Genomic DNA, 54,880 nt, shown 5'->3' with positions numbered 1-54,880 from the left:
TTACGCCGGCGGCGGTGGTCAGGTCGCGCATGGCGGCGGCGATGATTTCGCGGGGGAATTCCTCGTGGGAGGCGATGCCCTGGGTGTCGGGGTGGGCGAAGCCGTCGGCGACCAGGGTGAGCCAGAGGTCGAATTCGGTGTCGTCGCTGGGGGAGACGACGACGCCGGGTGCGGGGGTGGGCAGGTCGGCGTCGGTGAGTGCCAGGCCGAGGACGTTCTCGAATCCGAGCAGCCGGTAGCCGCGGGCGGTCAGCAGGGCGCCGATCTCGGGGTCGGCGAGGTGGGAGAGCTCCACCTGGACGGGGGTGTCGCGCTTGGCGTACAGGGCTTCGATCTCGACGAGTTCACGCGTGGTGGGCACCCCGTCGAAGCCGAGGCCCGCCACTTTGTTGAGTGGTGAACCGGGTTCGGCGTAGGCGGCCACGCCGCCCGCGAGCGGGATGGCGAAACCCTGGCCGTCGCTCCGGCGGGCGTGGGCGGCGGCCGCGCCCTTGGTGATCAGATCCGTTTCCACGCCCTCGATGCGTGCGCCCAGCTCCATCCCGCAGAACAGCGTGCCCTGATCAGTCATGGCCCGAGCCTAGTTCGCGGCCGAACCCTGCCGCCTCCGGTTTTCCCGCCGGTCCGTAGGGTCGAGCCGTGGCTGTTGATCATGCGACCGGTCGGGACGCTGGGCTCGTCGTCGGGTTCGACCTGGATATGACCTTGATCGATTCCCGGCCGGGCATCGCCGCCGTCTGGGATGCGGTCGCCGCCGAAACCGGCGTGCCGATCGATTCCGCGCTCGCCGTGTCGCGGCTCGGGCCGCCCTTGCAGATCGAGGCCGCGCACTGGTTCCCGGAAGACCAGGTGCCGGGCGTGGTCGGGCGCTACCGCGAGCTGTACCCGGGGCTGGCCATCACGCCGAGCCGGGAACTGCCGGGCGTGGACGATGCGCTGGCGGCCGTGCACAAGGCGGGCGGCAAGGTCCTGGTGATCACCGCCAAGAACCAGCCGCAGGCGCAACTGCATGTGGATCACCTGGGGATGGATGTGGATGATCTCGTCGGCGGGGTGTGGGCGGAGGAGAAGGGCGAGGTGCTGCGCGCCCACGGCGCCCGCATCTACGTCGGCGATCACCTCGGTGATGTGCGCGGCGCGAAGGCCGCGGGCGCGATCGCGGTGGCGGTGACCACGGGACCGTATGCGGCGGAGGAACTCTCGGCCGAGGGCGCGGACGTGGTGCTGACCGACCTCACCGAGTTCCCGGCCTGGCTCGCCGGTCACCTCGACGCCTGACGCACGAAGCCGAATCCCCGCCCCCGGCGGCGCATTCGACGGCCCGCGCTCGCCCCTGTTCCCGGGCGGGCGCGGATGGTCTTTGACTTCACGGTGATTCGAACACTGTCGAGGCCCGCGGCGCGTAATTACTCTCTGGCGCACGGTCACGAGTATCAGCATGTTCGAGCCCCGGCTCGCTGATCGGCAACCCTCGCGCGGCGGTGGGGTGCCCCGGGTGACGACCAGGCGGTGTCCGACCGGGCATCGCAAGCGCTTTCAGGCCCGGGCGTCGCGTGGGTGAGTCACAGAGGAACAAGATGAGCAAGCAGTGGTCCGGGTCGCGTCGGCTCCGGCTGGTGGTGGGTGTCGCGTCGGCGGCGTTGGTGGCGGGTCTGACGGGGGCGTGCTCCGACAGTTCTTCCGCGGACAAGGGGACGGTCTACTTCGGGGTGTCGGGGCCCAAGACGGGCGCTTCGGCGGAGTACGGGCGGCTCTGGCAGCAGGGCTTCGACCTGGCCCTGGACGAGATCAACGCGGCCGGCGGGATCGACGGCAAGAAGGTCGAATTGAAGTGGGAGGATTCGCAATCCGACCCGAAGCAGACGGTGCCGATCGCCACCAAGTTCGTCGGCGACAACTCCATCATCGCGGAGCTGGGCGACTTCTCCTCGCCGGCCTCCATCGCGGCGTCGCCGGTGTACAACCGGGGCAAGCTGGTGCAGTACGGGTTCACCAACTCCTCCACCGATTTCACCAAGGGCGGGGATTACTCGTGGAGCCCGTCGATCACCCTGGACGTGTTCCAGGAGCGCAACGCCCAGTGGGTGTCGGCCAAGGCCAAGAAGGTTTCCGTGGTCTACCTCGAAACCGACTGGGGTAAGCAGGCTTTCAAGTTCTTCGAGCAGTTCGCGAAGGAGAAGGGCGTCGAGATCGTGTACTCCTCGCCGATCCTGCCCGACTCGCAGGACTTCCGTCCGGTGCTGATCAAGGGCCGCGACGCCAACCCGGACGCGTTCGTGCACTTGGGCTATGGCCCGGACGGCGCGCTCGTGGTGAAGCAGCTGCGCGATGTCGGCTTCGGCGGGCAGTTCTTCGGCGGGCAGAACACCCCGCAGTTCATCTCGCTGGCGGGCACCGCGGCCGAGGGCGACATCGTCAACGGCGTGTTCTCGGCCTCGGATCCGAACCCGAAGATCCAGGCGTTCGTCGGCAAGTTCAAGGCCAAGTTCGGCACCGATCCGGGCGATTTCAACGTCTACGCCTATGACGCGCTCAATGTGCTGGTCAAGGCCGCCAAGCAGGGCGGGGCGACCCGTGAGGGCATTCTGAAGGGCCTGCGCGAGATCAAGGACTTCGACGGCATCGGCCTGGGCACCTTCGCCTTCGACCAGGGCACGCGTCGTCCCAGCGGCGTGAAGCCGATCGAGCTGGTGCTGAAGAACGGGCAGTTCGTGCCCACCGGGAACAAGTAGATGTTCGACACGCTCATCGCGGGTCTGGTCCACGGCAATGCGTACGCGCTCATTGCCGTGGGCATCACGCTGATCTTCGGGGTCAGCAATGTCATCAACTTCGCGCACGGCGCGATCTTCGCCTTCGGGTCGGTGTTCGGCTGGTGGCTGATCGCCGAGCACGGGCTGCCGCTGTGGGCGGCGCTGATCCTGGTGGTGGGGGCGACCGCGCTGGTCGGCGTCGCCATCGACGTGCTGGCGGTGCGGCCGCTGCGGCGCGCGCCCGCCATCGCGGCGCTGCTGGCGACGGTGGCTGTCGGGCTGATCATCGAGAACGTGGTGGCCATCGTGTTCGGGCCGGACACCCGGCCGTTCCCACAGGTGTTGTCCACCAATAACTTCCGGCTCGGCGGGGTGCGGTTCGGCACCTCCGACGTGGTCATGTTCGCGATCACCATCACGGTGATGGCGGGGCTGTGGGCGTTCCTGCGCTACAGCCGGCACGGGCTGGCCATTCGCGCCACCGCGCAGGATCCGGACGCCGCCGCGCAGATGGGCATCGGGGTGGGGCGGGTGCAGTCGCTGGCCTTCGCCATCGCGTCCGGGCTGGGCGGGCTGGCGGGGATCTTCGTCGGGCTCTACAACTCGAATATCTCGCCGACCAGCGGCGGGGTGGTCGGGATGACCGGGTTCGTGGCGGCCACCATCGGCGGGCTCGGATCGATTCCGGGGGCCGTGGTGGGCGGTTTCGTGCTCGGGCTGGTGGAGGCGTTCGGGATCTACACGTTCGGGGACGGGTACCGGGACCTGATCACGTTCGGGCTGCTGGTGGTGTTCCTGGTGCTGCGGCCGGGCGGGCTGCTGGCGCGGCCGCCGGCCATCGAATCCGAGCCGCTGACCGGGACGTTCCTGGGGGCCGGACGGCAGCTGCGGGTGCGGTGGTGGCATGCGCTCATCGCGTTCGCCCTTGCGGGACTGGTGATTCCGGCGATCTCGAACGATTACGGCATCTCGGTGGGGACGCAGATCGTGGCGTACGCGATCATCGCGGTGTCCATGACGCTGGTCGCCGGGTCGGCGGGACAGCTGGCCATCGGTCAGGCCGGGCCCATCGCCATCGGGGCGTATACCTCTGCGGTGCTGACGGTTTCGCACGGCTGGTCGTTCCTGCCCGCGATCATCATCGCGGGAATCGTCGCGGCCGTGGTGTCTTCGGTGCTGGCCGCGCCGCTGTGGCGGCTGGGCGGGCACTATGTCGCGATCGCCACCCTGGGCATCGGCATCGTGACGGTGGCGTTGATCCGCAATTGGGAGCCGGTGACGCGCGGCAGTTACGGCATCTTCGGGATTCCCGCGCCGTCGCTGTTCGGGTTCGAATTCACCACGCACAAACAGATTTTCCAGCTGGAACTGGTGGTGCTGGCCATCGTGCTCGCGGTGATCGTGGGCGTGCAGCGGTCGCGGCTGGGCACGGTCATCAAATCGATCGGCGCGGACGAGGTGGCGGCGCGCTCGGCCGGTGTGCCGGTGCGCGACTACAAGGCGCTCGCCTTCGCCATCGCGGCGTTCTTCTCCGGGATCGGAGGGGCGCTGCTGGCGCACCAGTACTCCTACATCGATCCGACCGTGTTCAACCTGCCCATGTCGCTGCTGGTGGTGACCATTCTGGTGCTCGGCGGCACCTCGTCGCCGTACGGCGCGGTGCTCGGCGCGGTGGTGCTGATCGGCGCGCCCGAGGCGCTCCGGCTCGCACCCGAATGGCGAATCGTGTTGTACGGCTTGGTCTTGCTGCTCGTGGTCCGCTTCCGGCCGCAGGGCATCCTGGTGAGGAGGGAACGTGTCCCCGTCAACGCCTGAACCCGTGCTGCGGGTGACCGGCCTGCGCCGTTCGTTCGGCGGCGTGCATGCCGTGGACGGCATCGACCTGACCGTGGCGCCCGGCGAGTTCGTCGCGATCATCGGACCCAACGGCTCCGGCAAGTCGACCACCATCAACCTCATCTCCGGCGTCCTGAAACCCGACGCCGGGGAAGTCCTGGTGCGCGGCAAGCGAATCCGACCTGGCAAGCCCGAAGCCGCCGCGGCGGCCGGGCTGGCCCGGACGTTCCAGAACGGCCGCGTCTTCGGCAATATGACGGTTCGCGAGAACGTGGACGTCGGCTTGCAGACGACGCTAACCGCGTCTCGCCCGCTGCGCTCACTGGCGAATCTGCCGGTGCTGCGCTGGGTTTCGCTGCTCGCCGAACTGGCCGTCGCCCTGGTGCCGACGCCGACCGCGCGGGCGGAACGCACGGCGACCGCGGCCCGTATCGACGCGCAACTGGCCCGCTTCGGCGAACGCCTCACCCCGCGAGCCGAAAACCCCGCCTACACCCTCTCCTACGCCAACCGCCGCCGCACCGAGATCGCCCGAGCCCTGGCCTTGGAACCGGACCTGCTGCTGCTCGACGAACCCGCGGCCGGCATGAACCAGACCGAAACCGCCGAAATCGGCAAGCAACTGGCCGAACTGAAGGCCCAGGGCCAAACCGTCCTGCTGGTCGAACACAAGATGGACATCGTCCACGACCTCTCCGACCGCGTACTGGTCCTGGACGAAGGCCGCGTCATCGCGGAAGGCAAACCGGACGAAGTCCTCGCCGACCCCCGCGTCATCGAGGCCTATCTCGGCCGCAGCCGGGTGACGATCACCGCTGACTCGGAGGAAGGGAACGACGTCGACGGAGTCGATGAATCCGCCGAGGTACGGGGTGAAGGGAAGGTGACGGCGGATGCCTGAGAACGAGGGCGTGCCGCTGCTCGAATTCGATCGGGTGGTGGTGCATTACGGGCCGTCGAGGGCGCTCAATGAAGTCTCGTTGAAGGTCCATGCCGGTGAGATCGTTTCGCTGCTGGGCGGGAACGCGTCCGGGAAGTCGACGACTATGAAGACGGCGCTGGGGTTGTTGAAGCCGACCTCCGGGGCGGTGCGGATCGACGGGGTGGATGTCAGCAAGACGCCGCCGTCGGCGCGGATCGCGGCGGGGTTGGCTTCGGTGCCCGAAGCGCGGCGGGTGTTTCCGGCCATGACGGTGGAGGAGAACCTTTTCGTCGGCGGGTATATCCGGAAGGAGCGGCGGGCGGTGCTGGCGGCTCGGGCGGGGGAGATGTTCGATCATTTCCCGCGCTTGGCGGAGCGGCGGAGGCAGCGGGCGGGGACATTGTCCGGTGGGGAGCAGCAGATGCTGGCTTTCGCGCGGGCGTTGATGAGCAAGCCGCGGTTGATCTGCATGGACGAGCCGACCATGGGGTTGTCGCCGTTGTTCGTGGATCGGGTGCTCGATGAGATCGCGCGGCTGAACAAGGAACTCGGGCTGGCGATTCTGATCGTGGAGCAGCAGGCCGAACTGGCGTTGAGCATCGCGCACACGGCGAACGTGCTGCGGACCGGGGAGATCGTATTGCACGGTCCGGCAGCGGAATTGGTGGGCGATCCGGCGGTGCGGGACGCGTATCTGGGGAAGGTGACGGTATGAGTGTGCAGGGCACCGCGATCCGGCGGCTGGGGTTCTTCACCCGCCTGGTGCGCGCCGACGCGAGCGAGGATGCGGCGCAGGTGTACCGGGAGGCGCTGGAACAGTTCGAGCTGGCGGAACGGCTGGGCTACGACACCGCATGGGTGGCGCAGCATCATCTGGATCCGGCGGAGGGCGGATTGCCGTCGCCGTTCGTGTTCCTGGCGCACGCCGCCGCCCGCAACCCGAGACTGCGGCTCGGGACGGCCATCGTGACGCTGGCCCTCGAGGATCCGATCCGGGTGGCCGAGGACGCGGCGGTGCTGGACGTGCTCAGCGGCGGGCGGCTCGAATTGGGTTTCGGAGCGGGCGGTTCCAAGCACGCCTTCGAATTGTTCGAGCTCGGCGACGCGGACCGGCAGCGGGTGTACGCGGACAAGCTCGCGAAAGTCGTTGCCGCACTGGATGGCGCGCCACTGGTCGAGGATCGCGGGCTGAATCCGCCCGCAGGCGGTCTGCGTAATCGACTGTGGCAGGCCACTTTCTCGGCCGGCGGCGCGGAGCGGGCGGGCCGCGCCGGTGACGGGCTGCTGCTGTCGAAGGCGCAGCCGCGCGATGCCGCGAACGCGGACGCCACCCTGTGGGAAATCCAGCAGCCGCTGGTGGACGCCTACCTGAAGGCGCTGCCGGACGGCGTCGAACCCCGGATCGGTGCTTCCCGGGGCGTTTTCGTGGCCGACGATCACGACGCCGCCGTCGCCCTGGCCGAACGCGGCGCGGAACGTTTCCTGGAGCAGTTGCGCCGCAACCATGTCCCGGACCTCGCCACCACCGTCTCGGACGTGCTGCGCGACTCCTACTTCGGCACCCCCGGCGAGGTGGTCGAGCAACTCTCCGCCGACACCGCGCTGCTGCGCTCCACCGACTTCATCGTGCAGGTCCACCCGGTCGATCCCGGCCACGCGGCGACCCTGCGCTCCATCGAACTCATCGCCACCGAGGTTGCCCCGCAACTGGGTTGGCGAGCCGACGAAAGGAATCAGCAGTGAGCGAGGCGACTGCCGTCGCACCGGCCGAGGCCACCCCGGTGGCCGGCGACCGGTCCGGCGATGTGATCGACGCGGTGCTGGGCGACCACGCGGCCGCGGTGCGGGAACTGCGGCAGGCGCGACCCGCCGTGGTCGAGCACACCCAGGGCGTCTACGACGCGTTGTTCGACGGTCCCGCCGCCGAGTCGGTCGGCCGGGAACGTTTGGTCGCGGCCGCCGTGGCGGTCGCGGAACTGGCGGGCGCGCCCGAATTGGCCGCGCACTACGCCGGTCTCGGCACCACCCCGGCCGAGGGGGATCCGGTGCTGGCGGCCATCCTGCGCCATGCCGCGCGGGTCACCAGCGCTCCGGCGGCCATCACCCGCGCCGATATCGACGCGCTCGCCGCCGCCGGACTGTCCGAGCGCGACATCGTGACGGTCGCCCAGCTCATCGGATACGTGCACTACCAGGTCCGGCTGCTGGCCGGCCTCAGCCTGATCGGAGCGTCGCATGAGTGAGGTTCGCAGCGTCGAGATCGACCGGCGGCCAACCGGATTCACCCAGGAGCAGCTGGACTGGGTGCCGTGGGTGGAGCCCATCGTGCTGGCCGATGCCGACGACGCGCAGCGTCCGTTGCTGGAGGGTGACCGCGGTATCGGGCCGTACTTCCGGCTGCTGGCGCGCAATGCCGGCGTGCTGCGGCACCGTAGCGCGAACGACAAAGAAATCTTTTACGGCCGTACCGGTTTGGGGCGTGCCGAACGAGAACTCGCCGCCACCGTCACCTCCCGGCACAACGGGTGTGAATATTGCGCCTCCGTGCATTCCCGATTCACCACCGCGCTGTCCAAGCGCGGCGACGATGTGCAGCGTTTGCTGGACGAAGGCAATACCGTCCGCATCGATGAAAAATGGGATGCCGTAATCGATTTCGTGGACGCCCTGGCCGCCAATCCGCCGCGTGCGGAACAGGCGCACCTGGACCGGCTGCGCGCGGTCGGTTTCGGCGATACCGAGATTCACGATCTGGTGCTGTCCACCGCGTCGTTCTCGTGGGCGAATCGGCTCATGCTCACCCTCGGTGAACCGGAGGTCCCGCAACCTTCGGAGCCGTGACAAACGGTTCCAGCCATTTCCCGGCGCTCCGGTATCGCTTCGGCGGTGCCGGAGCGTTCGGCATTTCCGGGGAGTGGAATAACCGCAGGTGGAAGCGGTTTCCGCAAGATCGCGAAATAAACCTAGATTTTTCCTGGAAAACCTCCGCGCGAGTCATGGCGGTCGGTATGGTCCCGATAGCAAACAGTCAGTGACAGCACTGACCGCATAGTTCGAATCGGAGCACCACAATGACAGACCTCATCTCGGGCATCCTTTCCCAGACCATCCTGAAGCTGATCGCCAGCGGTTCGGCGAGCCTGTCGGCGAAGTAGCCACGGCGATGCCACCTTTCGGCTACTGCGCGGAAGCCGAGCGGGTGGTCGCGGGCCCGATCCATGACGAGGGGATCGGGCCCGTCGTCGTCTCCGGGGTGCGCCGGCGCTCCGGGGCTGGTCGCCACGCGCGTCGCGCCGACTCGCGGAATAAGTTCTAAAAATATCCTAGAAAAGTATTCCGTCCAGTTCGTCCGCTCTGTATCGTGTGGAACGGCAAACGATCAGTGACTTTCGGGTCTTTGCGACATCGGACCGCGTGTCTCCCCCCGGACCCGCGTTCCGAACCCGGGACAGTTCCCCTGCCTATACCCGCTGTCCCGGGTGCGTCGCAGTACCCGAAGTCATTGAGCCAACTTTCGGCTAACGCGCGGTAAGCCGAAGGAACAAACGAAGGGCCCGATCCATGACGAGGGGATCGGGCCCTTCGGTATTGTCTGGCGCAATGTCACAGGAAACGAACGCGGGAAGAATGTACGCCGGGCAGCCCGTAGAAGACCGGCAGCGGCAGCGTCGTGCGCGTTTTCTGGAGTCCGGGCTGACGGTGTTCGCGCGAGACGGATACGCCAACAGCTCCGTCGGCGCGATTTGCAAGGACGCCGGTCTCTCCTCACGGCAGTTCTACGAGGAGTTCACCGGTCGCGAATCGCTGCTGCTGGAACTCTACGAACAGATCGACCGGGAGTCGCGGGAAGCGGTGGCGGCCACCATCGCCGAGCAATCCGAGGCCAGCGCCGTGGACGTCATCGACGCCGCGGTCCGCGCCTACATCGAGTCGATCGGACGCGACCCACGCAAAGCCAGAGTCGCCCTCGTCGAAGTCGTCGGCGCGGGCCCCAAGGTCGAGAAGTTCCGCCTGGAACTCCGCCGAGCCTGGGGCGCGCTGCTCGCCTCCGCCGCCGAGGACGCCGCCATGCACGGCGAAATCCCGCCGGGCGACTACGAAATGCGCGTCCTCGCCATCATCGGCGCGGTCAACTACGTGGTCGACGCCTGGAGCGGGTCCGAACCCAGACCACCGCTGGACGACGTCATCGCCGTCCTGCGCCGCATCATCATGGGCGCCGTCAGCGCCTGAACCCACGCCGAATCCGGCATCCACCACAGCGAATTCGCACCCGTTTCCCCTGCCCGGGGACGGGTGCGAACTAGTTCCGGCGGGTAGCGTGCCGCGCATGGAGACTGTGCCGATCCAGATGCCGGACGGAACCGCGGTGAAGGTGCGGCTGATTCCGGCGCGCGGGGCGCACCGGCATCCGATCACGCCCGACGCGCCGCGACCGGTGGTGGTGATCGTGCCGGGGCTGGGCGTGCCCGGGGAGTACTACTCGCTGTTCGGATCGCCCTTGGCCGCACGCGGGTTCGACGTGGCGCTGCTGGAGCTGCGCGGCAACGGGGACAGCCGGCCGAATCCCGCCTCCGCCTACGGGTATCAGGAGCTGGTGGCGGTGGACTTCCCGGCCATGTTCGAGGTGGTGCGGGAACGGTTCCCGGACAGCACGCCATACCTGCTGGGGCACAGCATGGGCGGGCAGCTGGGGGTCATGTACGCCTCTCGCATCCGCGGGCGCCTGGGCGGGCTGATCCTGGTCGCCTCGGGCACGCCGTATCACCGGGGATTCCACGGCTTGACCGGGACCGGGCTGCGGCTCGGCAGCGCGGCCGTCTCGCTGACCGCCAATCTGGCCGGATTCTGGCCCGGGAACACGCTGCCCGCAGGCGGATTCGGCCGGCAGTCGAAGCAGCTGATCGCCGATTGGGCGCGTTTGGCGCGCACGGGCAGGTTCCAGCCCGCCGGCGCCGATATCGACTACGAGGAGCGCATTCGGAGGCTCAAACTGCCGGTTCTGTCGATCACGCTGACCGGAGACGAGCTGACTCCGCAGAATTCGGCCGGCCATCTGCTCGACAAACTGCCCAACGCCAAGGTCACCCGCTGGCACAACCCGGAGTCGCTGGGCCACAACGGCTGGATCAGCGATCCCGAATCCACCCTCGACTACGTCGAAAAATGGCTTCGGGACCGCTGATTCGGCGACCGTGCTCCCGTAGCTGCGACCACTCCCGCGGGGTTTCAGGGGCTTGCCCCTGAGAGCTACGAGAGTTGTCCACCACCGTGGGCACTCAGGGCGTGGTGCGGTCGATCAGCGTCTGGGTGAAGAATTCGTAGATGAGCGCCGCTTGGAAGGCGGACTGCTTGTTGTCCGCCGCGCCGCCGTGCCCGCCCTCGATGTTCTCGTGGTACCAGATCGGGTGACCCTGGGATTCCAAGAGCGCGGCCATCTTCCGGGCGTGACCGGGGTGGACGCGGTCGTCGCGGGTGGAGGTGGTGAGCAGGATCGGCGGGTACTTCGCCTCCGGATCGGTGTTCTGGTACGGCGAGTACTTGGCGATGTACTCCCACTCCTCCGGCTTGTCCGGGTCGCCGTACTCGGCCATCCAGGACGCGCCCGCCAGCAGCAGGTGGTAGCGCTTCATGTCGAGCAGCGGCACCTGGCACACGATGGCCCCGAACAACTCCGGGTAGCGGGTCAGCATGACGCCCATCAGCAGACCGCCGTTGCTGCCGCCGACCGCGCCCAGCTGGTCGTGGGTGGTGATGCCGCGCGCCACCAGATCCCGGGCGATGGCCGCGAAGTCCTCGTAGGCCTTGTGGCGGTTGGCCTTCAGGACGGCGGTATGCCATTCGGGGCCGTACTCGCCGCCGCCGCGGATATTGGTCATCACCCAGGTGCCGCCGCGTTCCAGCCAGCCCATGCCCGACGCGCCGCTGTAGGCGGGCGTACGCGACACCTCGAAACCGCCGTAGCCGGACATGATGGTCGGCCCGGGCACGCCCTTGCGATCGCGGTGCCGGATCACGAAATACGGGACCATGGTGCCGTCGTCGGAGCGGGCGAAGAACTGCTCGGTCTCCACCCCGTCGGCGTCGAAGAACTCGGGTTCGCGCTTGAGCACCTCGGTGGCGCCGCCGACCGAGGCCGACATGAGCGCGGTCGGGCTGGTGAAACCACTGGTGGAGAGCATGAATTCGTCACCGCCCTCGAGCGGATCCAGGTTCATGACGCTGGTGGTGGCCATGGGCGGGGCGTCGGCCAGCGGCTCGCACACCCAGCCGTCCGGGCCGGGGGTCAGCACGTGCAGTTCGGTCTGCACATCGGCCAGGGTGATGAGCAGCAGGTGGTTCTCGGTCCAGCCGTAGCCGTGCAGCGAGGTGTGCGCGTCGGGGGTGAACAGGACCTCGAAATCGCGTCCGCCGGCGAGGAATTCCTCGAAGTTCAGCGCCAGCAGGGCGCCCGCCGGATAGTTGCTGCCGTTCACCTCCCACGGTGACTTCAGGCGCACCAGGAACCAATCCTTGTACCAGGATTCGGAGGCGTCGGTGGGGACGTCGATATGGCGCAGCGAACCGTCGGCTTCCAGCAGATAGACCTCTTCGTTGAAGAAGTCGGTGGCGCGGCCGATGAAATGGCGTTCGTAACCGGGGGTGCGGTCGTAGCCGGCCGAAACCGCTACATCGGACATTTCGCCCTCGAATACGGTTTCGGCTGCCGCCAAAGGGGTTCCGCGCCGCCAGCGCTTGGCAATGCGCGGATAACCGGAATCGGTCAGCGAGCCGTCGCCGAAATCCGTTCCGACATAGACATTGTCGTCGTCGATCCAGCGGATCTCGGATTTCGCCTCGGGCAGGTAGAAGCCATTGTCGGCCGGATCGATGAAAGCCTTTGCCTCGATATCGAATTCGCGGACCACCTTGGCGTCCGCGCCGCCGCGCGACAGGCTGATCAAAGCCCGGCGCTGTTCCGGGCGCAGCACCGCCGCGCCGCCCCACACCCAGTTCTCGTCCTCGTCGCGAGCGAGGGCGTCGAGGTCGATCAGCACCTCCCACTCCGGCTCCGCTTTCGCGTATTCGGCGAAGGTGGTGCGCCGCCACAGGCCCTTCGGGTGATCGCCGTCGCGCCAGAAGTTGTAGAGCCAGCGGCCGCGCCGGCCCGGGTAGGCGATACGGGTGTCGGTGTCGAGCATGGCGAGGATGCGGGACTCCAGGCCGCTGAACCGGTCCGAGGAGGCGAACCTCTCGACGACCACGTCATTGTGCGCTCGTGCCCAGTCCAGGGCGCGATCGCTCGTCACTTCCTCGAGCCACAGGTACGGATCTGTCACGCTCTCTCCAACACCGGTCATGCCCACATTGTTGCCGAGCACGGCGTTCGCTGGTCGCGAACCCTGGGAGTGGGGGCTTCGCCCCACACCCCCGTGGGGTGAATAAGGGACTCCGGGGGCCAGGCCCCCGGACCCCCGGATTGCCCTGGACCCCATGAAGCCTCCGAATTCCTGGATTCCCAGGACGGGTTTATCCGAGGCGGACGAGCATCTTGCCGGTGTTCAGGCCCGAGAGGACGCCGAGGAAGGCGGCCGGGGCTTGTTCGAGGCCCTCGTAGACGGTTTCGCGGGTGCGGAGGGTGCCGTCGGCTAGCCAGCCGGCGGCGCGGTCGATGTATTCGGGGAAGCGGTCGAAGAAGCTGGTGACCAGCATGCCGCGGAGGGTGATCTCCTTGGTGGCGGCCAGGTAGAGGTCGGGGGTTTGTTCGGTTGTCGCGCCGTTGTAGCCGCTGATCGCGCCGACCAGGGCGATGCGGCCGCCCGGGCGCATGACTTCGATGGCGGCCTTCAAGTGGTCGCCGCCGACGCTGTCGAGGTAGACATCGATGCCCTCCGGCGCGGCGGCCTCCAGCTGCTCCTGCAGATTCCCGGCCCGGTAGTCGATGGCCGCGTCGAAGCCGAATTCCTCCAGCAGCAGGGCGGTTTTCGCCGCACCGCCCGCCGAACCGATCACCCGCTTCGCGCCCAGCGCCTTGGCGAGCTGCCCCGCGACGCTGCCGACCGCGCCCGCCGCCGCCGAGATGAAAACGGTGTCACCCGGCTTGACCTGGGCGACCTCGGTGAGCGCCGCGTAGGCGGTGAGCCCGGTGGTGCCGAGCACGCCCAGGTAGTGCTGGGGCGAAGCCAGTTCGGTGTCGATGACGGTGGCCGTCGCGGCGTCGACGACGGCGAACTCCCGCCAGCCCGCGAAGTGGGTCACGGTGGCGCCCACCGGAATATCGGACCGGGACTCGACGACCTCGCCGACGGCGGAACCGTCCAGGGCCGCGCCGAGCTGGAACGGCGGGATGTAGGACTCCTTGTCGTCCATCCGGCCGCGCATGTACGGATCGACCGACATCCAGGTGTTCCGGACCAGGATCTGACCGTCGGCGAGCTCGGGCAGTTCGCGCTCCACGAGCGCGAAGTCGGCCGCCGTAGGCGCGCCGTCCGGGCGGGCCGCGAGCTGGATTTCCTTACTGGTGTGGAACTGAGTGGTCATGTTGCACAACCCTTTTCGTTCTTCCGGCCGATGTGCCCGGCCTGCTGAAGAGAACTTTATTTCCGCACCCGGCCCGTTCCCAGGTCCCGCGATGCCACCACCCGGCCCTCCGGCGCCAGCTTCTCAGTGGGCGCGGGTGGGTGCTGCGCCGGTCCAGCGGTGGAAGGCTTTGCGCAGGGCGCGGTCGTCGGCGAAGCCGAGCCGGGCGGCCACCGATGTCGTCGTATTTCCCTCTGCCAGTAGAGATGTGGCCCGCTCGTAGCGGATCAGGTCGACCTCGTGTCGCCAGGTCGTGCCGGCGTCGGCCAGCTGGCGTTGCAGGGTGCGGCGGCTGAGGAGGAGGCGGTGGGCTACTGCGTCCAGGGTGAGGTCGCCGGTGTCCAGCGCCGCGCGCAGGGCGATCCGGAAGGCTTCGAGGGGGCCGGGAATCGCTTTCGAGCTGGAGAGAACCAGGTCGGCGTGGCTGCGGAGGAGGTCGCCGAGGATGGGGTCGGCGCGGTGCAGGGGTGCGGTGGCGTCGGCGGCGGCGAAGGTGATGCTGTCGGTGGCCGCGCCGAATTCGATGGCGGCGGTGCCGAAAGCGTCGATCAGGAGCGAATGGTGTTGGGGGGCCGCGTGTCCGAAGGTGACGCGTTTGGCGCGGACGGGGCGGCCGGTGGCTTCGCGGGCGCGGCGCAGGTAGTAGGCGAGGACGTATTCGTTGACCACGGCGGCGACGCGGGGATCGCCCGCGGTGGTGCGGTAGCCGACGGTGAGATCGCCGTCGGCGTGCAGGTCGAAGCCTTCGCCGGCGGCGGTGACGACCCGGTGGTAGGGCTGGGCGGCGCGCAGGGCATCGGCGAAGGTGGCCCCGGTGGTCACCAGGTAGTCCCAGGTGGTGAGGGCGCCGAGCGGGGCCGTCGCGACCACGGCGAGGCCCGCGCCCGCCGCCGGTCCGGCGTGAGCGATCAACTCCCACAGGCGGATCAGCGAGTGCAGCGGGATGCGGTTGAGTTCGCCGGTGAGGGTGGCGTCGTCGAGTCCGTGCACCCCGGCCAGCTGCGCGGTGTCGACCCCCGCCCGGACCGCGGCATCGCGAACCAGCCGGATGAGCTGGGTCGAAACCGTGCCGTCGAGCGTGTCCACGCGCCTCACCTTAGTGAGCGGGCATTTCCGCACCGGTCAGTAGGATTGCGGATTCGGAGACCGAGTCCGCGAGGAGGTCCGGGTTGTCGCATCCGGCGATCGTCATGCCCCGGCTGTGGGAGCAGCACTGCTGCCCGCCCCTGCTGCCCACCGCCGATATGGGTGAGCTGGGCCGGTATCCGCTCGGCTCCTACCTGTCGATCAATATCGGCTACGCCCCGCACTCGGCGGCCGACGCCCGCGCGCTGGCCGAGCAATTCCGCCGGGATGCCTTGGCGGACGGCCGTTTCCGCATGGTCTCGGGCGCCGAGGACGCCTGGCCGGAGCCGGGCGCCGACACCGTCGACGACACCAGCGTGCTGGCCTTCGATCTCGAGGACTCCAATCCGCTGGACGGCGATCTCGACAATGTGGACGTGTTCCACGAGCTGGGCCTGCGTTCCCTGCTGCCCACCTACAACACCCGCAATGCCGCGGGCTGCGGCTGTCTCGACACCGAGGACACCGGGCTGACCGCCTACGGGCGCGATCTGATCGGGGTGCTCAACGAGGTCGGGGTCTTCGCCGACGGCTCGCACTGCTCGGTACGGACGGGCTTGGACATCGCGCGCGTCAGCACCGTGCCGATGATCTACAGCCACTCCAATTTCGCCGCCCTGCACGCGCATCCGCGCAATATCACCGACGATCAGGCCCGCGCCTGCGCCGAGACGGGCGGCGTCATCGGCATCAACGGGGTGGGAATCTTCCTGGGGCACAACGCACCTGACGAAGGCGCCGAGCGGGTGCGCGCCATGGCCGATCACATCGCCTACGGTGCGGAGCTGGTCGGCATCGAGCACATCGGGATCGGCTCCGACTATTCCTTCGACGCCGACGAGTTCAACGCCATGCTGGCCGACAGCCCGGAGAGCTTCTCCGAGGAGTACACCCGCTACGGCCAGCTGCAATGGACGCCGCCGGAGGATTTCCTCGGCGAGTCCGGCTTCCCGGGCCTGAACCAGGTGCTGGCCGAGCGCGGTTTCTCCGACGCCGATCGCGCCGCCGTGTTCGGCGGCAATTTTGCGCGGGTCGCCCGCAAGGTCTGGCACTAGACTCGTTGCCGAGTGTTCGCTGTCCGTCCTGCCCAACCGATTCGAGAGGGATGACCGGATGACCGCACAGCTCGAACCCATCGTGACCAAGTTCGTGGACGCGGTGAACGCGCACGATTCCGACGCCTTCTTCCGGACCCTGGCCGCCGACGCCAGCATGTCCGACGACGGGCAGGAGCGGAATCTGGCGCAGTGGACCGAGTCCGAGATCTTCGCCACCAATGGCCGGATGAAGATCGAATCCGTGACTTCGCCGACCTCGTTCGTGGCGGACTACAGCAATGATCGCTGGGGCGCGATGCGGACCGCCTGGAAGTTCACGCTGTTCGACGGACTGATCAGTCGGTTCGAGACCGGGCAAGCCTGAGTCCCGCTGTGTCCGCGCTCTCACCGAGGCGGGGGATGGATGAGTGAGCGCGCGGCAACAGGGCTAGTCTCGGGGGCGTGACTTCCCACTACGATGTCGTCGTTCTCGGCGCTGGTCCCGGCGGTTACGTCGCCGCGATCCGCGCCGCTCAACTCGGCCTGCGAACAGCGATCGTCGAGCAGAAATACTGGGGTGGCGTGTGCCTGAACGTGGGCTGCATTCCCTCCAAGGCACTGCTGCGTAACGCCGAACTGGCCCATATTTTCACCAAGGAAGCCAAGACCTTCGGCATTTCCGGCCAGGCGAGCTTCGACTTCGGCGCGGCGTTCGACCGCAGCCGCAAGGTGGCGGACGGCCGCGTCAAGGGCGTCCACTTCCTGATGAAGAAGAACAAGATCGACGAGTTCGACGGTGCGGGCACCTTCGTCGATGCCAACACCCTGTCCGTGGCGCTGAGCAAGGGCGGCACCGAGACGGTCACGTTCGACAACGTGATCATCGCGACCGGCACCGTCACCAAGCTGCTGCCCGGCACCTCCCTGTCCGCCAATGTGGTCACCTACGAGGAGCAGATCCTCACCCGTGACCTGCCCGGCTCGATCCTGATCGTCGGCGCGGGCGCCATCGGCATGGAGTTCGGCTACGTCCTCAAGAACTACGGCGTGGACGTGCGCATCGTCGAATTCCTCGACCGCGCGCTGCCGAACGAGGACGCCGACGTCTCCAAGGAGATCACCAAGGCGTACAAGAAGCTCGGCATCACCATCACCACCGGTGCGGCCGTGCAGTCCATCGACGACGACGGGTCCAAGGTCACCGTCGCCATCAAGGACAACAAGTCCGGCGCCATCGAGACCGTCACGGTCGACAAGGTGCTGCAGGCCGTCGGCTTCGCCCCGCGCATCGACGGCTACGGCCTCGACAAGACCGGCGTGCAGCTGACCGATCGCGGCGCCATCGCCATCGACGACTACATGCGCACCAATGTGCCGCACATCTACGCCATCGGTGACGTCACCGCGAAGCTGCAGCTCGCGCATGTCGCGGAAGCGCAGGGTGTGGTGGCCGCGGAGACCATCGCGGGCGCGGAGACCATGCCGCTCGGCGATTACCGCATGATGCCGCGCGCCACCTTCTGCCAGCCGCAGGTCGCCTCCTTCGGTCTCACCGAGGAGCAGGCCCGCGCCGAGGGTTACGACGTCAAGGTCGCCACCTTCCCGTTCACCGCGAACGGCAAGGCGCACGGTCTCGGCGACGCCCAGGGCTTCGTCAAGCTCATCTCCGACGCCAAGTACGGCGAACTCGTCGGCGGCCACCTGATCGGCCCCGATGTCTCGGAGCTGCTGCCCGAGCTGACCCTGGCCCAGAAGTGGGACCTGACGGTCAACGAGCTGGCTCGCAACGTCCACACCCACCCGACGTTGAGCGAAGCGCTGCAGGAAGCCATCCACGGCCTCGCCGGCCACATGATCAACTTCTGATCGACGGCAGACGTACGGCCCGGTTCCAGCGAAACCCGCTGGGGCCGGGCCGTTTTCGTGCCGTCGATCAGAAGGATTCCTCGAAGTGATACCAGGGGCCTTCGAACGGTTCGTAATAGAGGTCGCCACCGGGAGCGGGCGCGGCATCGGGGAAGTAGGCGAAGCCGGAATAGGTCATGAAACCGCCGGTGGTGTAGAGCAGGCAGCCGCCTTCGCGGTTGGCGATGGTGGAGACGTGGAAGACGCCGATCCGGGTGCCCGTGGTGGGAGCACAGGTGATCGCGGCCTGCTCGAGAGCGGATTTGGAGAGGGTCCAGCCGAGCTCGGCGGGCGCGCCCGAGCGCGCGACGACGAACGTGGCGACGACCACCAGCGGAGCCAGCAGGCTCAGCGCCCAGGCGCGATAGCGCAGCAGGCCGGCGGCGGCGGTGCCGAACCACGCCAGGGCGGTGAGACCGAGCAGGAATCGGGTGAGGAGCGTGGATCCGGTCGATTCGCCGGACATCTCGAGCCAGAGCAGGGTCAGGCACAGGATCGCCGTGGCCAGGGCGATCACGCGGGTGGCATTGGCCCAGCCACGATGCGAGAGGCGGTTCTCCACCCGCCGAATCCTATGGGGCGGACGGCCTTGGACGCGGTTTCGCTCAGGCGGGTCGGTGCAGTTCGCGGTGCAGGGCGTAGATGCGGTCGGTCAGCTCCGGGAACGGGCCGGAGACAGGCACATTCGGCGCGATCGCCTGGATGGGAAGTGCGGCCACCGGGCCCGGGGCGACGCCGAATTCGGCGAGCCAGGCGCTGAGCTGCTCGGTCGAGGCGGCATAGACGATGGGGCCCAGGCCGACCCAGGCGTGCGCGGCCGAGCACATGGGGCAGTGCTCACCAGAGGTGTAGACGGTGGCAGTAGCGCGCTCGGCCGGACTCAGATTTTCGGCGGCCCAGCGGGCGAGCTCGAATTCCGGATGGCGCGTGTGGTCGCCGCCCGCCACGCGGTTGCGATCCTCGGCGAGCACGCTGCCGTCGGCGGCGACCAGCATCGAACCGAAGGGCTCGTCGCCCGCAGCGAGCGCTTCGGCGGCGAGTTCGACGCAGCGCTCCAGGTATCGCAGATCAGTCGCGGGCGGCATAGCGGAGGCTCTCCGTTCGTCGTGTTCGGGGGATGCCCCGAGCGTTGGTTCCTGCGTGTCGGGGGTTCGGGGGCGAAGCCCCTGAGAGTACGAGAGTTGCTCACTTCACTCGCGGTGGTAGGCGTCCTGGGCGGCTTTGATCGTCTCGATATTCGTCTCGAGTACGACGATCAACGCTTCCAGGCGGTCGGCCACCTGCTCGCCCAGTTCGGTGAGGGTGTATTCGACGTGGGGTGGGATGGATTGCTGGACTTCGCGATTGATCATGCCGTCGCGTTCCAGGGTTTGCAGGGTCTGCGAGAGCATTCGTTCGCTGATGCCGTCCACCCGGCGGCGCAGGGCGCTGAAGCGGTAGGGGCCCGCGCGCAGGGCGACCAGGGCGAGCACGCCCCAGCGGCTGGCGACGTCCTGCAGTACCGGCCGGGATTGGCAGTTCCGGGCGAAGACGTCGGCTTCCAGGGTGGGGTCGTCGGTATCGACCTGGTCGGTGGGCCGCGTGCTCATGAGACGAGATTACCTAACTTTGGGGTAGCGGTTCCGGAATAGGATGTGCTTACTATTAGTTAGTACAGTCTGATCAAGCAGTTAATTCCCTGGAACCATGGAGGAAGTCATGACCGTCGCCGTCACCGGAGCCACCGGCCAGCTGGGCCGTCTCGTCGTCGAAGCGCTGCTGAAGAAGGGTGAGACGCCGGTCGCCATCGTCCGCGATCCGGCCAAGGCCGCGGATCTGGCCGAGCAGGGTGTGGACGTGCGGCAGGCGAGCTATGACGATCCGGCGGCCCTCGACCGCGCGCTGGCCGGGGTCGACCGGGTGCTGCTGGTGTCGGGCAACGAGTTCGGGGCGCGAGTCGCCCAGCACGCCAATGTGATTCGCGCCGCCGAGCGGGCCGGGGTGCAGCTGCTGGCCTACACCAGCATCCCCGTCGCGGACCGCAATCCGATGATCCTCGCCCAGGAGCACACCGGCACCGAGGCCGTGCTCGCGGAAGCGACTGTGCCGCACGTGATCCTGCGCAACGGCTGGTACTGGGAGAACTACACCAACGGGCTGCCGCACGCGGTCGAGACCGGAGTGTTCGCGGGCGCGGCGGGCGCCGGCAAGGTGGCGGGCGCGGCCCGCGCCGATTACGCCGAGGTCGCGGCGAACGTGCTGACCAGCGACGGGCACGCGGGCCAGGTCTACGAGCTCGGCGGTGACGCGCTGCTCAGCTATGACGAACTGGCGCAGGCGATGTCGGAAGCATCCGGCAAGCCGGTGCGCTACCAGGATCTGCCCGAGGCCGATTACGCCGCCGGGCTCATCGGGGCGGGACTGCCGGAGGGATTCGCGCGGGCGCTGGCCGATGCGGACGCGGGCATCGCGAAGGGCGGTCTGCTGGACGTGGACAGCGGGCACCTGCAGCAGCTGCTGGGCCGCCCGTCGACCCCGGCCGCAGAGGTATTCCGCGCCGCCCTGAGCTGAGCATCCAGCCTGACGCCCGTCGACCGTCCCCTCGGGGACGGTCGACGTCGTTTCAGTACCAGTGGTTGGCCTGCCAGAACTCCCAGGCCGCGTTGGGGCTGCCGTATCGCTGCACCATGTAGCGGTACGCCCAGCGCAACTGGGTCATCGGGTTGATCAGCCAGTCCACGCCCTCGCTGCTCATCTTGTGCGCGGGCAGGGCCTGAGCCAGGCCGTAGGCGCCCGACGACGGGTTCACGGCGAACACCCGCCAGCTGCTCTCATGGGTGATGATCTGGTCGAACGCCGGAAACTGGTCGAGCGGAACCACGGTGAGCGCCATGGTCTTCAAGGCCGGCTTGGGGTAGGCGAACTCCGGCTCCACCACGGCCGACAGCACGGTCAGCCCCGGCACCATGGCGAATTCGACCAGGCCGGAGGACATGGTCGCCTCGGCCAATCGTGCGGACAGGTTGGTGAGCAGCGCGACATCCACTTCGGGAGCCGCCTGCGCCGCGGGTGCGGTGCCGGTCATCGCCGGTACCGCCGCGGCCAGGAGCAGTCCGAGCACTCCGACTCGGAAACTCCGGCGCGTCGCCTTCTTCGAACCGTTGCCAATCACGAATAGACGGATCAGGCAGCGACCATACCCGCGCGGACAGACACATCTGGGGAGCTACGCGGCGTGTCGAGATCTCGATCCGCCCCTGTTTGTGCTGGTCAACAGGCCAGTTCCCGCCGGGGCGGGGCCGTGGAGACGACAGGGCGCGTGCCGGGATGACGTAGGGGATGACCCATCAGGTTTCTGCCGCACGGCGGCGCAGGAGTTCCTGTTCGTCGCGGTTGGCGGTGAGTTCGGCGGCGCGGAGGAAGGCGGTGCGGGCTTCGGCGGTGTCGCCGAGGCGGGCCAGCAGGTCGCCGCGGACGGCGTAGAGCAGGTGGTAGTCGTCGAGCGCGCCGGTGGCGGCGAGCTTGTCGGCGAGCTCCAGTCCGGCGGCCGGGCCGAGCGCCATGCCCACCGCGACCGCCCGGTTCAGTTCCACGATCGGCGAGGGAAAGCGTTGCGCCAGCTGGGCATACAGTCCCGCGACGCGCTGCCAATCGGTGTCGGCGACGGTCGGGGCCATGGCGTGCATGGCGGCGATGGCGGCCTGCAGGGCATAGCGGCCGGGCGCCGCGGCCCGGGCGCGATTCACCGCGTGCGCGCGGCCCAGCGCCGCGAATCCCCGGCCGATGAGCAGCCGATTCCATTGCGCCCGATCCTGATCCGCCAGCAGGATGGGCGCGCTGTCCCCGCCGCCGCGAGCGCGCAGCCGCGACGCCTGGAGTTCGAGCAAGGCGGCCAGTCCGTGGGTTTCCGCCTCGCCGGGCAGCAGTTCGGCCAGGATGCGCGCCAATCGCAATGCGTCCTCGCATAATTCGGCCCGTACCCAGCTGTCGCCGTGGGTGGCGGTGTACCCCTCGTTGAAGATCAGATAGATAACTTCCAGCACCGAATCCAGGCGCTCGGTGAGTTCCGGCCCGGCCGGCACCTCGTAGGGCACCCGGGCCTTCGCGATGGTCCGCTTGGCGCGCACGATGCGTTGCGCCACGGTCGATTCCGGCGCCAGATAGGCGCGGGCGATCTCGGCGGTGGTGAGCCCGCCGACCATGCGCAGCGTGAGCGCGGCGCGGGCCGGCGGGGTGAGCACCGGATGGCAGGCGGTGAAGATCATCCGCAGTAGGTCGTCCTGGATCGGCGGCGCGGGCTCCGCCTCCTCCGGACCGTGTTCCAGCTCCCGCCCGAGCAGAGCCAGCTTGCGCGCGAAGGTGGCGTCGCGCCGGATCCGGTCCAGCGCACGGTGTTTGGCGGTGAGCATGAGCCAGCCGCCGGGATTGGGCGGCACCCCGTCGCGCACCCACTGCTCCAGCGCCGCCAGGTACGCGTCCTGCGCGACCTCCTCCGCCAGCCCGATATCGCCGACCATGCGGGTCAGGCCGGCGACCAGCCGCGGCCACTCGATCCGCCAGGCCGCCTCGACGGCCTGGCGGGCCCGCTCTTCGGGTGACCGCGCGGAACTCATCCCTGGTGGTCGAGCTGCCGCACCTCGACCTCGATATCCCATTCGGGGCCGTGCACGCGCAGGAACCGCCGCGCCCATTCGACGGCTTCGTCGTCGGAGCGCGTCTGCAGCATGCAGTAGCCGCCGATGATCTCCTTGGCCTCGGTGTAAGGCCCGTCGACGACGGTCTGCTTACCGTCGGTCTGCCGGATGCGGGTGCCCTCCGCGGCGGGCCGCAGCCCGGCCGTCTCGAGCAGTACGCCCGCCTTGGTCATCTCCTCGATGAGCGCGTTCATATCCGCGATCAATTGCTCGCCCGGCCCGTCCTCGGGCATCTGAGCCGGGTCGAGCCGGATCAAAATCAGATGGCGCATGTCTGCATCCTCTCGCTGTGCGGGTGTGTTCAGCTACTCCTCGAACGGGTGGACGCGAAATCGACATCGGCCGGAAGAAATTCTCAGACCCACTGCACGAGCTGGATCACGATCCCGTTCGGGTCCACGGTCTGGAAGTACCGTTCGCTCCACGGCTCGGTCTCGATGGGCGTCACGATCGGCACGCCCTCGTCGCGCACCCGCTCGTATTCGCCGTCGATGTCCTCGACCACGAACGCCACCAGCAGCCCCTGCCCGGCATCGCCGGCAATGCGCTCGGGTTTGAAGCTGCCGAGCCCCGTGCGCAGGTAGACGATATTGAATCCGGCGTCCTCGCGGGCCAGCGAGATGAACCCGTCGGCCGACATCTGCTCGGCGAAACCGAAGTGCTCGATCAGGAAGCGCGCCGAGGCGGCCGGGTCGGGCACGTTCAGGGAGATGACGGAAGCGGTGATTTTCATGGATCCTCCTCGGTGCCGGGTAACTCTGTACTTAGTACGCTGTACTTTGTACGGAAATTCCCGACGGGCTGCCATGTGACGGCTGTCACGTCGCTACGATCGCCGTGGAGGTGAGCCGAATGGCCGAACGCAGCGGCGCCGGAGATCCGGTGCGCACATTGGAACTGCTGTGGCGGGTGCCCGGCAGTGGCGCACCCACGCGCGGGCCCAAACAGCGCACCACCCTGGATGCCGTCATCGCCGCCGCGCTCGAGATTGCCGATGCCGAGGGCCTGGGCGCGCTCACCATGCGGTCGGTGGCGGCGAAGCTGGGCATCACGCCCATGGCCACCTACACCTATGTGCCCGGCAAGGCCGAACTGCTGGATCTCATGCTGGACACCGTCTATCAGCGCATGGAGCGCCACGATCTGACCGGAATGCCCTGGCGGGAACGCGTTTCGGTGATCGCCGCCGAGAACCGCGCCATGCTGTCCGCGCACCCGTGGGTCGCCTACCTGCCCACCACCCGCCCGCCGCTGGGCCCCGGCGTGGCCGCCAAGTACGACCACGAACTGCGCGCCTTCGACGGCCTCGGGCTCGACGACCTCGAGATGGATTCCGCCCTCACCTATGTGCTCGGCTTCGTCACCTCGGTCGCGCAGCTGGCCATCGATTCCGCCCGCGCCGCCACGGAAAGCGGTGCGAGCGACCACGAATGGTGGGAGCGGGCCGCGCCGCTGCTGGAGCGGGTCTTCGACGCCGAGCGCTACCCGCTCGCGGCCCGGGTCGGCGCGGCGGCCGGGCAGGCGCACGACAGCGCCTACAGCGCCGATCACGCCTATGCCTTCGGCCTGGACCGGGTGCTCGACGGGCTGGCGACGCTGATCGAATCACGTTCTCGCTGAACAGGATTCGCGCACGGACTGCCCGCCGCCCGGCTCGGTAGTAGCGTTACGGCATGGTGCGGCGGGTTCGATTCTCGGTGGGCGCGGTCCGGCACTGGCGGGAGACGGCAGCGGACGGAACCCTGCTGCGGTGCGTCGAAATCGACACCCGCCTGCCGAATCCGCTGCCGGCGGACCACCGTCCCACCGAGCCCGACCTCAAGGGCCAGGCCGTGGTGGCCTCCTCCGCCGAGGAACTGGCCGGAGTCCGCGCCCGCTACGGCGATATCGGCGCCTGGCTGTACGAGTCGGTGCGCGGCGAACCCGCACTCCCGCCAACCGAACTCGCGCCCGATATGCCCGAGGGCAGCGCCGGCGAACCGGCGGCAGTCGAATCGGTCTCGGCCGAGGATTTCGGGCGGGTGTGGAGAACCGCGGTGCTGCACCGGAATTTCGCACCGCAGGACACGGGTCCGCTGCCGCAGGGCGCGCTGGTGTCGGGGCGTGTCGAGGCACTGCCGTGGGGTGTCGGCGCGACCGGTCTGTTCGTGGATATCGGCGTGCCGGTGCAGGCGTTCGTCGATGTCGCGCACCTACCCGGGGAACAGTCCGAATGGCCTACGGTCGGCGACAGCGGCCGCTTCGAGGTGGTGAGGGTGGTGTTCAACTGGTGGGAAGACACCGCGCGCCTGCAGATCCGGCTCAAGCCGATCGCGCCGTTCGTCCGCCGCTGATCGGCACGATAGTGCCATTCGGCTCCCCTTCGGCCGCGCCCGCGGGCAGAATTCCAGCTATGCCGCGATCCGCACCGGCACTCGTCGCCGCCGAAACCTTCACCCGGGCAGCCCAGCCGGTGATCCCGGCCGGCGATGCCCTGGTGCTGCGGCCGTGGCTGCGCCGCGACGCGCCCGAGGTGTACGCGGCCTTCCAGGATCCGGCGCTGAGCCGCTGGCAGGTGCGCACCGTGGAATCCGAGGACGAGGCCGAGGAGTGCGTGGAGGCGTGGGCGCGCACCTGGAAGCTCGGGCAGAACGCGAGCTGGGCGGTGGCGGACAGTCATACCGGACGGGTGCTGGGGCGGGTGGCCTTGCAGCACTTGGTGTTGTCGCAGGGGATGGCGGCGGTGGCGTACTGGGTGGCGCCGCAGGCGCGCGGGCGCGGGGTGGCGCCGCGCGCGGTGGAGGCGCTCACCGGGTGGGCGTTCGAGCGCGCCGGATTCCATCGCCTGGAATTGCGGCACTCCGTGCTCAACGCGCCGTCCTGCCGGGTGGCGCTCAAGGCCGGGTTCGGGCTCGAAGGCGTGAACCGCAGCGCCGGACTGCATGCCGACGGCTGGCACGACATGCACCTGCACGCCCGCGTGCACGGGGACGACCTGGACGCCGCGACCAGTGAGATCCCGACGGGCCGGGTGTACCGCCGCTGACAGCGGCTCCCGGCGAATTGGCGCGATCGGGCCGCCGCCGGGGACTCCCGGGATGGGTGCGGGCTTGTTAGCGTGGCCACATGGTGTCGACGCAGCCACGTATCGCTCCCGGCCGTCTGCGGGAGCTCGGACCGGTCAATTGGGTTGTCTGGCAGGTGCTCTCCCGGGCCGCCGGGACCGAGGACGCCCATCTGTTCAGCACGCTCGGGCGCACCGGCGGGCTGTTCCGCGGCTGGCTGCACTTCTCCGGGCGCTTGATGCCCGGCGGCACACTGCCGCGCTACGAGACCGAACTGGTGATCATCCGGGTGGCGCATCTGCGCGGCTGCGAATACGAGATGGACCATCACATCCGATTGGGCAAGCGCGCGGGCGTGACCCAGCCGATCCTGGACCGGCTCCGCGAAGGCCCGTCCGCCGCCGGCTGGACCGACAAGGAACGCGCCCTGCTCACCGCGGTCGACCAACTGGTCGGCACCCGCGACCTCGACGACACCGCCTGGCGCGAACTCGCCGTCCACTACGACGAGCGCCGCCTCATCGAAATCGTCCTGCTGACAAACCAGTACGAGGGCTTGGCCAGCACGATCACCGCCCTGCGCATCCAAACCGACCACTGATCCGAGCCGCCGCCCACGTCATGACGGGTGGGCGCTTCACTCCCGCACGGCTTGACCGAGTTTGGTGAGCTCCAAGGCTCGGCGGGCTCGCGTCAGGACGTGTGCCCGGGAGCTGGTGAGGTGGGCCAGGAGGAGGCGGAGGGCGGCGTCGAGGTCGTCGGTCAGCACCAATTCGGCGATGGCGATGTGGTCCTCGGTCATCGCCGCGATGCGTTCCGGGGTGGGCATATCCAGCGAGCGCACCGGCCGGACCCGGGCGTACACCGCCGCCAGGGCGTCCGCGAGCGCGGTATTGCCGCCCGCGGTCAGCAGCGTCAGATGGAACTGCTCGTCGACCGCGATCAGCTCGGCCCCGGGTTCCGGCGGCGCCTCGCGCAGCCGCCGCCAGGTTTCCAGCTCCTTCTCCACCGCCGTCGCGTCGTGCCGGTGCGACCGGTCCGCCTGCCGCTGAATCCCCCTGGACTCCAGCACGATTCGCAGTTCGAACAGATCCCCGAGTTCCTCGACCCGCGGCCGGTACGGATACAGCCCGTCCGAGTGCCGTTCCAGCAGCCCGTCCGCGTAGAGCCGGGCCAGCGCCTCGCGGACGGGCGTGCGGGAGACGCCGTAGTTCTCGGCCAGCCGTTCCTCGCCGAGCCGTTCGGTCGGCGCCAGCACCCCCGCCGCGAGATCCCGCTGTAGTTCCCGATACACCTTTTCCGACAGCGGGATTCGCCCCCTGCGCAGCATGACGGGACGTCCGCTCAAATGGCCATCGCCAGGCGGACCGCGGATTCCGCGCCCCGGCCGCCCGCCCCCGAGGACGTGACGCGACCCGATTGCAGCACGTAGTACTGGCCGGCGGCCTGCAGTGCGAAGCCGATGTGCTGTTCCACCAGCAGCACGCTCAAGCCGCCGCGATTGGTGAGATCGATGATGGTGCGCTCGATCTCGGCCACCACCGACGGCTGGATGCCCTCGGTGGGCTCGTCCAGGATCAGCAGCTTCGGCTCGGTGATCAACGCCCGCGCGATGGCCAGCTGCTGGCGCTGACCGCCGGACAGCAGCCCGGCCTTGCGTGAGAGCAGTTCCTTCAAAGCCGGGAACAGATCCAGGGATTCGGCGATCAGTTCCTTGCCGCGCTTGCGCCCGTCGGCGACCACCTGGAGATTCTCCAGCGCCGAGAGCTGCGGGAAGGACTGCTGCCCCTGCGGCACATAGGCGATGCCGCGCTTGACCCGCCGCGAGGGCGGCAGCTTGGTGATGTCCTCACCGTCGAACCGGATCTTGCCGGACTTGGCGGGCAGCAACCCCACCGCCGCGCGCAGCAGCGAGGTCTTCCCGGCCCCGTTGTGGCCCATGACGGCGACCACCCCGTCGTCCGGAACCGTCAGGGACACACCGTGAATGACCTGGGTGCGGCCGTAGGCCGTGTGTAGGTCAACGAGCTCCAGCATCGGCGGCCTCCTCTTTCTCGGATTCCACGACCGCATCGGGTTCCGCTGCGGCGGAGTCGGTTTCGGCGGGGCCGGGCTCGGCGGGCGGCAGTTCGCCGGCCGCCGCGGTGCCCAGGTAGACCTCCTGCACCTTGGGATCGGCCTGGACCTCTTCGACGCTGCCCTCGCTGAGCACGCGTCCGCCGGCCAGCACCGTCACCGAATTGGCGAAGGCGCGCATGAAGTCCATATCGTGTTCGACCACGATCACCACCCGGGTATCGCCGATGCGGCGCAACAGGTTCCCGGTCTCCTCGCGCTCCTCGGCGCTCATGCCCGCGACAGGTTCGTCGAGCAGCAGCACCGAGGCGTTCTGCACCAGCAACATGCCGATTTCCAGCCACTGCTTCTGCCCGTGCGCCAGCACGCCCGCGGGCTTGTCGCGCAGCTCGGTGAGGCCGGTGATCTCCAGCGCCTCTTCGATGGCGGGCAGCACCGACTTGCGCCGGCGCAGCAGGGTGAGCGCGGAACGACCGGCGCCGGCCGCGATATCGAGGTTCTGCAGCACCGTGAGCTGCTCGAAGACGCTCGCGGTCTGGAAGGTGCGGCCGACGCCCAGCCGGGCGATCTGATGCACCTTCTTGCCGATCAGTTCACTGCCGGACTTCTGTGCCGACCCGGTGGCGGGCGCCAGGCCGGTGATGGCGTCGATGAGGGTGGTCTTGCCCGCGCCATTGGGTCCGATGAGGAAGCGCAGATCCCCTTGCAGCACGGTGAGATCCACGTCGGAGACGGCCTTGAACCCGTCGAAACTGACGGACAGTCCCCGGATTTCGAGGTATTCGCTGCTCATCGCGCTTCCACCTTCTCTTCCTCGGCGGGCGTGCCGGTGGACATGACCGAGGCGACGATGGCCTCGGCGGCCGGGGTGACCGGCGTCGCGGGCGTACCGGCGGGCCGCAGCGCGCGCACCCGTTCCAGCAGCTGTTTGGCCAGCGGCCCGAGTCCGGCCAGCCCGGCGGGCAGGAATCCGACCACCACGATGAACAGCGCGCCCTGCAGATAGGTCCAGCCGGACGGGAATTCCTCGGAGAACGAGGTCTGCGCCCAGGCCACGCCGATCGCGCCCAGGGCCGGGCCGAGGAGTGTGGTGCGCCCGCCGATGGCGACGCCGATCAGGAAGGCGATGGAGGGCACCACGCCGATATCGGCGGGCGAGATGATCCCGACGATGGGCGTGAACAGCGCGCCCGCGATTCCGGCGAAGAACGCCGCCACCACATACGCGACGATTTTGATATTGGCCGGGTCGTAACCGAGGAAGCGCACCCGCTCCTCCTGATCGCGCACCGCGACCAGCAGTTCCCCGTACCGCGAGTGCATCAGCTGCCGCGCGATGGCGAGCACGATCAGCAGGGTCGCCGCCGCGATGAAGAACAGCATGCGCCGGTTGGCCGGATCGGAGAGCCGGAAACCGAAGAAGGACTTGAAATCCGAGAGTCCGGTGAAGCCGCCGATGGACTGCTGCCCGATCAGCAGGATGGCCAGCGCCGCCGCCAGCGCCTGGCTCAGGATGGCGAAGTACGCGCCCTTGACCCGGCGCTTGAACACGCCGAACCCGAGCACGGCCGCGATCGCGGCGGGCAGCACCAGAATGCCGAGCAGCGCCACCGGCGCGGAGGCGAAAGGCTGCCAGTACGAGGGCAATTCGCTGATGCCGGAGATGGTCATGAACTCCGGCACGTCCTCGTGCCGCTTGGCGGCGTCGGCCATCTGCAGGTGCATGCCCATGATGTAGGCGCCGATGCCGAAGAACACGCCCTGCCCGAGGGTGAGCATGCCGCCGCGGCCCCAGGCCAGGCCGATGCCGACCGCGACGATGGCGAAGCACAGGAACTTGGCCAGCAGGCTGAGCCGGAAATCGCTGAGCGCGGCGGGCGCGATGCCGAACAGCAGCACGGCGCCGATCGCGAAGCCGCCGAAGGCTTTCAGAGAGGAATGAGCGTTGAGACGCTGGACGATGGTCATGCTGTGTCCTTCGTTCGCATGACCGGAGCCCTGCGTGGTTACACTGCGTTGCCGCCTTCGGGCTTGACCGGTCATGCGAGGCTCCTCGTGCGAACGGTGAACAGACCCTGCGGGCGCGCCTGCAGGAAGATCACGATCACCACGAAGACGATCACCTTGGCGACCGAGGCGGTGGTCGAGTACTCGATGAAGGAATTCAGCAGGCCCATGGCGAAGGCCGCGATGACCGTGCCCTTGATCTGGCCCAGGCCGCCGATCACCACCACCAGGAAGGCGTCGACGAGATAGGACTGCCCGATGGTGGGCGAGGTCGAACCGATCAGGGTGAGCGCCACCCCGGCCACGGCGGCCAGGCCGGAGCCGATGAAGAAGGTGCTGATATCGGTGAGACGCGAAGAGACGCCGGAGGTTTCGGCCAGGCTGCGGTTCTGCACCACGGCGCGGATGCGGCGGCCCAGCGGCGTCACCTTGAGCGCGGTGGCCAGCGCGATCACCGCACTGATGGCGAGCACCATGATGAAGATGCGGGTCTTGGGCACCACCGCGCCTGCGATGCTGATGCCGCCGGTCAGCCAGTCGGGGGCGACCACGTTCTTGGCGGGGGCGCCGAAGATATTGCGCGCGGCCTGCTGCAGCACCAATCCGACGCCGAAGGTGACCAGCAGGGTGTCGAGCGGGCGGTCGTACATCCAGCGGATGAGACCGGCTTCCAAGGCCGCGCCGAGCAGTCCGCCGACGACGAAACCGGCGAACAGGGAGACGATGAGCGCCACCCCCGTCGACGAAATAAGCTGCTGCACAACGAATGTGGTGTAACAACCGGCCATGATGAACTCGCCGTGAGCCATATTGATGACGCCCATCTGACCGAAGGTCAGGGCCAGGCCCAGCGCGGCGAGCAGCAGAATCGAGCCCAGACTCAGGCCCGCGAACAGCTGTCCGACTGCGACTTCCATTGTGAATACCTCTGCAGTTCTCTCGCGTCGGTCGGGTGACTGCCGATACGGCCGGTGCGAGATTCGCACCGGCCGCCCCTCATCGGCGGTTACCGATCTACTTCAGGCCCTTGGCCCACTCGTAGGAGCTCAGGTACGGGTCCGGCTGCACGGCCTTGCCCGAATCCCACACGGTGTAGATGAGTCCGTCCGGCCGGATCTCACCGATGCGCGCGGTCTTGGTGATGTGGTGGTTGGCGCCGTTGATGACGACGGTGCCTTCGGGAGCGTCGAAGCTGACGCCGTCGGCCGCGGCCTGGATGTCGGCCACCGCGAAGGACTTCGCCTTCTCGACGGTGTTCTTCCACAGGAAGACCGAGGCGTAGGCGGCTTCCATCGGGTCGGAGGTGGGCTTGTCGGCGCCGAAGGCGGCCTTGTACGCGGCGACGAACGCCTTGTTGGCCGGGGAATCGACGGTCTGGTAGTAGTTCCAGGCGGTCAGCTGACCGGTGATGTTCTGCACGCCGATGCCGCCGACCTCTTCCTCGGCGATGGACACCGAAACCACCGGCATCTCAGCGGCTTTCAGGCCCGCGTTGGCGTACTCGCGGAAGAACGCGACATTGGAGTCGCCGTTCAGGGTGTTGAAGACCGCGCCCGCCTTGGAGTTGCGGACCTTGTTGACGATGGTGGAGAAGTCGGTGGAGCCCAGCGGGGCCAGGTCCTCGCCCTTGATCTCGATGCCGTTGGCCTTGGCGTAGGCCTTGATCTCGCGGTTGGCGGTCTGCGGGAAGACGTAGTCCGAACCGACCAGGTAGAGGGAGGTGACGCCCTTCTGCTTCAGGTAGTCCAGGGCCGGCACGATCTGCTGGTTGGTGGTGGCGCCGGTGTAGAAGATGTTCTTGGAATCTTCCAGGCCCTCGTACTGGACGGGGTAGTAGAGCAGCGAGTTCAGCGATTCGAACTTCGGCTTCATGGCCTTGCGCGAGGAGGAGGTCCAGCCGCCGAAGACCGCGGCCACGCAGTCCGAGGAGATCAGCTTCTCGGCCTTCTCGGCGAAGGTCTTGGGATCGGAAGCGCCGTCCTCCAGCACGATCTCGATCTTCTTGCCGTTCACGCCGCCCGCGGCATTGATCTGATCGACCGCCAGCTTGGTGGCATTGGCGACGGTCACCTCGGAGATCGCCATGGTGCCGGTGAGCGAGTGCAGCGACCCGATCTTGATGGTGTCCTTGGACGTGTCTAGGCAGGACTTGGCGCTCGAGCCCTCGGCCGTGTCGCTGTCACGCGAACCGCAACCGGCGACCAGCACGGCGGACAGCGCCAGCGCGGTCGGAATGGTGATCGCCTTCATCAGACGCCGATTGCGATCTCGGCGGAGGGATTCTTGCATGGGGCGGGCCCTTCTCACTCACGGTCTACCCGCGACGCCACGTGCGTCGCTTGCGAATACCGCCGCGTATACAACGGCTGTATTCGTGGGCAGAACGGTAAACGGGAAGTATTGCGCCGGAATGACTCTCGGTGAATGTCCGATTTCGTATGTTGCCGGGACGTGAAACTATCCTCACCGCACCGGGTTCGGAGTCGATCGATTCCGGGGTTAGCGCTGGTGAGAGGGGGTGGAAGGGGCCGGATCGGGGGTCCGGCCCCCGTCGTCACCGAATCACGTAGGGCGAGATGGAGCTTCGATGCTCGCTGATGTCGAGGGATTTGCCGAGCGGCGGGAAGGCGCGCTGCGGGCAGTTGGAGCGCTCGCACACCCGGCAGCCCGCGCCGATCGGAGTCGCCTTGGGCTCGTTGAGATCCAGGCCGTCGGCGTAGACCACGCGGCCGGCGTGCCGCAGTTCGCAGCCCAGGCCGATGGCGAAGATCTTGGACGGTTCGCCGTAGCGGGTGGCACGGCGTTCCACGGTGCGCGCGATCCACAGGTACTTGCGGCCGTCGGGCATCTGCGCGATCTGGGTCATGATCTTGGCCGGATAGGCGAAGGTCTCGTACACGTTCCACAGCGGGCAGGTGCCGCCGCTGGAGGAGAAATGAAAACCGGTGGCGGACTGGCGTTTCGACATATTGCCGGCCCGGTCCACGCGCACGAACGAGAACGGCACCCCGCGCAGTTTCGGCCGTTGCAGCGTGGACAGTCGATGGCAGATGGTCTCGTAACTCTGCGCGAAGAACGCCGACAGTCGCTCGATGTCGTAGCGGAAGGTCTCGGCCACTTCGTGAAAATGCGTGTACGGCAATACCGTCGCGGCGGCGAAGTAGTTCGCCAGCCCGAGTTTGGCCAGCACCCGCGATTCCGGCGAGGAGAAATTGCCCTCCGCCACCAGCTTCTCGATCAGCTCGCCGCATTCCAGATAGGCCAGCTCGGCGGCCAGTTTGAAGACCCGCTGCCCGCCCGAGAGATGCGGCGCGATCTCCAGCCGCATCTGGTCCGGATCGAAGCGGTGCAGCAAGCCGTCGCCCAGATCGATGCGCTCCACGATCTGCACCCCGTGCGTCGCGGTCAGCCGCCGCGGAATCTCCCGCTTCAAATCCCCGCCGTGGAATCGCATGCGATTCGCGAGTTCCTCGGCCGCGGTATCCAATTCGTGAATGTAATTCTGCCGCTGATAGAAGTAGTCCCGAACCTCTTCGTGCGGTTTGGAAATAGCCCCCGACCCGCTGCCGTCCGCGAACCGGTCCTCGGTGGCCGCCGCCAGCTGCGCCGTCGTATTCCGGTAGCGCCGGTGCATGTTCACCATCGCCCGCGCCAGCCCCGGATGCGCCGACACCATCTCGGCGATCTCCTGCGCGTCGGCCTCGATCCCGAGTTCCTGGTCCATCACGACCTCTTGCAACTCGGCGATCAATCGCGTGTCGTCCTGCGACGAGAAGAATCCCGCGTCGACCCCGAACACTTCGCTGATGCGCAGCAACACCGGTACGGTGAGCGGGCGCACGTCGTGCTCGATCTGATTCAGATAACTGGCCGAGATCTCCAGCTTCTTGGCCAGCGAGACCTGGCTCAGCCCGCGCTCGGTACGCAGCTGACGCAGCCGCGCCCCGACAAAAGTCTTGGCCATTCGCCCAGTTTATGGGCCCTTTCGCAACCATGCCAACGAAAAATTAGCAGCGCTTGCTGAGGCTTGCGTCACAGGTCGCGCCCGGCGGCCGCCGCGGTCGCCGCCGCGATGCCGTGGGTTTTGTCGGTCCGCGGGGTTACCGTCGTAGGCGTGCTCTTGTCGGATGTGGTGCGAGCGTCGCAGGCCGTGCGTGAGACTTCCGCGCGGAAGAACAAGATCAAGGTTTTCGCGGAGTTGCTCAGGGAGGCCGCGCCCGCGGAATTGGCGCAGGTGGTGGCCTGGATATCCGGGGAACTACCGCAGGGGCGAATCGGTACGGGCTGGCGCACGCTGACCACCATGGAGGTCGAGCCGGCCGCCGAACCGGGATTGACGGTGGGCGCGGTGGACGCGGTGTTCGGTGAGCTCGCGGGGGTGAGCGGGAAGGGGTCGGCCGAGCGGCGGCGCGAGTTGCTGGGCGGGTTGCTCGGGGCGGCAACGAAAGACGAACACGACTTTCTGCTGCGATTGCTGACGGGGGAGATGCGACAGGGGGCGCTCACCGCGATCGTGGCCGAAGCGGTGGCGGTGGCGTTCGAGGTGCCGATCGAGGCGGTGCGGCGGGCGCACATGTTGTCGGGACGGCTGCCCGTGACGGCGGTGGCCGCGCGAACCGGCGGCGTGGCAGCGCTCAGGGAGTTCCGGCTGGAGCTGGGGCGGCCGATTCAGCCGATGCTCGCCTCGCCGGGCGGGGCGCTGGATGAGGTCATGGCCGAATTCGGCGGGGAGGTGACCGTCGAGCACAAGATGGACGGGGCGCGTATCCAGGTCCATCGGGACGGGGATCGGGTGTGGGTTTTCACGCGGACGCTGCGTGACATCACGTCCGGTGTGCCCGAATTGGTGGAATTGGTAAGGCAATTGGAGTGCACGAGTCTGGTGCTGGACGGGGAGACCCTCGCCCTGGACGATTCCGGGCGGCCGCGGCCGTTCCAGGAGACCATGAGCCGCTTCGCGGCGGATCCGGCGCTGGTCGAGACGGTGGCGGCGGCGAGCTCGACCCGGGACTTGCTACTACACCCGTACTTCTTCGACTGCCTGCACCTGGACGGGGTGGATCTGCTGGACGCGCCGTTGCGGGAACGGCGGGTGGCGCTCACCAGGGTGGCCGGATCGCACAGCATTCCGGCGCTCATCGCGCCCGATCCCGAGATCGCGGCCGAATACTTCGACGGCGCACTGGCTTCCGGGCACGAGGGCATCATGATCAAGTCGCTGGACGCGCCCTATGCGGCCGGGCGGCGCGGGCGGGCCTGGCAGAAGATCAAACCCACCCACACCCTGGATCTGGTGGTGCTGGGCGCGGAATGGGGGTACGGGCGGCGCACCGGATACCTGTCCAATCTGCACCTGGGCGCGCGCGATCCCGAGGGCGGCGAGCCGGTGATGGTCGGCAAGACCTTCAAGGGCCTGACCGACGCGCTGCTGCATTGGCAGACAGTGGAATTCCCGCGCCACGAAATCCGCCAGGACGGCAATACCGTCTACCTGCGCCCGGAACTGGTGGTGGAGATCGCCATCGACGGAGTGCAGGTCAGCCCGCGTTATCCGGGCGGAGTGGCGCTGCGCTTCGCGCGCGTGGTCCGCTACCGGCCGGACAAGGAAGCGGCGCAGGCCGACACCATCGACCGGGTGCGCGAACTGCTACCGGGCGGCGCCGCAATACAACTCGAAGCCGACGCTGTGCACAGCTAGCTCGAGACTCACAGCAGACTCACAGCTGAGCGGACGCACTCCTCGAGAATTACCGGGCAGTATTCAAGTGTCGATGCATCGGACCCAGCGGTCGTCAGGTGACGGTGCTCGGGTACTGCCCCGCCTCCACACGCGGATTCAACCCGGGCGCCGAGTCGCAGGGCCGGTAAGTCGGCGGTGGATTGCGCATGGTCCACCTGTGCTGTCGACGGCACGCCCCGCCCCCTCGCCGGGCGTGCCGCCGACCCTTTCACATTCGATTCCGCCGCGCGGTCGTTCCGGCCCGATCAGTATTCGTATTCGCGGTTCCCGGTGAGGTTCGGCAGCCGCCGCCGGCCGGTGGCCAGATCCCCGGCCAGATGTTCGTACGCCACCGCCAATTCGGTGAGCCGTTGCGCCGCATCGTGCACCGCGTCGTCCGGCGCGCTGGCCAGCGTGAGATAGGCCAGCGCCGAGAACTGCGCGAGCCGATCCACCACCGTGCCCACGGTCTCGGTGTGCAGGTGCGCGTCCCGGTCGGCGCGCGGCAGCTCCGCCGCCACCCAGCGATCGATGTCCAGGACCAGCCGGGCGCGATCGTGGTCGATGCGGCCGGTCGCGCCGCTCACCGCCGTCAACCGCCGCTCGTGCAGGTCCGCGAGTAGCCCCGCGCAGCGCAGCAGCGGATGATCGTCGGGGGGCAGGCCGCGGCAAGCCTGCAGCAGCAGGTGTTTCGGTGGGAGCGGGTGCACGGCGGCCATCCTGCTACGCCAATGTCTCCGAATGGCAACGGTATTCGAGTCACCGGACCAACTGGGGCTTGCATCCGGTGCGCTGCCGTGCAGAGTGGTACTGGTGATCCTCACCGTGACCATGAACCCGGCCTACGACATGACCTATCGGGTCGAGCATTTCGAGCGCGGCCGGGCGCATCGGGTGCGGTCGGTGGATCAGCGGCTGGGCGGGCGCGGCATCAATGTCACCCGGGTGCTGAACCAGCTCGGGAAGTACGCGCGCGCCACCGGGTTCGCCGACCACTCCTTCGCCGCCGCGGCGGAGCTGGAGATGCCGGTGGATTTCGTGCACGCGCTGCCGTGGGTACGGCGCACGGTGGTGATCAGCGAATCCGACGACGGCACCGCGACCGCGCTCTGGGAGCCGGGTCCGCGCGTCAGCGAACCGCACGCCGTGGATCAGCTCCGGGTCCGGGTGCGCGGCATGCTGTCCGCCATGAGCGGCATGGTCATCTCCGGTTCGCTCCCCGGCGGGGTAGGTCCGGACATTCCGGCCGAATTGGCCCGCACCGCAATTGCCGCGGGTGTCCCGACCATCTGCGATGTGGACGGTGCGGCCCTGGAACTCGCCGCCCGGGTGCCCGGCATCGTGCTCACCCCCAATACCGAGGAACTCGAACGCCTCACCGGCAGCCCGGCCGAAACCGCCCCGGAAATCCTCGCCGCCGTGGAACCCCTCATCGCCGATGGCGCGGCCGCCGTGATCGTCACCCGCGGCGGTGCGGGCATGATCGCCGTGACCGCCACCCGCGCCTGGTCGGCGGCTCTCCCCGAACCCCTGGCCGGCAATCCGACCGGCGCCGGCGACGCCGCGGTGGCCGCCATCATCGCCGCCCTGGCCGTGGATCCCGCCCCGGACTGGCCCGCCCTCCTCGTCGACGCCGTCGCGACTTCCGCTGCCGCCGTGGTGATTCCCGTCGCCGGTGAGATCGACCGCGTGCTGCGGGAACGACTGGCCCCGACCGTGCGGGTGCGGGAACTCGGGTTGGTAGCGGCGCGGATGCCCGGCGCCAGCTGACGGCTGCGCGCGGCGCGGGGCCCGGTGCGGTGGACCCGCGGTGCGGCGACGGCCGTGTCCCATCGAGGCCAGGTGCCCGAAATGACCGGTTCGGGCGCGGCGGCGTGGTGGCATCGAACCGACCGTTCGCCCGCGTAGCCTCGGGGAGATGTCGGAACTACGAATGCCGCCCGATCAAGGGTCGGGTGTAGACGACAGTTACCGGATGCCGCGCACGGTGCGCGCGGCACAACTCTTCGCGGTGGGATTGGCCCTGGTCGGGGTGGTGTGCACGGCATCCTCCGGCTGGTTGCTGGGGACCGGGTCGGCGATCTGGACCGCGGTTCCGTTCGTGCCCGCCTGGCTGCTCGGGCTGGTGGCGCTCACCTTCGGTTCGGTCGGGCAGTCCATCCGGATCGGCGCGATTCTGCTGGCCGCCATGAACATGCTGTGGACGGTGCCTTCGATCACCGACGGTCATCCGCCCGGGCCGCTGGGTCCGATCGTGTCGCTCATCGTGATCGTGCTGCTGTTCCGGCCGGAGGCGCGGGACTGGTTCGAACCCGACCCGTGGTGAGGTTCCGATAACCGGATCGGGTAGCCGGATGTAACCGGGGCGAAATCTCGTCTGCCGATTCGCAATCTGCGTGCAATTCCGGGCGCTTACCGTGACCCTATGAGTTCGGAAGTCGCCGAGGGTTCGGGCATTCACATCAGCGGTCTGAGCAAGACCTTCCGGTCCGGGCGGCGCACGGTGCAGGCATTGGACACGGTCGACCTGCACACGAAAGAGGGCGCATTCCTGTCCCTGCTCGGTCCGTCCGGCTGCGGGAAATCCACCATCCTGCGCATTCTCGCGGGCCTGGACACCCCGACCACCGGCACCGCCACCATCAACGGCGAGACCCCGGCCGAACTGCGGCGGCGGCACGAGTTCGGCATCGCCTTCCAGGATTCGGCGCTGCTGCCCTGGCGCAGTGTGGAATCCAATATCAAACTGCCCTTGCAGGTGGCGGGCCTGCCGGTGGATCCGAAGCTGATCGCCGACCTGATCGCCCTGGTCGGACTGGAAGGCTTCGAGAAGGCCAAACCCGCACAGCTCTCCGGCGGTATGCGGCAACGGGTTTCGATCGCCCGCGCGCTGGTCGTCAAACCCAAGGTGCTGCTGCTCGACGAACCCTTCGGCGCACTCGACGATATGACCCGCCAGCGCCTCAATCTGGAACTGCTGCGCATCTGGACCGAGAAGCCCGCCACCACCCTGATGGTCACGCACGGCATCGCCGAAGCCGTCTTCCTCTCCGACGTGGTGGCAGTGATGAGCCCGCGCCCCGGCCGGGTGGTGGAGCTGGTGGACATCGACCTGCCCCGCCCGCGCACCCCGGAAATGATGCGCACCACCGAATTCCACAAACTGCACGACTATCTCTCGGAGCTGCTCTTCGGCCGCACCGGGCAGGGCGGGGTGACGGCGGAATGAACCTGCGCGCGCAATTCTCGCTACAACGACTAGGCGGTGCGGCCGGCATCCTGGCCCTGCTGGCGATCTGGCAGCTGGCCGCCGCGCTGCACGTCGCGGGCGGCACCATCCCCGGACCGTGGACGGTCGTGCACACCATGTACACCGACGGCTGGGCGCTCTACGGTCCCAACTTCCGGATCACGGCCTGGGGTGCGCTGCAAGGCTTTCTGTGGGGTAATGCCCTGGCCATCGCGCTGGCGCTGCTGGTGATCCTGATCCCGCCCATCGAAATGCTGGTCACCCAGCTGGCCATCCTCAGCTACTGCACCCCGCTGCTGGCGCTCGGCCCGATCATCCTGGTGGTGTTCGGCGGCCGCATGCCCACGGTGTTCCTGGCCGCCATGTACTGCTTCTTCCCGACCATGGTCGGCGTGGTGTCGGGTCTGCGCTCCGCCGACGGCACCAGCCTCGACCTGATCCGCGCCTACGGCGGCGGGCGCTGGCAGCGGCTGCGCCGGGTCCAGGTGATCGCCGCGCTGCCGAATACGCTGGCCGCCTTGAAGATCGCCGCGCCCTCGGCGGTGCTGGGCGCGATCATCGGCGAATACCTCGGCGGCGTGGACAGCGGCATCGGCGTGGCCCTGACCGCCGCGCAGACCGCCTACAACGTGCCGCGCACCTGGGGCATGGCCTTGGCCGCCGCCGCGCTCGCCGGACTCGGCTACGCGGTGGTGGCGCTGGTGGCGCGGGTCGCGGTGCCGTGGACCCGAGCGGAGGCCTGAGCATGCGAACGCTCGACGTACTACGACCCATCGGCAAATTCCTGCTGCCGCTTCTGGTTTCACTGATCCTGCTGGTCGCGCTCTGGTACGGCTTTCTGCAGCTGTACCCGCAGGTCGGCCTGGTCGGCAAGACGCCCGGCGAGGTCTGGACCTACCTGGTGACCGGGCCGAACGCCGACGGCGCCCGCCGGGTCATCTTCGAGGAAATGCGAATCACCCTGCGCGACGCCACCGTCGGCTTCGCGGCCGGCATGGGCGGGGCGCTGGTGGTGGCCGCGCTGTTCGTCGGCGTACCCGCGCTCTCGGCGGCCTTCATGCCGGTGGCCACGCTGCTGCGCTCGGTGCCGCTGGTGGTGCTGACGCCGATCATCGTGCTGGTGTTCGGCCGCGGCACGCTGGGGGTGGCGGTGATGGCGGCCATCGTGGTGTTCTTCCCGGCGCTGGTCATGATCATGACCGGTTTGCAGACCGCGCCCCGGCAGGCCATGGAACTGGTGGCGGCCTACGGCGGTTCGCGCTGGACGGCGCTGCGCATGGTGGCGGTGCCCGCCGCGCTGCCGTCGGTGTTCGCGGCCGCCCGCGTGTCGGTGCCCGGCGCGCTGATCGGTGCGTTGCTCGGCGAATGGCTGGGCAGCGGAACCGGATTGGGGGCGGGCCTCATTCGCGCCATTCCGACTTTCCAATACAACCGATTGTGGGCGTCGATCGCACTGGTCACCGTGGTGTCGGTATTCGCCTACGCGGTGGTCGGCGTGCTGGAGAACCTGATTCTGGCCCGCTTCGCGCCCGAACGCGGCCGCGACCGGTGAACGAGTTAACGTGCCGCACACAAATGGGTCCGCGAAAGCAAAATATCTGAAACCCAAACCTCCTAGATTCGGCCCATGAGTCGTATGTCCCGGCCGCGCCCGGCCACGCAGTTTTCCATGGATCGCCGATCCTTCCTCCGCTACGCCGGGCTCACCGGCGCGGTGGTCGGCGGGGCCGGGGTGCTCGCCGCCTGCGGCAAGGACTCCACCGGATCGAACAATGGCACCACCCAGGACGGTTCCAAATACGGGACCGTGGCTGTCCAGCTGTCCTGGCTCAAGAACATCGAATTCGCGGGCGAATACTTCGCCGACGCCAAGGGCTATTACAAGGAAGCCGGGTTCGGGTCGGTGAACCTGATCGCCGGCGGCGCGGCCAGCACCTCGGTGGAGGCGGGGCTGGGCACCGGCAAGATCTGGGCCGGGCTGTCCGCGCCGCAGACCACCGCGCCCGCGCTGCTGGAAGGGTTGAAGGCCAAGATCGTCGGCACCACGTATCAGAAGAATCCGTTCTGCATCGTGAGTTCCGCGGCCAAGCCGATCGCCACGCCGCAGGACATGAAGGGGCGCAAGATCGGGGTGCAGGACACCAATCAGCTGATCTTCAACGCCCTGCTCACCGCCAACAATATGACGCCGAACGACGTCACCATCGTGCCCGCGCAATACGATCCGACGCCGCTGGCCAACGGCGAGGTGGACGGCTGGGTCAGCTATGTGACCAACGAGCCGATCACGTTGAGCGCCAAGGGATTCGCCAATACCAACTTCCTGTTCGCCGATTACGGGCTGCCCCTGGTGGCGGAGACGCTGACGGTGAGCCAGCAGACCATCGACAACGAGCGGGACAAGCTGAAGGCGTTCCTGGTGGCCGAGATCAAGGGCTGGCGGGACGCGGTGGCGAATCCGGCCGAGTCGGCGCGGCTGGCGGTCGAGGTGTACGGCAAGGATCAGCGGCTGGATCTGGCCGAGCAGACCAAGGAGGCGACGGCGCAGAACAGCCTGGTGACGTCGCCGGAGACCGCCTACAACGGCCTGTTCACCATGTCCGACGAATTGATCACCGGCAATATTCGCGCGCTGGCCAAGGCCAAGATCGATATCAAGGCCGAGCAGTTGTTCGACCTGTCGGTGCTCAAAGAGGTGTTCGCCGAGCATCCGGAGCTGAAAAAGCCTTTGGCGTAATACGTTTCGTTGTCGCCCTCGTCCGGTTCAGCGGACGAGGGTGGGGCGGCGGAGGCCGGGATCGGTACCGGCCGAACCGGAGTGGCCGGTCGCGCCGTTGCGCACCGCCACCAGTTCCGCCGCGATGGCGAGCGCGGTCTCGGCGGGCGTGCGCGCGCCCAGCTCGAGGCCGGCGGGGGAGTGCAGGCGGGCCAGGGTGGCGGCGTCGAAACCACCGGCCTGCAGGGCTTCCAGTCGATGCGTATGCGCTGAGCCCGAGCCGAAGGCGGCCAGGTAACCCAGCTCGGGTAGTCGGAGCGCGACGGTGAGCAGGGGTATCTCGAATTTGGCGTCGTGCGAGAGCACCACCAGCGAAGTGTCGGAACCGATTTCGCCGCGGGCGGCGACCGTGTTCAGGTAGCGGTGCGGCCAGTCGACCACCACTTCGCAGCCCGGGTATGCGTCGGGATTGGCGAAGGTGGGGCGGGCGTCGACGACGGTCACCCGGTAGCCGAGCAGCAGCAGCTGGGTGGACAGCGCGGCGGCGAAAGCGTTGGCGCCCACCAGGATCACGCGCGGCGGGCGGGTGAAGGAGGCCACGAACACATCCGAATCCGGCAGCGACACCAGTTCGGTGGCGTGCTTGCGATCGGTCACCAGATGCTGCCCGATCACCTCCGGATCGGAATGCCACACCACCGTGAACACGGTGACCTGCCGTTGCGCCGCGATATCCGCCGCCACGTTCGGGAACTCCGGAAAGTGCCGCCGCGAGAACGGTTCCGCGAACACGTCCAGCATGCCGCCGCAGTCCATGCCCGCGTCGAGCCCGCTGCCCGGGCCGAACCGCTGCAATCCGCGCCGGCCGGTCCGCGCCGCCTCCGCCGCCGCTTCGTAGGCCGCCGCCTCGGCGCAGCCCGCGGACACCGAACCGAAGGCCCGTCCGTCCGCGTCCACAACCATGGACGCGCCGATCGGCACCGGCGCCGCCCCCTGCGTCCGCACCAGCGTGGCCAATCCGGCGGTCCGCCCACTGTGCCAAATCCGCAAAAGGTCGTCGACGATTTCCCGCATCACCAGCTCCAGATCATCGTGCGCCGCTGCGTGGATAGTCCTGATCCATCCCCGTCGCAAGGTCGTCGCACGTGACGCACACCATATCCGCTCGTTCCCGCAAATAACTACCGGCCCCCGAATTTCCCTGGGCCGCAGCCGAAACCCCCGCCCAATGCCCCCGCCCCAGCACCACTGGATGCCCCGGCACCGCCCCGAAAACCGCCCGCGCCAGCCCGCTCGCCGACTCCCGCGCCGCCGCGATCACCCGCGCGACGACATCGGCTCCCACATCCGGCGTATCCACCGGCATGATCGCCACGAACTCCGCGACGCCTGCGGTCTCGCCGGAAGTTCCAGTGGGGGTATTCCCGCTCGCAGTATTCCGCGGTGCAGTGTTCCGCGGTTTGGTAATCCGCGCCGCAATCGACTGGTCCGGCCCGGTAGCGGCTGTTTTCGGGGCGGCGACGGCGGCGAGGCCGGCGCGCATGGAGGCGCTGAGGCCGGCTGCCCAGTCGCCGGCCCAGACCGGCTGTACGCCGTCCGGCAGGGTGATGCGGGGCGTGCGCGAAACCAGCCATCGCGTCGGGTGTTCAGGGTCTGCCGGGTCGTCGGATTCCGGTTGTGCGGGGCCGGTCGCGCCGAGTACGACGAACACTCGCTCGCAGCCGCCGTCGCGCAGGGCGCGCACCGCCGATTCCACCCACGCGCCGTTTTCGGCCAGCACTTTCGGCATGCCGTAGCGGGTGCCTGCACCCGCCGCGAGCACGATGCCGTCGCAGCGTAGGGGGGTCATGCGGGCAGGGTAACTCCGTACCGATCAGTTCGCTTCCTGAACGTGCGGGTGCTGTGCGGACTCACAGCCGCGCGCGACACGGCGGCGCGCTCGGACGGGCCGACTGGCGGCGGCGGTTGGCCTGGCCGATGCTGGAGGGGATGACGGATAACGGAATCGGGCCGGCGCGATTCGACGCACTGCCGGAACCCGAGGCAATCGAATTGTTGCTGGCGTGCTGCGCGTCGCCGGAATGGGCGCGGGCGGTGGCGGCGAAAAGACCGTACGGCTCTGCCGAGGCTTTGTTCGCCGCCGCCGACGCGGCGCTGGCCGGGGTGAGCGAAGCGGAGATCGATCTGGCCATGGCCGGGCATCCGCGCATCGGCGATCGGCCGGACAATGCGAACTCGGCCCGGGAACAGGCCGGGATGGCCGACGCCGGCGACGCGGTACGGGCGGCCATCGCGGCCGGGAACCGGGAGTACGAGGCGAAGTTCGGGCATGTCTATCTGGTGTGCGCCACCGGGCTGTCGCCGGAGCGGCTGCTCGCCATTCTCACCGAGCGGCTCGGGAACGACCCGGCCGAGGAAAGGCGGATCGTGCGAACGGAATTGGCGAAGATCAACCGGATTCGGCTGGGGCGCCTGATCGGCGGGCAGGCATGAGCTCGCTGAGCACGCATGTGCTGGACGCGGTCCGGGGCGCGCCGGCCGCCGGGGTGACGGTGCGCCTGTCCGACGCGAGCGGGGCGGAACTGGCCGGTGGGAAGACCGATGCGGACGGCCGGATCGGCGCGCTCGGCGCGGAGCTGCCGCCCGGGGTGTATCGGCTGGTCTTCGCTACCGGGGACTATTTCGCGGCGCAGGGCGTGGACGCCTTCTATCCGGAGGTGAGCATCGCGTTCACGGTGGGCGGGGAACGGCACTATCACGTCCCGCTGTTGTTGTCGCCCTTCGCGTATTCCACCTATCGAGGGAGCTGACCCGTGGACGACATGACCCTGGTGATCGAAGGCTGCGCGGTGGCGACGGTGGATCCGGCGGGCACCGAGTATCGGGACGGGCATGTCGTCGTGCGGGGGAATCGGATCGCCGCCGTGGGCCCGGGGCGGGCGCCGGAAGTCCAGGGCGGCAACCGGATCGACGGGCGCGGCTGCCTGCTGACTCCGGGCCTGGTGAACACCCACCATCACCTGTATCAGTGGGTGACGCGTGGATTGGCCGCCGACGCAACGCTTTTCGAATGGCTGACCACGCTGTACCCGATCTGGGCGGGCATCGACGCCGACGCCACCCGGGTGGCTGCCACCGGTGCGCTCGCTTCCCTGGCTCGCACCGGATGCACCACGACCACCGACCATCACTACCTGTTCCCGCGTGACGCCGGTGATCTGCTGGGAGCCACCATCGAGGCCGCGGCGCAGGTCGGACTGCGGTTCCACCCCACCCGCGGATCCATGGACCTGGGGCAGAGCGCCGGTGGGCTGCCGCCGGATTCGGTGGTGGAGGCGCTGGACGACATTCTGGTCGCGAGCCAGGACGCCGTATCACGCTGGCACGACCCGACTTTCGATTCGATGCTCCGGATCGGGCTGGCGCCCTGCTCGCCTTTCTCGGTATCGCCCGAGCTGCTGCGGGAATCCGCCACGTTGGCGCGTGAACTGGGGGTGCGGTTGCACACCCATGCCGCCGAGACCCTGGACGAGCACGACTACTGCCTGCGCACCCACGGGTGCACGCCCGCCGCATACCTGGAGCAGCTCGGCTGGGTCGGCCCCGATGTCTGGTACGCACACGGCATCCATCTCGACGACGACGCCATCGCCACCCTCGCCCGCACGGGAACCGGCGTGGCGCACTGCCCGACCTCCAATGCCCGCATCGGCTGCGGCGTCGCCCGCACCGCGGACCTGCTGGCCGCGGGGGTGCCGGTGGGGCTGGGCGTGGACGGCGCGGCCAGCAATGAATCCAGTTCCCTCATCGAAGAGCCGCGCAACGCACTGCTTTTCGCACGGCAGCGCGGCGGCCCGAGTGCGCTGACCGTGCGGACCGCGCTGGAGCTGGCGACCATCGGCGGGGCGCGCACGCTGGGGCGGGCAGCCGAGATCGGTTCGCTGGAGCCGGGAAAGCTCGCGGATCTGGCCTTGTGGCGGCTGGACGGGCCCGCCCATGCGGGGATCGAGGATCCGGTCACCGCCCTGATCCTGGGCGCCGCGCCACCGCTGGCGGCGCTGGTGGTGAACGGCCGGATCGTGGTGCGCGACGGGGAGATTCGCACCATCGACGAGGCGGCGACGGGCCGGGACGTGGCGCGGGCGCAGGCCGCGCTGGTCGCCAAGGCCGGCTGAACTACCGCTCGTCCAGTGCGCGCAGCTCTTCCCGCACCCGTTCGGCGACCTTGACCCCCATGGCCTCGTACAACGCCAGCGCACGGCACAGGAAATCGCGGGCGCGGGCGCGATGCTGGACGCCGACCAGCAGGGCGAGCAGCGCCAGGGCGCGCCAGGCGTCGGCCTCGCCGTGCGGATCGCCATTGCGGCGGGCCACGTCGAGGGATTCCGAATAGAAGCCCTGCGCGGAATCCAGTTCCTTCAGGTCGCGTTCGATATGCCCCATACCGCGCAGGGCGTCCGCCTGCAGGAGGCTGTCCTTGATGCGCTGGCCGATCTCCAGCGCCTCCTCGAATTGCTCGCGCGCCGTGCCGAATTCGCCCATGGTGCGGTGAATGTCGCCGATGCCCCACAATGACCAGCCGCGACTGTAGTTGTCGCCGATGGCGATCGCGATATCCAGCGCGGCGTCGTAGTAGATCCGCGCGGTATCCGGGTTGCGGCCCATCCGTTCCAGATGCCCGAGCCCGCGCAGCGCGTCACCCTCGAATTTCGGATTCTCCAGCTGCCGGGCGATGGCGAGCACATCGGCATAGGCGTCGCGGGCGTGCGGATAATCGCCGATATGCCGGGTCACCTCGGCGTATCCCCACAGCGCCGAGGCCGTGCGCAGCGCGTCCGCGGTCTCCGAGGCGATGGCGTGCGCCTCCTTGAAACACCGGGACGCGATGTCGTAATCGCAGGCCAGCCGGTGCACCGTGCCCAGCCCGTACAGCACATCGCACTGCTCGATCCGGTCGCCGGTGCCCCGCGAGATGTCCAGCGCCCGCACGAACAGCCAGCGCGCGTCCGACCAATGCCCCAGCCCGGACAGGTGCGAGGCCAAAAGCCTTGCCAGCCGCCCGGTTTCGGCGCCGGAACCGGCCGCGCGCACGCAGCCGAGCAGCATCTCGCGTTCCCTGGTGAGCCAGGCTCGCGCCTGCCGCAGCGCGCCGTCGTCGGTGGCGGGCGGATTGGGGAAGGTGCCCGCGAGATCGAAAGGTCGTGGCGCGCCGACCGTTCCGGCGATGCGCAGGCTGTAGCGAATCAGGCGGCCGATGGCGGCGGCATGATCGCCGGGCAGATCCTCCAGCGCCGCCTGGGTGCGCGCGAACAGCCGCGTGACATCGTGGATGCGATAGCGCGGCCCGCGCGGCCCCGCCTCCGCCGGATCCAGCAGCCCGACCTCGAAGATGCGCCGGATCAGCACGTTCGCGCTCGCCACCGAAATATCGCCGATGGCCGCGAGGGTTTCGGCGCTGATCTCCGAGCCGGGGAACCAGCCCAGCAGCCGCACCGCCCGGCGCAGGTCCGCGTCCGGCAGGCGCTGATACGACAATTCGAATGCGGCGCGCAGGGTTTCGCCCTCGGCCGAGAAGCGCGCCAGGATATCGGCCGCCGGTGATTCCTCCGCCGCGGACGCCCGCCGCAGCCGCTCGGACAGCTCCTGGAAGTCCTGATCGGCGGCCGCGAGCATATCCGGGCCGCCGTGCGCCAGCTGACCGGCGATCAAGCGCAGCGCCAGCGGCAGCCTGCCCGCCGTCTCCAGAATCCGCCGCACCGCCCCCACGTCGTAGTCCGTCGGCAGATGGCTGAGCGTGACCAGCAGTTCCTCCGCTTCGGCGCGGGGCATGGCGTCCAATTGCAGCGGGGGCGCCGCACCGGTCAACCCGGTCAGCTTCCGGCGGCTGGTGATGAGCACGAAGCACCCCGGCGCGTTCGGGATCAGATCGCGAATCTGCCTGCTCTCCAGCACATTGTCGAAAACGATCAGCATCCGCTTGTCGCGCATCTCCTCCTGCCAGCGCTCCGCCCGCCGCCCCGGATCGGGATCGATGGTCTCCGGATGCACGCCCCGCCGCAGCAGCAACTGCTCCAGCACCTCGGTCGGCGTGCGCGGCGCCCGCCCTTCGGAATGTCCGCGCAGGTCCTCCCAGATCCACCCGTCCGGGTAGGCGGGCGCGAACTCCTCGACCAGCCGCCGCGCCAAAGCCGTCTTCCCGGTGCCCGCCAGCCCGTTGACCACCTGCACCACCGGCCGATCGGTGCGCAACTGCTCACGCACCCGCTGCCCCAGCAGCTCCAGCTCGCGCTGCCGCCCGACGAAAACCACAGTGGCAGCCGGCATCACCTGCCCGCGCGGCGATGCCGTGCACCGCTCCGCCACCGCATCCCGATAGGACCGGACCTCCCCGTTCGGCATCGCCCCCAGATCGACGGTGTCCACCAGCTGATCCCAGCTGGTGCGGTAGATGGTCGCCAGATACCGCAGCACCTCCACCGTCGGCCGCGGCCGATTCCGCGCCGCCCCTCGCACCCCCGGCCAGCTCTCGTACTCCGATATCCGGCTGGCTTTCATTGGCGCACTGGGCTTCCCGGTCAGCCGATTGAACTCGTCGGCCACCTCCTGCTGCGTCAGCTCGTTCGCCAGCCGCCACGCCTTCCGCGGCCGGCACCCCCGCGCCCGCAACTCCGCAGCCAGCGGCTCCAGCACCTCGTTCTCCCGCAACCCCGTCCCCAGCAGAATCCGCCGCAACTCCTTCCGCACCTCCGCCCCGTGCACCTCCGCATCCCCATTGGCTGCCACGCTGCGCCTCCCGAACCCGGCGGCCGTACGCAATCGGTCGCCCCCCGATGTGAATATTTCCTTGGTACCGCGCATGTTTCAGCAGGTCAAGCACCATTGGGTACGCCAAGGTATCGCATTCGCAGCTGGGATTCAGCCGGTGCCGGGAAATCGATTCAATGGAGTGACACGACCCGGAGCCCGCGGCGGGGACGGGCTCCGGGGGGACGCGAAGGGGTGAATCGATGGCTATAACGATCTCGGAATGGTTGATAACCAGTGACATAGCGTGCGAGGCGGGGTTTCGGGTGGATGTGCCGGAACCGGGGCGGGGGCGGTGGGTGTTGTCGTATGCGCCGACCGGGATGCGGTTCTCGCAGGAGCAGGCGCTGGCGGGGGTGGTGCTGGCGGAGCTGATCATGCTCGAATTGTTCGGGGCGGGTGGGGAATTCGACAGTGAGATGGCGGTGCTGCACGCGGGGGTGCTGGGCATTCCGCTCACGGATGTGATGTGTCTGCTGGCATTGCGGTGCGCGGGCGGCGAGGACAGTCCGCAGGCGGCCGGTGTCGGGGAAGCGAGCGGGTGATGTTCGAGTTCTTCGATATCGGGCCGGTCGTGTTCGTGGTGCCGTATCGGCGGGTCAGCGCGGCGTGGTTCTTCGGGCTGCTCGCCGCGGTGCTGGGGTTCGCGGTGCTGGTGCTGCTGGTGGTGGTGACCAGTTGCGGCGGGGATCGCACCGCGGTGCCGGAGGAGCGCGGCGTCTCGCAGACCCGGGTGGCCGGGGAGTGCTACCCGTTCTGCGGGGCGGCGCCGACTCAGCTGACTCCTTCGGAAGAGTAACGGGCTCGAAACAGGTGCGGGGATTTCCGCAATCTCCGCGCAATCCCGCGCTCCTAGGCTGGAAACATCCCATCTCTCGGGGACCTGCGATTTCGCCGCCGGGCCCCGGGAGGTGCGGAACGCGGGTGAGAGCGGGTGATACGGATGGATCTGGACACGATCCGCGAAGTGGTGATGGCCCGCGATCGGGCCGACCTGGGCACGGTCGGGGCGGGCACGGCGGTGCTGGCCGGCGGGACCTGGCTGTACTCGGAACCGCAGGACGAGCTGGAGCGCCTGGTCGATATCACCGGGCTGGGGTGGGCGCCGCTCACCATCGATGACGCCGGGCTGGAAATCGCGGCTACCTGCACGCTCGCCGAGCTGGCGGGTGGTGCGTATCCGGCGCGATGGTCCGGGGCCCAGCTGTTCGAGCAGGGGTGCTCGGCCTTGGTCGCCTCCTACAAGATCCGCCGCACGGCGACGGTGGGCGGGAATGTGTGCCTGGCGCTGCCCGCCGGCGGGGTGCTCGCGGCGCTGGTGGCGCTCGGCGGCTCCGCGCAGGTCTGGGGCCCCGGCCGGGATCGGCGAATTCCCTTGTCGCGGTTCGTGATCGCGCCTGGACAGACGGTGTTGGGCGAGGGCGAAGTGGTGCGGTCGATTAGGGTTCCGGAGGCGAACCTGCGGGCCCGCACCGCCTTTCGCAAGATCGCGTCGAGTCCCACGGGGCGCTCCGGCGCGGTGGTGATGGGGCGGCACGACCTGGACGGCAGCTGTCAGCTGACCCTCAGCGCCGCCACCACGCGGCCGGTGGTGTTGACGTTCCCGGCGCTGCCCGGCGATGGCGAACTGTCGGCAACCTTGGCTGGACTGGATACCGCGCTCTGGTACGACGATCCGCACGGTACTCCGGACTGGCGGCGGCACGTCACCGGTCTGCTCGCGGCGGCGGTCGTGGCCGAGCTGAACGGAGACCGGTCGTGAAGTTCCAGGTCGACGGCGAGCCCGTCGAGACCGGTGCGCGTCCGGGGCAATGCCTGCGCACCCTGCTGCGGGAGAACGGGTTCACGGGGCCGAAGAAGGGCTGTGACGCGGGGGATTGCGGAGCCTGCACCGTGCTGGTGGACGGCGCGGCCGTGCATTCGTGCGTGTATCCGGCCCATCGTGCCGAGGGGCGCGCGGTCACCACGGTCACCGGGCTGGGCACACCGGCCGCGCCCAGCCGGCTGCAACGCGAGTTCGTGCGCCGCGCCGGGTTCCAGTGCGGGTTCTGCACCGCCGGAATGCTGGTCACCGCAACCGATCTCGAGAACCAGGGTGCACTGGAAACGGCCACTTTGCCGGAAACGCTGAAGGGAAACCTCTGCCGCTGCACCGGCTACCGGGCCATCGGCGAAGCGCTCAGCGGGGCACGGCGAGAGTGCGGGGATGGTCCGGGTGCGCTCGCGGGCGCCCGAATCGTCACCGGCACAGAGCCGTTCACCATGGACGCGCCCGCCCAGGACTCGGACCGGCCTTGCGGGCAGCCACCCGGGAATCTACCGCCGGAGCCGCCGCTGCACCTCGAGGTCTTGCGCAGCCCGCACGCCCACGCACGCATAATCTCCATCGATACCGTTGCCGCCGAGGCGATTCCGGGTGTGCGCGCTGTACTCACCTACGCCGACGCTCCCGACGTCACCTTCTCCACCGCCCGCCACGAGATTCGCGAGGACGACCCCGACGACACGGTGGTACTCGATCGGGTGGTGCGTTTCATCGGGCAGCGGGTGGCGGCCGTGATCGCCGATTCCCTCGCGGCCGCCCGCGCCGGCTGCCGGGCCTTACACGTGGAATATGAGCCTCTACCAGCGGTTTTCACACCAGCCGAGGCCCTCGCGGACACCGCGCCGCAACTGCACGCGGACAAGCCGGCGAGCGCGCGGATCGCCGACACCGGGCGCAATCTGGTCGCCGAGGTGCACGGCCGCGCCGGCGACGTGACCACCGGACTGCGCGCCGCGGCGGAAGTCGTGCACGGGGTGTGGGAAACCCAGCGCGTGCAGCACGTGCACCTGGAGACGCACGCGAGCATCGGCTGGCTGGATCCGGACGGCCGCCTGGTGCTGCGCACCAGCACCCAGGTCCCCTTCCTGGTCCGCGACGAGATCGCCCGCGTCTTCGGCCTGGATCGCGATCGGGTGCGGGTGTTCGCCGCCCGCGTCGGCGGCGGCTTCGGCGGCAAACAGGAGATGTTCACCGAGGACCTGGTGACGCTCGCGGTCCTGCGGACCGGCAGGCCGGTGCAGTACGAACTGACCAGATCCGATGAATTCCACACCACGGTGCGACATCCCATGCGAGTGGAAGTGACCGCCGGAGCCGATGCCGACGGCCGCCTGACCGCCCTGGCCGTGGACGTCCTGTCCGATGCGGGCGCGTACGGAAACCACAGTGCCGGAGTGCTTTTCCACGGTTTGAGCGAATCGGTGGCGCTGTACCGCTGCGCGCACAAGCGGGTCGACGGCCGCGCCGTCTACACCAACAATGTGCCGTCCGGGGCCTTCCGCGGGTACGGCCTCGGCCAGGTCATGTTCGGCATCGAATCCGCGCTGGACGAACTGGCCCGCCGAATCGGCCTGGACCCCTTCGAATTCCGCCGCCGCAATGTGGTCCGGCCCGCTGACGATCTGGTCGGTGGGTTCTGTCATCCCGAACCGGACCTGACCATCACCAGCTACGGCCTGGACCAATGCCTGGACCTGGCCGAACGGGCGTTGCGCCGCGGCAACGGCGTCGCCGCGCCCGGCCCGGACTGGCGGATCGGCGAGGGCATGGCCGCCGCCATGATCGCCACCGTGCCGCCGCGCGGGCACCGCTCCACCGCGCACGCCGCCCGGCTGCCGGACGGCAACTACGAAATCCGGGTCGGCACCGCCGAATTCGGCAATGGCACCACCACCGTGCACGCACAGATCGCCGCCGCCGCGCTCGGCGTCGAACTGGACCGGATCCGCATCCGGCACGCGGACACCGCCCTGACCGGCCACGACACCGGCGCGTTCGGCTCCACCGGCATCACCGTCGCGGGCCGCGCCACGCACGCCGCTTGCCTCGCCCTGCGCGAACAGCTCACGGCGGGCGGCCCCGCGCACGCCACCGCCACCCACGACGGCACCCCGCGCACGGTCGCCTTCAACGTGCACGCCTTCCGCGTCGCCGTCCATCCGCCCACCGGCCGCATCCGCATCCTGCAATCGGTTCAAGCCGCCGACGCCGGAACGGTGCTCAATCCCGCCCAGTGCCGCGGGCAGGTGGAGGGCGGCGTGGCGCAGGCCATCGGCAGCGCGCTCTACGAGGAGGTCCGCGTCGAATCGGGTGAAGTCACCACGAAAACCCTGCGCCACTATCACATTCCACAATTCGCCGACCTGCCCGAAACCGAGGTCTATTTCGCCGTGACCAGCGATCCGCTCGGCCCGCTGGGTGCGAAATCCATGAGCGAATCCCCGTACAACCCGGTCGCGCCCGCGCTGGCCAATGCGATTCGGGATGCCACCGGCATTCGCCCGCAACGGCTTCCGATGACAGCCGACCGAATCTGGCGTGATCTGCGTGATTCCGCCGTATCCGAAAAAGAATTTGCGTGATCGGCCCGTGATGATACTGTCCGTCGCGGGGTGGGGACTCCGAGCTGGTTTCCATTTCACGACCAATTAACTTCTCGGAACAGGGGATTCACATGAGCAAGTTCGTCACGCGTCGTCGTACCGCCGGATTCGCCGGCCTGGTCGCCGCCGCGGCCGCCACGCTGAGCATTGTCGCGCCGTCCGCCTCCGCGCAGGGCCTGGAGCTCACCGAAGCTCCGGCCGCCGCCGCCGAGGTCGTCACCGCCGATCCGGTGTGCGCGGTGGTTTCGGACAATATCGACCTGTCCGGCATCTGCACCGATGTCCGTCGCGGCCACCGTCCCTCGCTGTCGGCGCACTGATACGCCGGTAATCATGCGTGAGCCCCGCACTCCGGTGCGGGGCTTCGTCGTGTCCGGCCGCCTCAGAACAGGGCGAGCGCGGCGCACAGTCCGGCGAGCGCGATGCCCTGCAGCCCCACCCGGACCCAGATGATGCTGTCCCACTTGTCCTGCAGCGCACGGGCGTTCGCGGGAATCACGCCCGACTGCGCGGCCGCCTTCTGCGCATTGTTGACCGGCTTGGCCACCCGTGCGTAGAGCGCCAGCCAGATGACCAGGGCGAGCAAGGCGATCCCGGCCCCGATGGCCGCGCCGGCCTGCCCGGCCAGAATCGCGAACAGCAGGGTCAGCGCGGTGGCCACGGTGCCGCCGGCCCCGAAGACGGGCATCCGCTTGTCGCCGTAGAAGTGTCCCCATCCGGCGCTGATGGTCACCGTGGCGTCGTCCAGCTTCTTGTAGACCGACCGCATGATGAGCCCCGCGCAGGCATCGGTGCCGTAGATGACGCCATTGCCGAGGACGGCGAGAGCGGCGGTGATCGTGCCGAGGGTGATGAGCATTTTCCTGACCTCTTCTGCGCTATCTAGCGTTGCTAGGAACTGAAGCAAAGATAGAAGAGCTAGAGCTCGATTGTCTAGCGCTGCTAGAAAATTCTGCCGCGCACGTCTCTGATCACGGCCGGCTGTCGCGTCGCCGGGCGGGAAGTAAACCGCAGCGCTCTCGGTTGTCTCCTGCTCGCGCGCCGTGGTGTTGGAGTCGGGGAAATGTCCGGAATCCCTCGCGCCGGGCCGGGCGGCGACGGGCGCCGGCGATGCGGTGGAGGTGACCGTCCGACGCCGCCCGCAGGGTCCGCGAGGGCGGCCGGACCCCCGCTGATCAGCGCCGCAGTGTGGTGAGGGTCAATGCCGCCGAGCCTGCCCATCGTGTCCGCATCGATATCTCCCGGGGTGTGGTGCCGCGACATCCAGCGCGAAGACTGCTGAAAGACTGGACGTTCGCTCAGAGTAGGCGTTGGCTATCGCTCGTCGGCGGAGTGGCCCTCCTCACCTCACCGCCGTCTGTTCCGCTTGTGAAGGTGCTCACACCACCGCGATGCCCGGCGTGTCGGTCGGCGGTGGTCGCGATCACGCAAACAGTACGCGCGTTATGCAAAACCGCATGTCAGAGCTACTGGCAAGTAGATTGCCCGGCTGCTATTAACAAGCAAATTTCGCAGGATTAGCAGAAGCCCTGGGAAAGCTAGCCGGGATTCACACTTGCAACAGGTAGACGCACATTTTTTCCTGTGCCATCGTGTGGAAGTACACCTCGCGGGCCTAGCAAGTCTGCAAATTGCCGCTCCAGCAGTGTCCGAATCATCGCGAGAGATTCAGGACCGGCGGGGCTACCGAGACCGAACGAAGAAGTGGAGTCAAAGATGTCGAACGTCGGCACCCCGAAGACCGCTGCGGAGCTCCAGCAGGACTGGGACACCAACCCGCGTTGGAAGGGCATCACCCGTAACTACACGGCCGACCAGGTCGTGAAGCTGCAGGGCACCGTCGTCGAGGAGCACACCCTCGCCCGTCGTGGCGCCGAGATCCTGTGGGATCTCGTCAACAACGAGGACTACATCAACTCCCTGGGCGCCCTCACCGGCAACCAGGCCGTGCAGCAGGTCCGCGCCGGCCTGAAGGCCATCTACCTGTCCGGTTGGCAGGTCGCCGGTGACGCGAACCTGTCCGGCC

57 protein-coding genes and 1 riboswitch (2 of these 58 only partly in view) are annotated in these 54,880 nt (G+C 68.5%); of the genes, 34 read left to right on the top strand and 23 right to left on the bottom strand.

The window, feature by feature from the left end; translation table 11 throughout:
* Positions 1-553: the 5' portion of a GNAT family N-acetyltransferase gene (locus NY1_RS22960; protein WP_067717047.1), read on the bottom strand. It extends 275 nt beyond the left edge of the window; only the first 553 of its 828 coding nucleotides appear in the window; it begins with the start codon at positions 551-553; the stop codon falls past the left edge of the window.
* A gap of 86 nt (positions 554-639) precedes the next feature.
* On the opposite strand from NY1_RS22960, the gene NY1_RS22955 reads away from it, so the two are divergent.
* The 10 genes from NY1_RS22955 to NY1_RS22910 all read left to right on the top strand — a co-directional run bounded on the left by NY1_RS22955 (position 640) and on the right by NY1_RS22910 (position 10,696).
* Positions 640-1,278 (top strand): HAD family hydrolase, encoded by a 639-nt coding sequence (locus NY1_RS22955; protein ID WP_233434437.1) that lies wholly within the window; start codon positions 640-642, stop codon positions 1,276-1,278.
* A gap of 144 nt (positions 1,279-1,422) precedes the next feature.
* A riboswitch (SAM riboswitch) is annotated at positions 1,423-1,539 on the top strand.
* Positions 1,540-1,577: 38 nt separating this feature from the next.
* The gene (locus NY1_RS22950; protein ID WP_067716903.1) at positions 1,578-2,732 is read left to right on the top strand and encodes an ABC transporter substrate-binding protein; all 1,155 of its coding nucleotides are present in this window, start codon (positions 1,578-1,580) and stop codon (positions 2,730-2,732) included.
* The gene (locus tag NY1_RS22945; RefSeq protein ID WP_067716901.1) at positions 2,733-4,568 is read left to right on the top strand and encodes an ABC transporter permease; all 1,836 of its coding nucleotides are present in this window, start codon (positions 2,733-2,735) and stop codon (positions 4,566-4,568) included.
* Positions 4,549-5,490, top strand: coding sequence for an ABC transporter ATP-binding protein (locus NY1_RS22940; RefSeq protein WP_084535234.1), 942 nt, complete (start codon positions 4,549-4,551; stop codon positions 5,488-5,490). Before NY1_RS22945 ends, NY1_RS22940 begins: the two co-directional genes overlap by 20 nt.
* Entirely contained in the window at positions 5,483-6,226 is a 744-nt protein-coding gene (locus NY1_RS22935) for an ABC transporter ATP-binding protein (RefSeq protein ID WP_067716898.1), read from the top strand. Before NY1_RS22940 ends, NY1_RS22935 begins: the two co-directional genes overlap by 8 nt.
* On the top strand, positions 6,223-7,254 hold the full coding sequence (locus NY1_RS22930; protein ID WP_067716895.1) for a putative FMN-dependent luciferase-like monooxygenase: 1,032 nt from the start codon (positions 6,223-6,225) through the stop codon (positions 7,252-7,254). Before NY1_RS22935 ends, NY1_RS22930 begins: the two co-directional genes overlap by 4 nt.
* Positions 7,251-7,754 (top strand): hypothetical protein, encoded by a 504-nt coding sequence (locus tag NY1_RS22925; protein WP_084535233.1) that lies wholly within the window; start codon positions 7,251-7,253, stop codon positions 7,752-7,754. Before NY1_RS22930 ends, NY1_RS22925 begins: the two co-directional genes overlap by 4 nt.
* Complete coding sequence (locus tag NY1_RS22920) at positions 7,747-8,352, top strand: peroxidase-related enzyme (RefSeq protein ID WP_067716892.1); 606 nt, start codon at positions 7,747-7,749, stop codon at positions 8,350-8,352. Before NY1_RS22925 ends, NY1_RS22920 begins: the two co-directional genes overlap by 8 nt.
* Before the next feature lie 759 nt (positions 8,353-9,111).
* Positions 9,112-9,744, top strand: a complete 633-nt coding sequence (locus tag NY1_RS22915) for a TetR/AcrR family transcriptional regulator (protein ID WP_233034285.1) — start codon at positions 9,112-9,114, stop codon at positions 9,742-9,744.
* A gap of 97 nt (positions 9,745-9,841) precedes the next feature.
* On the top strand, positions 9,842-10,696 hold the full coding sequence (locus tag NY1_RS22910; protein ID WP_067716887.1) for an alpha/beta hydrolase family protein: 855 nt from the start codon (positions 9,842-9,844) through the stop codon (positions 10,694-10,696).
* 94 nt (positions 10,697-10,790) lie between these two features.
* On the opposite strand, the gene NY1_RS22905 is transcribed toward NY1_RS22910, so the two are convergent.
* From NY1_RS22905 to NY1_RS45150, 3 genes are all read right to left on the bottom strand, one after another.
* Positions 10,791-12,851, bottom strand: coding sequence for a prolyl oligopeptidase family serine peptidase (locus NY1_RS22905; RefSeq protein WP_067717038.1), 2,061 nt, complete (start codon positions 12,849-12,851; stop codon positions 10,791-10,793).
* Between the two features lie 169 nt (positions 12,852-13,020).
* Complete coding sequence (locus tag NY1_RS22900; protein WP_067716884.1) at positions 13,021-14,031, bottom strand: NADP-dependent oxidoreductase; 1,011 nt, start codon at positions 14,029-14,031, stop codon at positions 13,021-13,023.
* Between the two features lie 123 nt (positions 14,032-14,154).
* Entirely contained in the window at positions 14,155-15,156 is a 1,002-nt protein-coding gene (locus NY1_RS45150; protein ID WP_267888433.1) for an AraC family transcriptional regulator, read from the bottom strand.
* Positions 15,157-15,260: 104 nt separating this feature from the next.
* On the opposite strand from NY1_RS45150, the gene NY1_RS22890 reads away from it, so the two are divergent.
* The 3 genes from NY1_RS22890 to lpdA all read left to right on the top strand — a co-directional run bounded on the left by NY1_RS22890 (position 15,261) and on the right by lpdA (position 18,098).
* Complete coding sequence (locus NY1_RS22890) at positions 15,261-16,250, top strand: dipeptidase (RefSeq protein WP_067717036.1); 990 nt, start codon at positions 15,261-15,263, stop codon at positions 16,248-16,250.
* A 58-nt stretch (positions 16,251-16,308) separates the two neighbouring features.
* A complete protein-coding gene (locus NY1_RS22885; RefSeq protein WP_067716877.1) occupies positions 16,309-16,617 on the top strand; it encodes a hypothetical protein in 309 nt (102 codons plus the stop codon).
* Between the two features lie 77 nt (positions 16,618-16,694).
* Positions 16,695-18,098 carry a dihydrolipoyl dehydrogenase gene (lpdA, locus tag NY1_RS22880; RefSeq protein ID WP_067716874.1) on the top strand — a complete coding sequence of 468 codons (1,404 nt, stop codon included), beginning with the start codon at positions 16,695-16,697 and terminating at the stop codon, positions 18,096-18,098.
* Positions 18,099-18,165: 67 nt separating this feature from the next.
* Here lpdA and NY1_RS22875 read toward each other — a convergent pair whose 3' ends face one another.
* The 3 genes from NY1_RS22875 to NY1_RS22865 all read right to left on the bottom strand — a co-directional run bounded on the left by NY1_RS22875 (position 18,166) and on the right by NY1_RS22865 (position 19,726).
* Entirely contained in the window at positions 18,166-18,699 is a 534-nt protein-coding gene (locus tag NY1_RS22875; protein ID WP_067716872.1) for a hypothetical protein, read from the bottom strand.
* A gap of 43 nt (positions 18,700-18,742) precedes the next feature.
* Positions 18,743-19,222 carry a nucleoside deaminase gene (locus NY1_RS22870; protein WP_067716869.1) on the bottom strand — a complete coding sequence of 160 codons (480 nt, stop codon included), beginning with the start codon at positions 19,220-19,222 and terminating at the stop codon, positions 18,743-18,745.
* A 105-nt stretch (positions 19,223-19,327) separates the two neighbouring features.
* A complete protein-coding gene (locus NY1_RS22865; RefSeq protein WP_067716866.1) occupies positions 19,328-19,726 on the bottom strand; it encodes a winged helix-turn-helix transcriptional regulator in 399 nt (132 codons plus the stop codon).
* Positions 19,727-19,835: 109 nt separating this feature from the next.
* Between NY1_RS22865 and NY1_RS22860 the strand changes: the two genes are divergently transcribed.
* Positions 19,836-20,687 (top strand): SDR family oxidoreductase, encoded by an 852-nt coding sequence (locus NY1_RS22860; RefSeq protein ID WP_067717034.1) that lies wholly within the window; start codon positions 19,836-19,838, stop codon positions 20,685-20,687.
* A gap of 52 nt (positions 20,688-20,739) precedes the next feature.
* Here NY1_RS22860 and NY1_RS22855 read toward each other — a convergent pair whose 3' ends face one another.
* The 4 genes from NY1_RS22855 to NY1_RS22840 all read right to left on the bottom strand — a co-directional run bounded on the left by NY1_RS22855 (position 20,740) and on the right by NY1_RS22840 (position 23,543).
* Positions 20,740-21,237 (bottom strand): aggregation-promoting factor C-terminal-like domain-containing protein, encoded by a 498-nt coding sequence (locus NY1_RS22855; protein ID WP_067716863.1) that lies wholly within the window; start codon positions 21,235-21,237, stop codon positions 20,740-20,742.
* Between the two features lie 226 nt (positions 21,238-21,463).
* Positions 21,464-22,729: an RNA polymerase sigma factor gene (locus NY1_RS22850; protein WP_067716860.1), complete on the bottom strand. Its 1,266-nt coding sequence runs from the start codon at positions 22,727-22,729 to the stop codon at positions 21,464-21,466.
* The gene (locus NY1_RS22845) at positions 22,726-23,082 is read right to left on the bottom strand and encodes a YciI family protein (RefSeq protein WP_067716858.1); all 357 of its coding nucleotides are present in this window, start codon (positions 23,080-23,082) and stop codon (positions 22,726-22,728) included. The genes NY1_RS22850 and NY1_RS22845 overlap by 4 nt, the downstream gene beginning before the upstream one ends.
* Before the next feature lie 83 nt (positions 23,083-23,165).
* Entirely contained in the window at positions 23,166-23,543 is a 378-nt protein-coding gene (locus tag NY1_RS22840) for a VOC family protein (protein WP_067716855.1), read from the bottom strand.
* 119 nt (positions 23,544-23,662) lie between these two features.
* Here NY1_RS22840 and NY1_RS22835 point away from each other — a divergent pair, with 119 nt between their 5' ends.
* The 4 genes from NY1_RS22835 (at position 23,663) to NY1_RS22820 (ending at position 26,455) form a co-directional block, all read left to right on the top strand.
* Complete coding sequence (locus tag NY1_RS22835) at positions 23,663-24,430, top strand: TetR/AcrR family transcriptional regulator (RefSeq protein WP_067716852.1); 768 nt, start codon at positions 23,663-23,665, stop codon at positions 24,428-24,430.
* A gap of 53 nt (positions 24,431-24,483) precedes the next feature.
* On the top strand, positions 24,484-25,143 hold the full coding sequence (locus tag NY1_RS22830; protein WP_067716851.1) for a hypothetical protein: 660 nt from the start codon (positions 24,484-24,486) through the stop codon (positions 25,141-25,143).
* Between the two features lie 59 nt (positions 25,144-25,202).
* Positions 25,203-25,835, top strand: a complete 633-nt coding sequence (locus tag NY1_RS22825) for a GNAT family N-acetyltransferase (RefSeq protein ID WP_067716848.1) — start codon at positions 25,203-25,205, stop codon at positions 25,833-25,835.
* A gap of 80 nt (positions 25,836-25,915) precedes the next feature.
* A complete protein-coding gene (locus NY1_RS22820; protein ID WP_067716846.1) occupies positions 25,916-26,455 on the top strand; it encodes a carboxymuconolactone decarboxylase family protein in 540 nt (179 codons plus the stop codon).
* 36 nt (positions 26,456-26,491) lie between these two features.
* On the opposite strand, the gene NY1_RS22815 is transcribed toward NY1_RS22820, so the two are convergent.
* From NY1_RS22815 to ramB, 7 genes are all read right to left on the bottom strand, one after another.
* Positions 26,492-27,184: a GntR family transcriptional regulator gene (locus NY1_RS22815; protein ID WP_067716844.1), complete on the bottom strand. Its 693-nt coding sequence runs from the start codon at positions 27,182-27,184 to the stop codon at positions 26,492-26,494.
* A gap of 14 nt (positions 27,185-27,198) precedes the next feature.
* Positions 27,199-27,891: an urea ABC transporter ATP-binding subunit UrtE gene (gene urtE / locus NY1_RS22810; RefSeq protein WP_067716841.1), complete on the bottom strand. Its 693-nt coding sequence runs from the start codon at positions 27,889-27,891 to the stop codon at positions 27,199-27,201.
* Positions 27,875-28,723, bottom strand: coding sequence for an urea ABC transporter ATP-binding protein UrtD (gene urtD / locus NY1_RS22805; RefSeq protein WP_084535232.1), 849 nt, complete (start codon positions 28,721-28,723; stop codon positions 27,875-27,877). Before urtD ends, urtE begins: the two co-directional genes overlap by 17 nt.
* Complete coding sequence (urtC, locus tag NY1_RS22800) at positions 28,720-29,898, bottom strand: urea ABC transporter permease subunit UrtC (protein ID WP_084535231.1); 1,179 nt, start codon at positions 29,896-29,898, stop codon at positions 28,720-28,722. The genes urtD and urtC overlap by 4 nt, the downstream gene beginning before the upstream one ends.
* 71 nt (positions 29,899-29,969) lie before the next feature.
* Positions 29,970-30,854, bottom strand: a complete 885-nt coding sequence (urtB, locus tag NY1_RS22795) for an urea ABC transporter permease subunit UrtB (RefSeq protein ID WP_067716839.1) — start codon at positions 30,852-30,854, stop codon at positions 29,970-29,972.
* A 97-nt stretch (positions 30,855-30,951) separates the two neighbouring features.
* On the bottom strand, positions 30,952-32,187 hold the full coding sequence (urtA, locus tag NY1_RS22790; protein ID WP_408639421.1) for an urea ABC transporter substrate-binding protein: 1,236 nt from the start codon (positions 32,185-32,187) through the stop codon (positions 30,952-30,954).
* A gap of 304 nt (positions 32,188-32,491) precedes the next feature.
* Positions 32,492-33,901, bottom strand: a complete 1,410-nt coding sequence (gene ramB / locus NY1_RS22785) for an acetate metabolism transcriptional regulator RamB (protein WP_067716833.1) — start codon at positions 33,899-33,901, stop codon at positions 32,492-32,494.
* A gap of 150 nt (positions 33,902-34,051) precedes the next feature.
* On the opposite strand from ramB, the gene NY1_RS22780 reads away from it, so the two are divergent.
* Positions 34,052-35,635, top strand: coding sequence for an ATP-dependent DNA ligase (locus NY1_RS22780; protein WP_067716831.1), 1,584 nt, complete (start codon positions 34,052-34,054; stop codon positions 35,633-35,635).
* A 287-nt stretch (positions 35,636-35,922) separates the two neighbouring features.
* On the opposite strand, the gene NY1_RS22775 is transcribed toward NY1_RS22780, so the two are convergent.
* The gene (locus tag NY1_RS22775) at positions 35,923-36,375 is read right to left on the bottom strand and encodes a DUF4254 domain-containing protein (protein ID WP_067716828.1); all 453 of its coding nucleotides are present in this window, start codon (positions 36,373-36,375) and stop codon (positions 35,923-35,925) included.
* 22 nt (positions 36,376-36,397) lie between these two features.
* On the opposite strand from NY1_RS22775, the gene NY1_RS22770 reads away from it, so the two are divergent.
* The 6 genes from NY1_RS22770 (at position 36,398) to NY1_RS22745 (ending at position 41,643) form a co-directional block, all read left to right on the top strand.
* The gene (locus NY1_RS22770; RefSeq protein WP_233434436.1) at positions 36,398-37,426 is read left to right on the top strand and encodes a hexose kinase; all 1,029 of its coding nucleotides are present in this window, start codon (positions 36,398-36,400) and stop codon (positions 37,424-37,426) included.
* Positions 37,427-37,574: 148 nt separating this feature from the next.
* Positions 37,575-37,982 carry a hypothetical protein gene (locus NY1_RS22765; RefSeq protein ID WP_157762432.1) on the top strand — a complete coding sequence of 136 codons (408 nt, stop codon included), beginning with the start codon at positions 37,575-37,577 and terminating at the stop codon, positions 37,980-37,982.
* A gap of 99 nt (positions 37,983-38,081) precedes the next feature.
* Entirely contained in the window at positions 38,082-38,885 is an 804-nt protein-coding gene (locus tag NY1_RS22760; protein WP_067716822.1) for an ABC transporter ATP-binding protein, read from the top strand.
* On the top strand, positions 38,882-39,649 hold the full coding sequence (locus NY1_RS22755) for an ABC transporter permease (RefSeq protein WP_067716820.1): 768 nt from the start codon (positions 38,882-38,884) through the stop codon (positions 39,647-39,649). The genes NY1_RS22760 and NY1_RS22755 overlap by 4 nt, the downstream gene beginning before the upstream one ends.
* A 2-nt stretch (positions 39,650-39,651) precedes the next feature.
* On the top strand, positions 39,652-40,458 hold the full coding sequence (locus NY1_RS22750) for an ABC transporter permease (protein ID WP_067716817.1): 807 nt from the start codon (positions 39,652-39,654) through the stop codon (positions 40,456-40,458).
* A gap of 84 nt (positions 40,459-40,542) precedes the next feature.
* On the top strand, positions 40,543-41,643 hold the full coding sequence (locus tag NY1_RS22745; RefSeq protein ID WP_439956033.1) for an ABC transporter substrate-binding protein: 1,101 nt from the start codon (positions 40,543-40,545) through the stop codon (positions 41,641-41,643).
* A gap of 27 nt (positions 41,644-41,670) precedes the next feature.
* Here NY1_RS22745 and NY1_RS22740 read toward each other — a convergent pair whose 3' ends face one another.
* Positions 41,671-42,696, bottom strand: coding sequence for an XdhC family protein (locus NY1_RS22740; protein WP_067716812.1), 1,026 nt, complete (start codon positions 42,694-42,696; stop codon positions 41,671-41,673).
* Between the two features lie 13 nt (positions 42,697-42,709).
* Positions 42,710-43,471, bottom strand: coding sequence for a nucleotidyltransferase family protein (locus NY1_RS22735; RefSeq protein ID WP_067716810.1), 762 nt, complete (start codon positions 43,469-43,471; stop codon positions 42,710-42,712).
* Between the two features lie 140 nt (positions 43,472-43,611).
* Here NY1_RS22735 and uraD point away from each other — a divergent pair, with 140 nt between their 5' ends.
* From uraD to NY1_RS22720, 3 genes are read left to right on the top strand one after another with little or no spacing between them, the layout of a single operon-like run.
* Entirely contained in the window at positions 43,612-44,115 is a 504-nt protein-coding gene (gene uraD, locus NY1_RS22730; RefSeq protein WP_067717029.1) for a 2-oxo-4-hydroxy-4-carboxy-5-ureidoimidazoline decarboxylase, read from the top strand.
* Positions 44,112-44,432, top strand: coding sequence for a hydroxyisourate hydrolase (gene uraH, locus NY1_RS22725; protein ID WP_067716807.1), 321 nt, complete (start codon positions 44,112-44,114; stop codon positions 44,430-44,432). The genes uraD and uraH overlap by 4 nt, the downstream gene beginning before the upstream one ends.
* Before the next feature lie 12 nt (positions 44,433-44,444).
* Positions 44,445-45,797 carry an 8-oxoguanine deaminase gene (locus tag NY1_RS22720; protein WP_067716805.1) on the top strand — a complete coding sequence of 451 codons (1,353 nt, stop codon included), beginning with the start codon at positions 44,445-44,447 and terminating at the stop codon, positions 45,795-45,797.
* Position 45,798: 1 nt separating this feature from the next.
* Here NY1_RS22720 and NY1_RS22715 read toward each other — a convergent pair whose 3' ends face one another.
* Positions 45,799-48,405: a tetratricopeptide repeat protein gene (locus tag NY1_RS22715; protein ID WP_067716802.1), complete on the bottom strand. Its 2,607-nt coding sequence runs from the start codon at positions 48,403-48,405 to the stop codon at positions 45,799-45,801.
* Positions 48,406-48,629: 224 nt separating this feature from the next.
* Here NY1_RS22715 and NY1_RS22710 point away from each other — a divergent pair, with 224 nt between their 5' ends.
* From NY1_RS22710 to NY1_RS22690, 5 genes are all read left to right on the top strand, one after another.
* Positions 48,630-48,971, top strand: coding sequence for a hypothetical protein (locus NY1_RS22710; RefSeq protein WP_157762431.1), 342 nt, complete (start codon positions 48,630-48,632; stop codon positions 48,969-48,971).
* Positions 48,971-49,225, top strand: a complete 255-nt coding sequence (locus tag NY1_RS22705; RefSeq protein WP_067716797.1) for a hypothetical protein — start codon at positions 48,971-48,973, stop codon at positions 49,223-49,225. The genes NY1_RS22710 and NY1_RS22705 overlap by 1 nt, the downstream gene beginning before the upstream one ends.
* A 144-nt stretch (positions 49,226-49,369) precedes the next feature.
* A complete protein-coding gene (locus tag NY1_RS22700) occupies positions 49,370-50,188 on the top strand; it encodes an FAD binding domain-containing protein (protein ID WP_067716794.1) in 819 nt (272 codons plus the stop codon).
* Complete coding sequence (locus NY1_RS22695) at positions 50,185-52,833, top strand: molybdopterin-dependent oxidoreductase (RefSeq protein WP_067716792.1); 2,649 nt, start codon at positions 50,185-50,187, stop codon at positions 52,831-52,833. Before NY1_RS22700 ends, NY1_RS22695 begins: the two co-directional genes overlap by 4 nt.
* Before the next feature lie 92 nt (positions 52,834-52,925).
* The gene (locus NY1_RS22690) at positions 52,926-53,174 is read left to right on the top strand and encodes a hypothetical protein (protein WP_067716789.1); all 249 of its coding nucleotides are present in this window, start codon (positions 52,926-52,928) and stop codon (positions 53,172-53,174) included.
* A gap of 62 nt (positions 53,175-53,236) precedes the next feature.
* Here the strand turns inward: NY1_RS22690 and NY1_RS22685 are convergent, their stop codons facing one another.
* Positions 53,237-53,713, bottom strand: a complete 477-nt coding sequence (locus NY1_RS22685) for a DUF1772 domain-containing protein (RefSeq protein ID WP_067716786.1) — start codon at positions 53,711-53,713, stop codon at positions 53,237-53,239.
* Between the two features lie 857 nt (positions 53,714-54,570).
* Between NY1_RS22685 and aceA the strand changes: the two genes are divergently transcribed.
* Positions 54,571-54,880 carry the 5' end (the start) of an isocitrate lyase gene (gene aceA, locus NY1_RS22680; RefSeq protein ID WP_067716784.1) on the top strand. 980 nt of this gene lie beyond the right edge of the window, so only the first 310 of its 1,290 coding nucleotides appear in the window; the start codon lies at positions 54,571-54,573; its stop codon lies beyond the right edge, outside the window.

It is taken from the genome of Nocardia yamanashiensis NBRC 100130, from assembly GCF_001613325.1.
Lineage (GTDB): Bacteria > Actinomycetota > Actinomycetes > Mycobacteriales > Mycobacteriaceae > Nocardia > Nocardia yamanashiensis.
This window is presented reverse-complemented; position numbering and strand designations above follow the sequence as displayed.

Excerpts from the sequence above, each read along its gene's own strand:
- NY1_RS22950 (WP_067716903.1), top strand. The coding sequence starts at position 1,578 with ATGAGCAAGCAGTGGTCCGGGTCGCGTCGGCTCCGGCTGGTGGTGGGT.
- NY1_RS22945 (WP_067716901.1), top strand. The coding sequence starts at position 2,733 with ATGTTCGACACGCTCATCGCGGGTCTGGTCCACGGCAATGCGTACGCG.
- NY1_RS22935 (WP_067716898.1), top strand. The coding sequence starts at position 5,483 with ATGCCTGAGAACGAGGGCGTGCCGCTGCTCGAATTCGATCGGGTGGTG.
- NY1_RS22930 (WP_067716895.1), top strand. The coding sequence starts at position 6,223 with ATGAGTGTGCAGGGCACCGCGATCCGGCGGCTGGGGTTCTTCACCCGC.
- NY1_RS22920 (WP_067716892.1), top strand. The coding sequence starts at position 7,747 with ATGAGTGAGGTTCGCAGCGTCGAGATCGACCGGCGGCCAACCGGATTC.
- NY1_RS22915 (WP_233034285.1), top strand. The coding sequence starts at position 9,112 with ATGTCACAGGAAACGAACGCGGGAAGAATGTACGCCGGGCAGCCCGTA.
- NY1_RS22910 (WP_067716887.1), top strand. The coding sequence starts at position 9,842 with ATGGAGACTGTGCCGATCCAGATGCCGGACGGAACCGCGGTGAAGGTG.
- NY1_RS22905 (WP_067717038.1), bottom strand. The coding sequence starts at position 12,851 with ATGACCGGTGTTGGAGAGAGCGTGACAGATCCGTACCTGTGGCTCGAG.
- NY1_RS22900 (WP_067716884.1), bottom strand. The coding sequence starts at position 14,031 with ATGACCACTCAGTTCCACACCAGTAAGGAAATCCAGCTCGCGGCCCGC.
- NY1_RS22890 (WP_067717036.1), top strand. The coding sequence starts at position 15,261 with ATGCCCCGGCTGTGGGAGCAGCACTGCTGCCCGCCCCTGCTGCCCACC.
- NY1_RS22885 (WP_067716877.1), top strand. The coding sequence starts at position 16,309 with ATGACCGCACAGCTCGAACCCATCGTGACCAAGTTCGTGGACGCGGTG.
- NY1_RS22870 (WP_067716869.1), bottom strand. The coding sequence starts at position 19,222 with ATGCCGCCCGCGACTGATCTGCGATACCTGGAGCGCTGCGTCGAACTC.
- NY1_RS22865 (WP_067716866.1), bottom strand. The coding sequence starts at position 19,726 with ATGAGCACGCGGCCCACCGACCAGGTCGATACCGACGACCCCACCCTG.
- NY1_RS22860 (WP_067717034.1), top strand. The coding sequence starts at position 19,836 with ATGACCGTCGCCGTCACCGGAGCCACCGGCCAGCTGGGCCGTCTCGTC.
- NY1_RS22850 (WP_067716860.1), bottom strand. The coding sequence starts at position 22,729 with ATGAGTTCCGCGCGGTCACCCGAAGAGCGGGCCCGCCAGGCCGTCGAG.
- NY1_RS22845 (WP_067716858.1), bottom strand. The coding sequence starts at position 23,082 with ATGCGCCATCTGATTTTGATCCGGCTCGACCCGGCTCAGATGCCCGAG.
- NY1_RS22840 (WP_067716855.1), bottom strand. The coding sequence starts at position 23,543 with ATGAAAATCACCGCTTCCGTCATCTCCCTGAACGTGCCCGACCCGGCC.
- NY1_RS22835 (WP_067716852.1), top strand. The coding sequence starts at position 23,663 with ATGGCCGAACGCAGCGGCGCCGGAGATCCGGTGCGCACATTGGAACTG.
- NY1_RS22830 (WP_067716851.1), top strand. The coding sequence starts at position 24,484 with ATGGTGCGGCGGGTTCGATTCTCGGTGGGCGCGGTCCGGCACTGGCGG.
- NY1_RS22825 (WP_067716848.1), top strand. The coding sequence starts at position 25,203 with ATGCCGCGATCCGCACCGGCACTCGTCGCCGCCGAAACCTTCACCCGG.
- NY1_RS22820 (WP_067716846.1), top strand. The coding sequence starts at position 25,916 with ATGGTGTCGACGCAGCCACGTATCGCTCCCGGCCGTCTGCGGGAGCTC.
- NY1_RS22815 (WP_067716844.1), bottom strand. The coding sequence starts at position 27,184 with ATGCTGCGCAGGGGGCGAATCCCGCTGTCGGAAAAGGTGTATCGGGAA.
- urtE (WP_067716841.1), bottom strand. The coding sequence starts at position 27,891 with ATGCTGGAGCTCGTTGACCTACACACGGCCTACGGCCGCACCCAGGTC.
- urtD (WP_084535232.1), bottom strand. The coding sequence starts at position 28,723 with ATGAGCAGCGAATACCTCGAAATCCGGGGACTGTCCGTCAGTTTCGAC.
- urtC (WP_084535231.1), bottom strand. The coding sequence starts at position 29,898 with ATGACCATCGTCCAGCGTCTCAACGCTCATTCCTCTCTGAAAGCCTTC.
- urtB (WP_067716839.1), bottom strand. The coding sequence starts at position 30,854 with ATGGAAGTCGCAGTCGGACAGCTGTTCGCGGGCCTGAGTCTGGGCTCG.
- urtA (WP_408639421.1), bottom strand. The coding sequence starts at position 32,187 with ATGAAGGCGATCACCATTCCGACCGCGCTGGCGCTGTCCGCCGTGCTG.
- ramB (WP_067716833.1), bottom strand. The coding sequence starts at position 33,901 with ATGGCCAAGACTTTTGTCGGGGCGCGGCTGCGTCAGCTGCGTACCGAG.
- NY1_RS22775 (WP_067716828.1), bottom strand. The coding sequence starts at position 36,375 with ATGGCCGCCGTGCACCCGCTCCCACCGAAACACCTGCTGCTGCAGGCT.
- NY1_RS22770 (WP_233434436.1), top strand. The coding sequence starts at position 36,398 with ATGGCAACGGTATTCGAGTCACCGGACCAACTGGGGCTTGCATCCGGT.
- NY1_RS22765 (WP_157762432.1), top strand. The coding sequence starts at position 37,575 with ATGTCGGAACTACGAATGCCGCCCGATCAAGGGTCGGGTGTAGACGAC.
- NY1_RS22760 (WP_067716822.1), top strand. The coding sequence starts at position 38,082 with ATGAGTTCGGAAGTCGCCGAGGGTTCGGGCATTCACATCAGCGGTCTG.
- NY1_RS22755 (WP_067716820.1), top strand. The coding sequence starts at position 38,882 with ATGAACCTGCGCGCGCAATTCTCGCTACAACGACTAGGCGGTGCGGCC.
- NY1_RS22750 (WP_067716817.1), top strand. The coding sequence starts at position 39,652 with ATGCGAACGCTCGACGTACTACGACCCATCGGCAAATTCCTGCTGCCG.
- NY1_RS22745 (WP_439956033.1), top strand. The coding sequence starts at position 40,543 with ATGTCCCGGCCGCGCCCGGCCACGCAGTTTTCCATGGATCGCCGATCC.
- NY1_RS22740 (WP_067716812.1), bottom strand. The coding sequence starts at position 42,696 with ATGCGGGAAATCGTCGACGACCTTTTGCGGATTTGGCACAGTGGGCGG.
- NY1_RS22735 (WP_067716810.1), bottom strand. The coding sequence starts at position 43,471 with ATGACCCCCCTACGCTGCGACGGCATCGTGCTCGCGGCGGGTGCAGGC.
- uraD (WP_067717029.1), top strand. The coding sequence starts at position 43,612 with ATGACGGATAACGGAATCGGGCCGGCGCGATTCGACGCACTGCCGGAA.
- uraH (WP_067716807.1), top strand. The coding sequence starts at position 44,112 with ATGAGCTCGCTGAGCACGCATGTGCTGGACGCGGTCCGGGGCGCGCCG.
- NY1_RS22720 (WP_067716805.1), top strand. The coding sequence starts at position 44,445 with ATGACCCTGGTGATCGAAGGCTGCGCGGTGGCGACGGTGGATCCGGCG.
- NY1_RS22710 (WP_157762431.1), top strand. The coding sequence starts at position 48,630 with ATGGCTATAACGATCTCGGAATGGTTGATAACCAGTGACATAGCGTGC.
- NY1_RS22705 (WP_067716797.1), top strand. The coding sequence starts at position 48,971 with ATGTTCGAGTTCTTCGATATCGGGCCGGTCGTGTTCGTGGTGCCGTAT.
- NY1_RS22700 (WP_067716794.1), top strand. The coding sequence starts at position 49,370 with ATGGATCTGGACACGATCCGCGAAGTGGTGATGGCCCGCGATCGGGCC.
- NY1_RS22690 (WP_067716789.1), top strand. The coding sequence starts at position 52,926 with ATGAGCAAGTTCGTCACGCGTCGTCGTACCGCCGGATTCGCCGGCCTG.
- NY1_RS22685 (WP_067716786.1), bottom strand. The coding sequence starts at position 53,713 with ATGCTCATCACCCTCGGCACGATCACCGCCGCTCTCGCCGTCCTCGGC.